51 protein-coding genes, 5 tRNA genes, 1 other RNA gene and 1 pseudogene are annotated in these 56,283 nt (G+C 73.1%); 27 read left to right on the top strand and 31 right to left on the bottom strand.

Annotated features, from left to right (window positions below):
* Nucleotides 1-38: 38 nt before the first annotated feature.
* The 4 genes from AB0302_RS01600 to AB0302_RS01585 form a co-directional block, all read right to left on the bottom strand.
* Entirely contained in the window at nt 39-632 is a 594-nt protein-coding gene (locus AB0302_RS01600; protein ID WP_248115310.1) for an ATP-dependent Clp protease proteolytic subunit, read from the bottom strand.
* A gap of 260 nt (nt 633-892) precedes the next feature.
* A complete protein-coding gene (tig, locus tag AB0302_RS01595; protein ID WP_319074935.1) occupies nt 893-2,347 on the bottom strand; it encodes a trigger factor in 1,455 nt (484 codons plus the stop codon).
* 46 nt (nt 2,348-2,393) lie between these two features.
* A tRNA-Pro gene (locus AB0302_RS01590) sits at nt 2,394-2,467 on the bottom strand.
* An 83-nt stretch (nt 2,468-2,550) separates the two neighbouring features.
* Entirely contained in the window at nt 2,551-3,468 is a 918-nt protein-coding gene (locus AB0302_RS01585; RefSeq protein WP_319074936.1) for an SDR family oxidoreductase, read from the bottom strand.
* 54 nt (nt 3,469-3,522) lie between these two features.
* Here AB0302_RS01585 and AB0302_RS01580 point away from each other — a divergent pair.
* Nucleotides 3,523-3,593: transfer RNA gene (locus AB0302_RS01580), tRNA-Gly, on the top strand.
* 106 nt (nt 3,594-3,699) lie between these two features.
* The gene (locus tag AB0302_RS01575) at nt 3,700-4,893 is read left to right on the top strand and encodes a glycosyltransferase 87 family protein (RefSeq protein ID WP_366370321.1); all 1,194 of its coding nucleotides are present in this window, start codon (nt 3,700-3,702) and stop codon (nt 4,891-4,893) included.
* An 11-nt stretch (nt 4,894-4,904) separates the two neighbouring features.
* Here the strand turns inward: AB0302_RS01575 and AB0302_RS01570 are convergent, their stop codons facing one another.
* The 5 genes from AB0302_RS01570 to AB0302_RS01550 all read right to left on the bottom strand — a co-directional run bounded on the left by AB0302_RS01570 (nt 4,905) and on the right by AB0302_RS01550 (nt 9,568).
* Nucleotides 4,905-5,300, bottom strand: coding sequence for a hypothetical protein (locus AB0302_RS01570; protein WP_366370320.1), 396 nt, complete (start codon nt 5,298-5,300; stop codon nt 4,905-4,907).
* 367 nt (nt 5,301-5,667) lie between these two features.
* Nucleotides 5,668-6,573 (bottom strand): DNA-formamidopyrimidine glycosylase family protein, encoded by a 906-nt coding sequence (locus AB0302_RS01565; protein WP_366370319.1) that lies wholly within the window; start codon nt 6,571-6,573, stop codon nt 5,668-5,670.
* On the bottom strand, nt 6,574-7,047 hold the full coding sequence (locus AB0302_RS01560; protein ID WP_298713383.1) for a ribose-5-phosphate isomerase: 474 nt from the start codon (nt 7,045-7,047) through the stop codon (nt 6,574-6,576).
* An 86-nt stretch (nt 7,048-7,133) separates the two neighbouring features.
* Entirely contained in the window at nt 7,134-8,699 is a 1,566-nt protein-coding gene (locus tag AB0302_RS01555) for an NAD(P)/FAD-dependent oxidoreductase (protein WP_366370318.1), read from the bottom strand.
* A gap of 14 nt (nt 8,700-8,713) precedes the next feature.
* A complete protein-coding gene (locus tag AB0302_RS01550) occupies nt 8,714-9,568 on the bottom strand; it encodes an alpha/beta hydrolase (protein WP_285179551.1) in 855 nt (284 codons plus the stop codon).
* A gap of 174 nt (nt 9,569-9,742) precedes the next feature.
* Here AB0302_RS01550 and AB0302_RS01545 point away from each other — a divergent pair, with 174 nt between their 5' ends.
* From AB0302_RS01545 to AB0302_RS01530, 4 genes and pseudogenes are all read left to right on the top strand, one after another.
* The gene (locus AB0302_RS01545; protein ID WP_366370317.1) at nt 9,743-10,522 is read left to right on the top strand and encodes a helix-turn-helix domain-containing protein; all 780 of its coding nucleotides are present in this window, start codon (nt 9,743-9,745) and stop codon (nt 10,520-10,522) included.
* 129 nt (nt 10,523-10,651) lie between these two features.
* A complete protein-coding gene (gene pepN / locus AB0302_RS01540) occupies nt 10,652-13,291 on the top strand; it encodes an aminopeptidase N (RefSeq protein ID WP_366370316.1) in 2,640 nt (879 codons plus the stop codon).
* Between the two features lie 82 nt (nt 13,292-13,373).
* Nucleotides 13,374-13,805: pseudogene (locus tag AB0302_RS01535) on the top strand (OsmC family protein); the annotation flags it as partial.
* A 270-nt stretch (nt 13,806-14,075) separates the two neighbouring features.
* On the top strand, nt 14,076-14,447 hold the full coding sequence (locus AB0302_RS01530) for a globin (RefSeq protein ID WP_248115311.1): 372 nt from the start codon (nt 14,076-14,078) through the stop codon (nt 14,445-14,447).
* Nucleotides 14,448-14,452: 5 nt separating this feature from the next.
* Here AB0302_RS01530 and AB0302_RS01525 read toward each other — a convergent pair whose 3' ends face one another.
* A complete protein-coding gene (locus AB0302_RS01525) occupies nt 14,453-15,190 on the bottom strand; it encodes a hypothetical protein (RefSeq protein WP_366370315.1) in 738 nt (245 codons plus the stop codon).
* Nucleotides 15,191-15,286: 96 nt separating this feature from the next.
* Between AB0302_RS01525 and AB0302_RS01520 the strand changes: the two genes are divergently transcribed.
* The gene (locus tag AB0302_RS01520; RefSeq protein WP_298713368.1) at nt 15,287-16,279 is read left to right on the top strand and encodes an acyl-CoA thioesterase II; all 993 of its coding nucleotides are present in this window, start codon (nt 15,287-15,289) and stop codon (nt 16,277-16,279) included.
* Between the two features lie 90 nt (nt 16,280-16,369).
* Here AB0302_RS01520 and ettA read toward each other — a convergent pair whose 3' ends face one another.
* A complete protein-coding gene (gene ettA / locus AB0302_RS01515; protein WP_248114994.1) occupies nt 16,370-18,052 on the bottom strand; it encodes an energy-dependent translational throttle protein EttA in 1,683 nt (560 codons plus the stop codon).
* Nucleotides 18,053-18,112: 60 nt separating this feature from the next.
* Nucleotides 18,113-18,670 (bottom strand): single-stranded DNA-binding protein, encoded by a 558-nt coding sequence (locus AB0302_RS01510; protein ID WP_298713365.1) that lies wholly within the window; start codon nt 18,668-18,670, stop codon nt 18,113-18,115.
* Between the two features lie 194 nt (nt 18,671-18,864).
* Here AB0302_RS01510 and AB0302_RS01505 point away from each other — a divergent pair.
* Nucleotides 18,865-18,938, top strand: a tRNA-Arg gene (locus tag AB0302_RS01505).
* A 64-nt stretch (nt 18,939-19,002) separates the two neighbouring features.
* A complete protein-coding gene (locus AB0302_RS01500; RefSeq protein WP_366370314.1) occupies nt 19,003-20,481 on the top strand; it encodes a DUF2079 domain-containing protein in 1,479 nt (492 codons plus the stop codon).
* Here the strand turns inward: AB0302_RS01500 and AB0302_RS01495 are convergent.
* From AB0302_RS01495 to mptB (AB0302_RS01485), 3 genes are read right to left on the bottom strand one after another with little or no spacing between them, the layout of a single operon-like run.
* On the bottom strand, nt 20,466-21,812 hold the full coding sequence (locus AB0302_RS01495; RefSeq protein ID WP_366370313.1) for a glycosyltransferase 87 family protein: 1,347 nt from the start codon (nt 21,810-21,812) through the stop codon (nt 20,466-20,468). The genes AB0302_RS01500 and AB0302_RS01495 overlap by 16 nt on opposite strands.
* Complete coding sequence (gene mptB / locus AB0302_RS01490) at nt 21,809-23,392, bottom strand: polyprenol phosphomannose-dependent alpha 1,6 mannosyltransferase MptB (protein WP_366370312.1); 1,584 nt, start codon at nt 23,390-23,392, stop codon at nt 21,809-21,811. Before mptB (AB0302_RS01490) ends, AB0302_RS01495 begins: the two co-directional genes overlap by 4 nt.
* On the bottom strand, nt 23,389-25,032 hold the full coding sequence (gene mptB, locus AB0302_RS01485; RefSeq protein ID WP_366370311.1) for a polyprenol phosphomannose-dependent alpha 1,6 mannosyltransferase MptB: 1,644 nt from the start codon (nt 25,030-25,032) through the stop codon (nt 23,389-23,391). Before mptB (AB0302_RS01485) ends, mptB (AB0302_RS01490) begins: the two co-directional genes overlap by 4 nt.
* Before the next feature lie 90 nt (nt 25,033-25,122).
* Between mptB (AB0302_RS01485) and orn the strand changes: the two genes are divergently transcribed.
* The 3 genes from orn (at nt 25,123) to AB0302_RS01470 (ending at nt 26,337) form a co-directional block, all read left to right on the top strand.
* The gene (gene orn, locus AB0302_RS01480) at nt 25,123-25,770 is read left to right on the top strand and encodes an oligoribonuclease (protein ID WP_298713348.1); all 648 of its coding nucleotides are present in this window, start codon (nt 25,123-25,125) and stop codon (nt 25,768-25,770) included.
* 44 nt (nt 25,771-25,814) lie between these two features.
* A tRNA-His gene (locus tag AB0302_RS01475) sits at nt 25,815-25,890 on the top strand.
* Between the two features lie 141 nt (nt 25,891-26,031).
* A complete protein-coding gene (locus AB0302_RS01470; protein WP_126860527.1) occupies nt 26,032-26,337 on the top strand; it encodes an antibiotic biosynthesis monooxygenase in 306 nt (101 codons plus the stop codon).
* On the opposite strand, the gene AB0302_RS01465 is transcribed toward AB0302_RS01470, so the two are convergent.
* Nucleotides 26,253-28,172, bottom strand: a complete 1,920-nt coding sequence (locus AB0302_RS01465) for a cation-translocating P-type ATPase (RefSeq protein WP_366370332.1) — start codon at nt 28,170-28,172, stop codon at nt 26,253-26,255. The two genes, AB0302_RS01470 and AB0302_RS01465, sit on opposite strands and share 85 nt — an antisense overlap.
* Nucleotides 28,173-28,279: 107 nt before the next feature.
* Complete coding sequence (locus AB0302_RS01460) at nt 28,280-28,507, bottom strand: heavy metal-associated domain-containing protein (RefSeq protein ID WP_366370310.1); 228 nt, start codon at nt 28,505-28,507, stop codon at nt 28,280-28,282.
* Nucleotides 28,508-28,670: 163 nt separating this feature from the next.
* On the opposite strand from AB0302_RS01460, the gene AB0302_RS01455 reads away from it, so the two are divergent.
* A complete protein-coding gene (locus tag AB0302_RS01455; protein ID WP_366370309.1) occupies nt 28,671-29,372 on the top strand; it encodes a Crp/Fnr family transcriptional regulator in 702 nt (233 codons plus the stop codon).
* Nucleotides 29,373-29,466: 94 nt separating this feature from the next.
* Nucleotides 29,467-30,102, top strand: a complete 636-nt coding sequence (def, locus tag AB0302_RS01450; protein ID WP_366370308.1) for a peptide deformylase — start codon at nt 29,467-29,469, stop codon at nt 30,100-30,102.
* Between the two features lie 90 nt (nt 30,103-30,192).
* On the opposite strand, the gene AB0302_RS01445 is transcribed toward def, so the two are convergent.
* Complete coding sequence (locus AB0302_RS01445) at nt 30,193-31,638, bottom strand: glyceraldehyde-3-phosphate dehydrogenase (protein WP_366370307.1); 1,446 nt, start codon at nt 31,636-31,638, stop codon at nt 30,193-30,195.
* A gap of 144 nt (nt 31,639-31,782) precedes the next feature.
* Between AB0302_RS01445 and rnpB the strand changes: the two genes are divergently transcribed.
* Nucleotides 31,783-32,166: RNase P RNA component class A (gene rnpB / locus AB0302_RS01440), an RNA gene on the top strand.
* 162 nt (nt 32,167-32,328) lie between these two features.
* On the opposite strand, the gene AB0302_RS01435 is transcribed toward rnpB, so the two are convergent.
* Entirely contained in the window at nt 32,329-32,643 is a 315-nt protein-coding gene (locus AB0302_RS01435) for a hypothetical protein (RefSeq protein ID WP_366370306.1), read from the bottom strand.
* Nucleotides 32,644-32,795: 152 nt separating this feature from the next.
* Between AB0302_RS01435 and AB0302_RS01430 the strand changes: the two genes are divergently transcribed.
* Nucleotides 32,796-33,602, top strand: coding sequence for a peroxide stress protein YaaA (locus AB0302_RS01430; RefSeq protein WP_366370305.1), 807 nt, complete (start codon nt 32,796-32,798; stop codon nt 33,600-33,602).
* Nucleotides 33,603-33,609: 7 nt separating this feature from the next.
* Here AB0302_RS01430 and AB0302_RS01425 read toward each other — a convergent pair whose 3' ends face one another.
* From AB0302_RS01425 to AB0302_RS01415, 3 genes are all read right to left on the bottom strand, one after another.
* A complete protein-coding gene (locus AB0302_RS01425) occupies nt 33,610-34,557 on the bottom strand; it encodes a reverse transcriptase-like protein (RefSeq protein WP_366370304.1) in 948 nt (315 codons plus the stop codon).
* 127 nt (nt 34,558-34,684) lie between these two features.
* Complete coding sequence (locus AB0302_RS01420; RefSeq protein WP_366370303.1) at nt 34,685-35,419, bottom strand: DNA-binding protein; 735 nt, start codon at nt 35,417-35,419, stop codon at nt 34,685-34,687.
* Entirely contained in the window at nt 35,416-36,357 is a 942-nt protein-coding gene (locus AB0302_RS01415) for a Nif3-like dinuclear metal center hexameric protein (protein WP_366370302.1), read from the bottom strand. The genes AB0302_RS01420 and AB0302_RS01415 overlap by 4 nt, the downstream gene beginning before the upstream one ends.
* A gap of 103 nt (nt 36,358-36,460) precedes the next feature.
* Between AB0302_RS01415 and msrA the strand changes: the two genes are divergently transcribed.
* From msrA to epsC, 3 genes are all read left to right on the top strand, one after another.
* A complete protein-coding gene (gene msrA, locus AB0302_RS01410) occupies nt 36,461-37,039 on the top strand; it encodes a peptide-methionine (S)-S-oxide reductase MsrA (RefSeq protein ID WP_366370301.1) in 579 nt (192 codons plus the stop codon).
* Between the two features lie 70 nt (nt 37,040-37,109).
* A complete protein-coding gene (gene cysK, locus AB0302_RS01405; protein WP_366370300.1) occupies nt 37,110-38,045 on the top strand; it encodes a cysteine synthase A in 936 nt (311 codons plus the stop codon).
* Nucleotides 38,046-38,106: 61 nt separating this feature from the next.
* The gene (gene epsC / locus AB0302_RS01400) at nt 38,107-38,694 is read left to right on the top strand and encodes a serine O-acetyltransferase EpsC (RefSeq protein ID WP_366370299.1); all 588 of its coding nucleotides are present in this window, start codon (nt 38,107-38,109) and stop codon (nt 38,692-38,694) included.
* A 72-nt stretch (nt 38,695-38,766) separates the two neighbouring features.
* Here the strand turns inward: epsC and gndA are convergent, their stop codons facing one another.
* From gndA to AB0302_RS01385, 3 genes are all read right to left on the bottom strand, one after another.
* Nucleotides 38,767-40,323, bottom strand: a complete 1,557-nt coding sequence (gndA, locus tag AB0302_RS01395; RefSeq protein WP_298713310.1) for an NADP-dependent phosphogluconate dehydrogenase — start codon at nt 40,321-40,323, stop codon at nt 38,767-38,769.
* Between the two features lie 80 nt (nt 40,324-40,403).
* Nucleotides 40,404-41,318: a polyphosphate kinase 2 gene (gene ppk2, locus AB0302_RS01390; RefSeq protein ID WP_366370298.1), complete on the bottom strand. Its 915-nt coding sequence runs from the start codon at nt 41,316-41,318 to the stop codon at nt 40,404-40,406.
* Between the two features lie 203 nt (nt 41,319-41,521).
* A complete protein-coding gene (locus tag AB0302_RS01385) occupies nt 41,522-42,025 on the bottom strand; it encodes a hypothetical protein (protein WP_366370297.1) in 504 nt (167 codons plus the stop codon).
* 276 nt (nt 42,026-42,301) lie between these two features.
* Here AB0302_RS01385 and AB0302_RS01380 point away from each other — a divergent pair, with 276 nt between their 5' ends.
* Complete coding sequence (locus AB0302_RS01380) at nt 42,302-43,687, top strand: YncE family protein (RefSeq protein WP_366370296.1); 1,386 nt, start codon at nt 42,302-42,304, stop codon at nt 43,685-43,687.
* A 90-nt stretch (nt 43,688-43,777) separates the two neighbouring features.
* On the opposite strand, the gene AB0302_RS01375 is transcribed toward AB0302_RS01380, so the two are convergent.
* Together AB0302_RS01375 and AB0302_RS01370 are read right to left on the bottom strand one after the other, a co-directional pair.
* Nucleotides 43,778-44,137, bottom strand: a complete 360-nt coding sequence (locus AB0302_RS01375; RefSeq protein ID WP_248115038.1) for an AzlD domain-containing protein — start codon at nt 44,135-44,137, stop codon at nt 43,778-43,780.
* Nucleotides 44,134-44,967 (bottom strand): AzlC family ABC transporter permease, encoded by an 834-nt coding sequence (locus AB0302_RS01370; protein WP_366370295.1) that lies wholly within the window; start codon nt 44,965-44,967, stop codon nt 44,134-44,136. Before AB0302_RS01370 ends, AB0302_RS01375 begins: the two co-directional genes overlap by 4 nt.
* A 280-nt stretch (nt 44,968-45,247) precedes the next feature.
* On the opposite strand from AB0302_RS01370, the gene AB0302_RS01365 reads away from it, so the two are divergent.
* Nucleotides 45,248-46,372 carry a C40 family peptidase gene (locus tag AB0302_RS01365; RefSeq protein ID WP_366370294.1) on the top strand — a complete coding sequence of 375 codons (1,125 nt, stop codon included), beginning with the start codon at nt 45,248-45,250 and terminating at the stop codon, nt 46,370-46,372.
* A gap of 69 nt (nt 46,373-46,441) precedes the next feature.
* Here the strand turns inward: AB0302_RS01365 and AB0302_RS01360 are convergent.
* The 3 genes from AB0302_RS01360 to AB0302_RS01350 all read right to left on the bottom strand — a co-directional run bounded on the left by AB0302_RS01360 (nt 46,442) and on the right by AB0302_RS01350 (nt 47,475).
* Nucleotides 46,442-46,515, bottom strand: a tRNA-Val gene (locus tag AB0302_RS01360).
* Nucleotides 46,506-47,051, bottom strand: a complete 546-nt coding sequence (locus AB0302_RS01355) for a redoxin domain-containing protein (RefSeq protein WP_366370293.1) — start codon at nt 47,049-47,051, stop codon at nt 46,506-46,508. Before AB0302_RS01355 ends, AB0302_RS01360 begins: the two co-directional genes overlap by 10 nt.
* Nucleotides 47,044-47,475 carry a DUF3052 domain-containing protein gene (locus AB0302_RS01350; RefSeq protein WP_248115042.1) on the bottom strand — a complete coding sequence of 144 codons (432 nt, stop codon included), beginning with the start codon at nt 47,473-47,475 and terminating at the stop codon, nt 47,044-47,046. Before AB0302_RS01350 ends, AB0302_RS01355 begins: the two co-directional genes overlap by 8 nt.
* Before the next feature lie 268 nt (nt 47,476-47,743).
* Here AB0302_RS01350 and aceE point away from each other — a divergent pair, with 268 nt between their 5' ends.
* The 6 genes from aceE (at nt 47,744) to fabF (ending at nt 55,621) form a co-directional block, all read left to right on the top strand.
* Nucleotides 47,744-50,494 carry a pyruvate dehydrogenase (acetyl-transferring), homodimeric type gene (aceE, locus tag AB0302_RS01345; RefSeq protein WP_366370292.1) on the top strand — a complete coding sequence of 917 codons (2,751 nt, stop codon included), beginning with the start codon at nt 47,744-47,746 and terminating at the stop codon, nt 50,492-50,494.
* A 139-nt stretch (nt 50,495-50,633) separates the two neighbouring features.
* Complete coding sequence (locus AB0302_RS01340) at nt 50,634-51,824, top strand: helix-turn-helix domain-containing protein (protein ID WP_366370291.1); 1,191 nt, start codon at nt 50,634-50,636, stop codon at nt 51,822-51,824.
* Nucleotides 51,825-51,903: 79 nt separating this feature from the next.
* Nucleotides 51,904-52,821 carry an ACP S-malonyltransferase gene (locus AB0302_RS01335; RefSeq protein WP_366370290.1) on the top strand — a complete coding sequence of 306 codons (918 nt, stop codon included), beginning with the start codon at nt 51,904-51,906 and terminating at the stop codon, nt 52,819-52,821.
* 52 nt (nt 52,822-52,873) lie between these two features.
* The gene (locus tag AB0302_RS01330; protein WP_248115046.1) at nt 52,874-53,926 is read left to right on the top strand and encodes a beta-ketoacyl-ACP synthase III; all 1,053 of its coding nucleotides are present in this window, start codon (nt 52,874-52,876) and stop codon (nt 53,924-53,926) included.
* A gap of 61 nt (nt 53,927-53,987) precedes the next feature.
* A complete protein-coding gene (locus AB0302_RS01325) occupies nt 53,988-54,233 on the top strand; it encodes an acyl carrier protein (RefSeq protein WP_248115047.1) in 246 nt (81 codons plus the stop codon).
* Nucleotides 54,234-54,376: 143 nt separating this feature from the next.
* Nucleotides 54,377-55,621: a beta-ketoacyl-ACP synthase II gene (gene fabF, locus AB0302_RS01320; RefSeq protein ID WP_366370289.1), complete on the top strand. Its 1,245-nt coding sequence runs from the start codon at nt 54,377-54,379 to the stop codon at nt 55,619-55,621.
* A 77-nt stretch (nt 55,622-55,698) separates the two neighbouring features.
* On the opposite strand, the gene AB0302_RS01315 is transcribed toward fabF, so the two are convergent.
* Entirely contained in the window at nt 55,699-56,202 is a 504-nt protein-coding gene (locus AB0302_RS01315) for a DUF3145 domain-containing protein (RefSeq protein ID WP_248115049.1), read from the bottom strand.
* Nucleotides 56,203-56,283: the final 81 nt, after the last annotated feature.

Below are 56,283 nucleotides of genomic sequence, written 5' to 3'. Positions count from 1 at the left end.
CCTCGAGAGGGTCTGGATGGGGCCGGGAGCGGAAGGAGTCAGCCCTGGACGCCGCCGCCGCCGGACACGGACGACGCCCGCTCGGCGATGTGGTCGATGAAGCCGTACTCCCGGGCCTCCGCGGCGGTGAACCACTTGTCACGCGCGTTGTCCTCGAGGATGGTCTCGACGGACTGGCCGGTCTGCTCCGCGGTGAGCTCGGCCATGACCCGCTTCATGTGCAGGATGAGCTGTGCCTGGATGCGGATGTCCGACTCCGTGCCGCCGATGCCGCCCGAGGGCTGGTGCATGAGGATGCGGGCATGAGGGGTGGCGTAGCGCTTGCCCTTCGCGCCCGATGCGAGCAGGAACTGGCCCATCGACGCCGCGAGGCCGGTGGCCACGGTCACGACGTCGTTCGGGATGTACTGCATGGTGTCGTAGATCGCCATGCCCGCCGTGACGGAGCCGCCCGGCGAGTTGATGTACAGGTAGATGTCCTTCTCCGGGTCCTCCGCGGAGAGCAGGAGCAGCTGGGAGCAGATCGCGTTCGCGTTGTCGTCGCGCACGTCCGAACCGAGCCAGACGATGCGCTCCTGCAGCAGCCGCTTGTAGAGGTAGTCCTCGCGCTGCTCGGGATCCACCGAGGTCATGCGGGGGGTGATGTCAGTCATCACTGCTGCCTTCCTGTCGAGATGCTTCGCTGGCCCCCGTCCGTGCGCCGCTTCGGGCGCGGAGACGGGTCCCTGATCGAGGTCGACACTATCCGGGCGCCCTCGCCGCGCGAGGACGTGCCGGGGGCGTTTCGCTGTTGGCGCAGGTCGACGACGCCGCCCGGCGGCGGACGCACCGGCGCCCCCGTCCACAGGGGACGGGGGCGCCGGTGCACGGCGGGCACGGGCCCGCAGGAGGATCAGGCCTCGGTGGGCTCCTCGGACTCGGCCGCGGCCTCGTCCTTCTTCGCCGCGGCCTTCTTGGCGGCCGCCTTCTTGGCCGGGGCCTTCTTCGCGGGCTTCTCGGCCGGCTGCTCCTCGGCGGGGGCGTCCTCCACCGGGGCCTCCACGGCGTCAGCGCCGCCCGGGGTCACGAACGCCGTGAGGTCCACGGCGTTGCCCTCGGTGTCGGTGACCTCGGCGTGCTTGAGCACCTCGGCCAGCGCCTTGCGGCGGCGGACCTCGCCCATGATCATCGGGATCTGGCCCGCCTGGTCGAGCATCATGGCGAACTGGTTCGGGTCCATGCCGTACTCGGAGGACGTGGCGATGATGTACTCGATCAGCTCGCCCTGGTCCACGGTCACGGACTCTGCCTCGGCGACCTCGTCGAGGAGGACCTCGTTGGCGAACGCCTCGCGGGTGTTCTTCTCCAGCTCGGCGCGGTGCTCCGGGGTGTCGTGGTCGTCACCGGACTCGTGGCCGCCCGCGGAGAAGTGCTGCTCGAGCTGCTCTGCGATCACGCCGTCCGGCACGGGCACCTCGACGAGCTTGCCCAGCTCCTCGAGGACCTTGTCGCGCGCCTCGACGCCCTGACGGGTCACGGCGTCCTCGGCGGCCTTCTTCTTGAGGTCGGCCTTCAGCTCCTCGATCGTGTCGAACTCGGAGGCCAGCTGGGCGAAGTCGTCGTCGGCCTCGGGCAGCTCGCGGTCCTTCACGGCGGTGAGCTGCACCTTCACGGTGGCGGTGCGGCCGTCGTGCTCGCCGCCGTTGAGGGTGGTCTCGAAGGTGGCGTCCTCGCCGGCGGACAGGCCGTCGAGGGCCTCGTCGATGCCGTCGAGCATGGTGCCGGCGCCCACCTGGTAGGAGAGGCCCTCGGCCTGGTCGACCTGCTCGCCGTCCACGGTGGCGGTCAGCGAGACGGTGACGAAGTCGTCCTTGCCCGCGGGACGGTCCACGTCCTTGAGGGTGCCGAAGCGGGCTCGCAGGGCGTCGAGGGCCTTCTGCTCGTCCTCCTCCGAGGCGGCGGCGGGCTCCACGGTGACCTTGAGGCCCTTGTAGTCGGGCAGCTCGATGGTGGGGCGCACATCGAACTCGGCGGTGAAGGCCACCGGGGCCTCGCGGTTCGCGGAGTCCGGGGAGGCGGTCACGTCCACCTCGGGGCGGGAGATCGGGGTGACCTCGGCCTCCGAGACGGCCTGCGTGAACCACGTGTTCAGGCCCTCGTTGACGGCCTGGTCCACCACGGCCTCGAGTCCGAAGCGCTGCTCGATCATGCGCGCGGGGACCTTGCCGGCACGGAAGCCGGGGATCTGGACCTGCTGGGCGATGTCCTTGAACGCCTTGTCCAGCGCGGGCTTCACCTCCTCGAACGGCACCTCGACGGTCAGCTTGACGCGGGTCGGGCTGAGGTTCTCTGCGGTGGACTTGACCACGGATGGCTCCTGTTGCACTGGATGACGGATGGATGTGACGACAGTGTCGGGGTGACAGGATTTGAACCTGCGGCCTCACGCTCCCAAAGCGCGCGCTCTACCAAGCTGAGCTACACCCCGTCGTCTGGAGATGACGCCGGTCGGGCTCACGCGATCGCACGCCGGGCACCCGAGACGCTGCCTGCAGGGCAGACTGTGGAATCCTAGCGCGCCGCGCGGTCCGGGGCGAAAACCGGGGGCGGAGCCGTCGGCGTCGACCGGCCCGTGAACGCGTCCATGGTGGCATTGACGCCGAGGACGTCCATGGCGGCGTCGAAGGCGCCGCCGGGCAGGGCGCGCAGGGGGGCGATGAGCCCCACGGCCCGGGGCAGGAGGAGCCGACGGCGGCCCGCCTCCACCGCGTCCAGCACCGCGTCGGCCACCGCCTCCGGCCGCAGGATCGGCAGGAGCGCGGGGATGCGGGTGCGGACGCCGACGAACATGCCGGTGCTGACGTAGTACGGGCACACGACGAGCGAGGTGACGGGGCTGCCCTCCTTGCGGAGCTCGGCGCCCAGCGACTCGGCGAAGCCGACGGCGGCGTGCTTGGAGGCCGAGTAGTCGGTCTGCCGGGCGACGCCCACGAGCCCGGCGGCCGAGGCCACCGTGACGATCGCCCCGCGCCCCCGCGCCCGCATCCCGGGGAGCACCGCGCGGGTGAGCCAATAGGGAGCCAGCGCGTTCACCTCGAAGGTGCGGCGGATCCCCTCCTCCGTGGCGTCCTCGAGGCGCGCGCCGGTCACGACGCCCGCGTTGTTGACGGCCACGTCCACCTCGCCCGCGCGCTCGGCGGCCGCGGCGACGGCGGCGGCGTCCGTGACGTCGATCCGCTCGGCGACGCCCTGGGCGCCCCGGGACGTGGCCTCCTGCGCGACGGCGAGCGCGGCCGCCTCGTCCCGATCCCACACGAGCACGCGGGCCGCGCCCCGCTCCGCCGCACCGAGGGCCATGAGGCGGCCGATCCCGGAGCCGGCACCGGTGACGAGCACGGTGCGACCGGCGAGCGGCAGGCGGCGTCGGACGGGGACGACGGAGCGGAGGCCGCGGGCGGCGGCACCGGGTGAGGGGGGACGAAGCGGCATGGCGCCTCCGTGCTAGTCTGGCTGGCGCTGGTCCGCGATCCTCGCGGATGGCCCGGGGATGTAGCTCAATGGTAGAGCCCCAGTCTTCCAAACTGGCTACGCGGGTTCGATTCCCGTCATCCCCTCGTCCGTCCCGGCCCGCCGTCGTCTCCACGGCGGCGACCGGGACTTCTTCATGTCGGCGTCCTCCGCCCAGGTCGTGAGCCGATCCGAGCGAAGGAGCACCCGATCGTGTCCCACCGGCACACCGCCCCCGCGCCGTCCTCCCCGGCCGCCCGTGCCGCGGCCTGGGCGATCCCCGTCGCCGCCGCCCTGCTCATCGTCCTCCTCACGCCGGGGAGCGGGCTCGACCTCGCCGTGTACCGCGAGGGCGGCCTGGCCCTGCTGGACCCGGAGGCGGACCTCTACGCCCCGATCCTGGGCCCGGTGGGCGATCCGGGGCTGCCGTTCACGTACCCCACCTTCGCGGCCCTGCTGTTCACCCCGCTGACCCTGGTCCCGCTGCCCGTCTCCCTCGGAGTGCTGACGGTGCTCACCGCCGTGCTGATGCACCTGGTCAGCCGCGACCTGACCGGACGCCTGCGCGCGGCCCTGCCCCGGTGGCGGGTGCCCGCCTGGGTGCTCACCGTCGTGGCGCTCCTCGCCATGCCCGGCCGTGAGACGCTCACCTATGGCCAGATCAACGTGGTGCTCATGGCCTCGGTCTACCTCGCGCTCGCCTCGCGCCGGCATCCGTGGGCGTGGTTCGCCGTCGCCGTGGGCGTGACCGCCGGCATCAAGCTGACCCCGCTGGCCCTCCTCCTGCTGCCCCTCATGCTGGGCCGGTTCCGCACCATCCTGCTGGCCGGAGGCGCCTTCCTGGCCACGCAGGCCATCGGCTTCCTCGCGGCCCCGGAGCCCACCTGGCGGTTCTGGACCTCGGTGCTGCGGGACCCCTCCCGCGTGGGCGGGATCGACTACATCGACAACGCGTCCGTGCGCGGGATGCTCGCGCGCTTCACGGAGCACGAGACGCTCCCGTGGCTGCTCGGCGTCGCCGTGGTGATCGGCCTCGTGGCCGTCCTGCTCCGGCTGAACCGGCACGAGGACCGCGTCCTCCTGCTCGGCCTGAGCAGCACGGTGCCGCTGCTCATCTCGCCCATCAGCTGGGTCCATCACTTCGTGTGGTGGCCCGTGATCGTCTACGCCGTGCTGGCCCTCACGTGGCGCGTCCGGGCCCTGCGGATCCCGGCCATCGTGCTGGCGGTCCTGACGGTCGGCGCCCTGGCCCTGACCCCCAAGCACCTGGCCGGGATGTTCGGCCCCGGATGGATCAACCCGGTGATCGGCGCCGTCGCGCCGGCCGGTCTCGTCGTGCTGCTCGGCCTGACCCTGGCAGCAAGCCTCACCGCGCGACGGCCTGGAGCGGCCGTGGCGGCGCGGTAGGAGGCGAGGGGTCAGGCGGCGCTGCGCATGTCCAGCCTGAAGGTCATGTTCTGGATGAACACGTCCGGGGTGGCCTTGCCAACGGTGCCGACGCCGAGGGTGACGGTGATCCGCGTGACCGGACCGGCGATCGTCACGAAGGCGGAGCCGGTGGTGTTCGGTGTCGTCGTCTGGAGCCTCGTGCCCGAGACGGTGACGCCCGAGGCCGCGGTCGCCGTGGGCTCCGGGGACACCGTGATCACCTCCTGCACGCCGTACGTGCCGTTGTTGTCGATCCACTCGATGTCGGCGAGGGTGAACTGCACGTCCTCCACCGCGCGACGGAAGTCGATGGTGACGGTCTGCTCACCGCTGACGGTCACGGCGGTGGAGGTGCGCGTGAGGTTCCCGGGCCCCGTGTTGGTCACGTCCACCGGCGGCGCGGGAGACGGACGGGGTGGAAGCAGGCATGGCGAACTCCGGGGATGCTGGGCGGGAGGTGGGCGGCACGGCGCCTCTCTGAGGACTGAGCACCCTCCCGTCGACGCCGTGGGCAGTCCAGGCACAGCGGGGCCCAGAGAAATACCCGCGGAGAACACCCTGGGTTCCGCTCTGACCTGGACTTTCTCTCCAGCTGCGGGCGGAGCGTCAAAGGAGCCCGTGACGGTCAGCCGCCGGTCACCCGCCCCCGTGCGAGAGTTCATCCGATCGTCGGCGATTCGTCGCCAGGGAGCCCGCGGACCGCGTGGCCACAACGCTGTCAGCAGCGGCGGCTGATCGGCCGGCGGGTCGTCCTCACGTCTGGCACACGGTGCAGCGGTACAGCTTCCGCGCGGCCATCTCCTCCACCACGATCGCATCCCGCCCGCACACCAGGCACGGCCGGCCGTGGCGGTGGTAGACGTAGGTCGCGTGCTCGGGCCACGCCTCCTCGGCGGGAACGCCAGGCCGGTGCTCGGGGCGCGTCGTCACGATGCGTCCGAGACGCACGCCCTCGCGCATGAGCGCGGCGTTGTCGTCCCACAGGGCGCACAGCGCCTCCTCCCCCACGTCCCTCGCGGGTCTCCACGGGTCGATCCGGGCGCGGAACAGGGCCTCGGCACGGAAGATGTTGCCGATCCCGCTCGCGGCCGACTGGTCCATGAGCACGACGCCGATCGGCCGCCTCGTGCGGGCGGCGAGCCGCAGGAAGGGGGTGGGGTCGTCACCGTTGAGGGGGTCGGGACCGAGCGTCGCGGTCACCTGCTCCACCTCGTCGGCGGTGAGCAGCCGGCACTGCGCGGCCCCGATCAGGTCCGCCCAGCCGTGCGCGTAGCGCAGGCGCAAGCGCACCGTGGGGACCGGTGGCGGCGGGACGACCCAGCCGTCGTCGTGGGCGAGGCCGGATGTGGCCGGGCCGCCCTGCACCTCCCGCTCCCCGATGCGCCGCGGCGCGCCGATGGACGAGGCCGCGGCGAACGTCTCGTCCCCGCCGAAGGTCCATGCCCCGTACATGCCGAGGTGGACGTTGAGCGACAGACCGTCCTCGACGTCGGCGAAGAAGTGCTTGCCGTGCGCCCACGCGCGCTCGAGGACGCGCCCGTCGATCAGCGCCGCGCCCTCGGTGAACCGCCCCTGCGGGCTCGAGGCGCCCAGGATCTCGCCGCCGAAGACGTCGGTGAACTGCCGCGCGAGACGGTGGACGGAGTGCCCCTCAGGCACTCACATCACCACCTCGCCGGTCACCTCGTAGCGCGCGATCTTGCCGATGCGGCGCACGTGGCGCTCGTCCTCGCTGAAGGGCTCGGCGAGGAACGCCTCGATGATCGCGGTGGCCTCCTCGAGGCTGTGCTGCCGGCCGCCCACGGCGACGACGTTCGCGTCGTTGTGCTCGCGGGCGAGCTTTGCGGTGCTGAGGTTCCAGGCCAGCGCGGCGCGGACGCCCTGCACCTTGTTCGCGGCGATCTGCTCACCGTTGCCGGAGCCGCCGAGGACGATGCCGAGGGAGTCCAGTCCCTGCTCGCGGTCGGCGACGACGGCGCGGGCGGCGTTGATGCAGAAGCCCGGGTAGTCGTCCTGCGCGTCGTACTCGGTGGGTCCGTGGTCCACCATCTCGTAGCCGGCGGCGGTGAGGTGCTCCACCAGGTGGGCGGACAGCTCCATGCCGGCGTGGTCGGTGGCGATGTGGACGCGCATGCGCAGACTCCTCCAGAAGGACGACGGTCGGGTGGGGTCAGTCTACTGACGGCCCCACCCGACCCCCTGTCCCGGGGCGGGCCGGCTCAGATCAGCGCGACCGATCGCTCGGGCTCGCGCACCGGCATGGGCTCGGGCTCCCCGCTCGCCGAGGAGAGGAAGCCCTCCCCGGTGAAGTGGCCGTTGCGGGCGCGGAAGTCGTAGGCGTAGTCGGGCCAGATCAGCGTCAACTTGCCCGAGCGGGGGTCGACGTACCAGGAGTGGCAGCCGCCGTCCACGAGCCACACCGAGGTGGCGGCCCGCTCCTGGAGACGGTCCACGTACTCCTCCTGGGCGAATGTCTCGGGGACCATCGTCCGGATCCCGTCGTGCTCCGCCCGGTCCAGGGCCTCCAAGATGTACGCGATCTGCGACTCGATGATGTAGACGATCGAGTTGTGCCCCAGCGAGGTGTTCGGCCCGTTGATGGCGAACAGATTCGGGAATCCCGCCACGGCCGTGGAGTCGAACGCCGCCATGCCGCTGCTCCAGTGATCGGCCAGGGAGCGGCCCTCACCGTCGTGGACGCGGTCGGCGAACGGCGGCTGGGCCGCCTCGAAGCCGGTGCAGAGGACGACGGCGTCGACCTCGTACCCGTGACCGCTCACGCCGAACAGCCGGCTCCCCTCGACGCGGTCCAGGGCGCTGTCCTCCAGGGTGACGTTGTCCCGGGCCATGGCCGGGTAGTAGTCGTTGGAGACGAGCACGCGCTTGCAGCCCGGCAGGTACCGCGGCGTGAGGCGCTCGCGGAGCTCGGGGTCAGAGACCGCGGCGGCCAGGTGCCCGAGGGCCTGGGCCCGGACCTGGTCCAGCGCGGCCGGCACACCGCGGCGCTGGGCATAGTTCGACTCGGCGAACCAGAAGATGTCGTCGCGCTCGCGCTGCATGGTGTGCGGGGCGCGCTCGAACATGCGCCGCACGGCCGCGGAGTACGGCTTGACCACGCGCGGGGTGACCCACGCGGGGGTGCGCTGGAAGACGACGAGCTCGGCCGCCGTCGCCGCCAGCTCGGGGATGACCTGGATCGCGGAGGCGCCGGTGCCGACGACGGCGACACGCTTGCCCTTCAGGTCCACCGTGTGGTCCCAGCGCGCGGAGTGGATGACCTCGCCCTCGAAGGCGTCGAGACCCGGGACGTCCGGCAGGCGGGGGTCGGCGAGGTGCCCGGTGCCCATGACGAGCCAGCGTCCCGTGTAGGTCCCGCGCGGGGTCCGCACCGTCCACCGCTCCGTCTCGGGGTCCCAGTGCGCTTCGAGCATGTCCGCCCCGAGACGCAGGTGCGGGGTGAGGCCCTCGTCCTCGGAGAAGCGCACGAGGTAGTCCTGGATCTCCGGACCCGGTGTGTAGAAGCCCGACCACTGCGGGTTCGGCGCGTAGGAGAAGCTGTAGAGGTGGCTCGGGACGTCGCACGCGGCGCCCGGGTAGGTGTTGTCCCTCCAGGTCCCGCCGACCTGCTGGGCGCGGTCCAGGATGAGGAAGTCCTCGCGGCCGTGATGCCGCAGCTGGGCGCCCATGCCGAGGCCGGCGAATCCGGAGCCGATGACGAGGATCTCGGCGGACTCGTCGCGCGGTGCGGGGCGCACGTCGGTGGTGGTGGTCGTGGTGGTGGTCATGGCTGGCCCCTCTCTCAGGCGTGGGTCTCGGGGATGATCGCGCCGGCCGGATGGCGGTCCGGCTCGCGCAGGTGCAGGTCGACGATCTGCATGAGTTCGGCCGGGCGCTCGAGGAAGAAGGCGTGGCCGCTCGTCATGGTCGTCAGCCGCGCGTCGTCGATGATGCCGAGCAGCTCGTACTGGTGATGGGGCGGGACCATGATGTCCTCGGCGCAGGAGACGATCAGTGTCCGCGCGGTGACGGCGGAGAGACGGTCGGCGACGTCCACGCGGGCGTTCAGGTCCATCTGCCGGGCGGTGAACTCGTCCGCGGTCAGGGAGGCGAGCGCCCCGTCGAGCATGGCCGGGGTCAGGGAGCGCAGGGCCAGCGGGGACAGGCCGCAGAAGGCCGTGTAACGGGCCAGGGCATCAGGGCTCGTGGCATACAGGTGCCGCCAGACCTCGTTGCGCAGGCGCTGGTGGACATCCGTCGTCGCCCAGCCGGCCACGAGCACGAGGTTCTCCACACGGCGACCGAGGTCGGCGGCCAGCTGCCCGGCCACGACGGCGCCGAGCGAGTAGCCCAGCAGGTCGAAGGCGGCGTCGGGGCCGAGGAGATCATCGACGGCGGCCCGCACCTGGCCGACCAGCAGGTCGACGGTCAGGTCCGCGGCGGGGTCGGCCGTCGGCGCCCAGTCCACGGCGATGACGCGTGTCCGCGTGGCCATCATCGGGAACAGGTGGCCGAAGTGCGAGTCGGTCGTCCCGCCCGTGCCGTGGACCAGCACGAGAGGCCGGTCGAGCTCCCCGGGTGTCACCGAGTCGTGGCAGGTGACGGAGGCACCGTCCACGCTGACGGTGCGCGTGACGGTCGATGCGGTCAGTGGCATGGGGCTCCTCCTGGAAACCGATATGTGGACTAGTGGACCCGACACCTGCGATGTGACGCGCCCTACATTTCCCAGCATGGCGCGTTCAGTTCTCAAATTGCAAGCAGGGGCGGCAGTCATTTAGTCCATTAGATGGAACTAGCTCTGACGCCGGAGCTGCGGCACGATGGACCGGTGACCCCTTTGACCCCGCCCACCGGCGTCCTGCCCCGTGCCGCCCTCGTGATGCGCCTGCTGCACGAGGCCGGACCCGCCGGCCTGCGGCTGAGCCAGCTCGTCCAGCGGACGGGCCTGCCCCAGCCCACCGCCCATCGACTGCTGGCCGACCTGGCCGAGGAGGGTGCCGTGACCCGACGTGGGGCCGCCTATGCACTCGGCGATCGGTGGGGCCCCGTCGGGTTCGAACCGGTGACGCCGCGGTGCCTGATCGAACGCGAGGCCAGCCGGGCCGTGGTCCAGGCCGCCGCGGACGAGCTGGGGGACACGGTCTACCTGGCGGCACGGGCCGCGGGCGGAGTGGCCTACCTCCTGCGATGCGACGGCGACTCCCCCGTGCGCGTCTTCACCGTGGAGGTCGGCGAGGTCAAGCGGCTTGCCGCCGGGTACGCCGGCATCGCGCTCCTGGCCTCCCTGCCGCCCGAGCGCCGGCGAGCGGAGGTGGACGCGGTCGTCGCCCGGCCTCCCCGTCGCTGGAACCTGACGGATGACGGAGCCCTGCACGACCTGCTGGACACCCTGCTGCGTCAGATGGAGGAGCAGGGGTGGTGCGGCGGTGTGCCGGTCGTGCCCGGGGTGGCCGGAGTCGCCTGTGGCATTCCGGTGCGGACGGGAAGCATCCCCCAGGTGTCCCTCACGGCCTCGGCGGCCGAGCAGCGGATGCCGCCGGCACGAGTGCCCGAGGTTGCTGAGGTGCTGCGTGCGGCGGCGACCCGACTGGCCGAGATCGGGGGCTGAGTACACCGGCCGGCCCGCTCTGCGGTGCGCCGTCCACGACGCCCGGGCCAGGTGACACAATGGCGGTCAGTGAGCCGGGGCACATCCCGCACCGGCCGTCGTCGTCCCTTCCCTACCCCTGGAGGTTCCGTGAGCTCCGCACGCCTGAACATCACCCGCGAGGAGGCCGCGCAGCGCGCCGCCGCCCTGACCGTGGACGCCTACGAGGTGAGCCTGGACCTCGCCCGCGGCGCCGAGCGCTTCGCCGTGACGAGCACCGTCACCTTCGCGGCGAGCGAGGACGCGGTGGGCTCGAGCACGTGGATCGACTGGGTGGCGACGACGGCGCCCCGCGCGGTCACGCTCAACGGCGAACGCCTGGACGTCGCGGACTTCGACGGCGCCCGCGTGGCCGTCGGCCCGCTGGCCGCGCAGAACACGCTCGTGGTGGAGGCCGAGGGCGACTACTCGACCACCGGTGAGGGCCTGCACCGCTTCGTGGACCCGGTGGACCAGGAGGTGTACCTCTACACCCAGTTCGAGGTGCCGGACTCCCGCCGCATGTTCCCCGTGTTCGAGCAGCCGGACCTGAAGGCGTCCTTCGCGTTCAGGGTCACGGCGCCGGCGCACTGGGCCGTCGTCTCCAACCAGCCGGAGGCCGCCCGCCGTTCCCTCGGCCGCGTCGAGAACGAGGACAACCTCGGCGGCGTGGACGCCGCCGTGTGGGAGTTCGCCCCCACCCCGCGCATCTCCTCCTACATCACCGCCCTCGTGGCCGGCCCGTACAGGTCCACGCATTCCGAGCTGAGCAGCGCGGACGGCCGCACCATCCCCCTCGGCGTGTACTGCCGCGCCTCCCTCTTCGAACACCTCGACGCGGACGCCGTCTTCGACCTCACCCGTCGCGGCTTCGAGTTCTTCGAGGCGCAGTACGGCCACCCCTACCCGTTCGAGAAGTACGACCAGCTCTTCGTGCCGGAGTTCAACGCGGGCGCCATGGAGAACGCCGGCTGCGTGACGTTCCTCGAGAGCTACGTCTTCCGCGGCACGGTCACGGAGGCCGTCGTCGAGCGCCGCGCCATCACCATCCTGCACGAGCTCGCCCACATGTGGTTCGGCGACCTCGTGACCATGCGCTGGTGGAACGACCTGTGGCTCAACGAGTCCTTCGCCGAGTTCATGTCCACGCTCGCCGCGGCCGAGAACACGGAGTACACCGGCGCGTGGACCACGTTCTCCTCGATGGAGAAGAACTGGGCGTACCGCCAGGACCAGCTCTCCTCCACGCACCCGATCACGGCGCAGATCCGCGACCTCGACGACGTGCTCGTGAACTTCGACGGCATCACCTACGCCAAGGGGGCCTCGGTGCTTCGCCAGCTCGTCGCGTGGGTGGGTCAGGAGAACTTCATGGCCGGCGTGCGCGAGTACATCGCCAAGCACGCGTGGTCCAACACCGAGCTGCCGGACCTCATGACGGAGCTCGAGGCCTCCTCCGGCCGGGACCTCTCCGAGTGGACCCGCCAGTGGCTCGAGACCTCCGGCGTGAACACCCTCCATGTGGAGGTGGACACGGACGCGAGCGGCACGATCGCCTCCCTGCGCCTGCGCCAGACCGCGCCGGACGGCTCCCCCACCGCGCCCGGCGACGACATCCTGCGCCCGCACCGCCTCGCGGTCGGCTTCTACGACGTCGACGAGGCGACCGGCCGCCTGACCCGGACCGACCGCTTCGAGCTGGACGTGGCGGGCGAGCTGACCGAGGTGGCGGAGGCCGCGGGCCGCCGTCGCCCCGCGCTGATCCTGCCCAACGACGACGACCTCGCCTACGCCAAGATCCGCCTCGACGACGCCTCGTGGGAGGCCGCGTCCACCCGCCTGAAGGACGTGGACGGCTCCCTGCCGCGCACCCTTCTGTGGGGCGCCGCATGGGACACCGTGCGCGACGGCGAGGCCTCGGCCGCGTGGTTCGCCGAGCTCATCCTGGCGAACATCGGCGAGGAGCGGGACTCCACCGTGGTGCAGACCCTGCTGCGCCAGCTGGCGACGTCGCTGTCCCAGTACCTGCCCGAGGCGCAGTCCCGCCCGGCGCGCGAGCGCGTGGCGGACCGGCTGTGGGCCCTGACGGAGCAGGCCGAGGCCGGGTCGGACAACCAGCTGCAGTTCGTCAAGGCCTTCGCCCTGCACGCACGGACGGGCGCGCAGCTCGACGCCCTCGACGCCGTCGTGGACGAGCGCAGCGTGCTGCCCGGTCTGGACCTCACGACGGACCTGAAGTGGGAGCTGCTCACCGCGCTCGTGGCCGCGGGCCGCGCGGGCGAGGAGCAGATCGCGGCGGCCGCGCAGGCCGACGCCACCGCCACCGGCGCGCTCGCGGCGCTGCAGGCCCGCGCCGCCGTGCCCACCGCCGAGGCCAAGCAGGAGGCGTGGCGCCGGGTGGTGGCCGGCGAGCTGTCCAACACGGAGCAGCGCCAGGCGCTCATCGGCTTCGGCCGGGTGCACGACCGCTCCCTGATCGCCCCCTACGCCGAGGAGTACTTCTCCCGCATCGAGCAGGTGTGGGACTCGCGCTCGCACGAGATGGCCGAGACCGCGGCGACCCTCGGGTTCCCGGCGGCGCAGGTGGGCCAGGAGGTGGCGGACCGGGCGACCGAGCTCTCCGAGCGGGTGAAGGGCTCCCGCGCGGGCCTGTCCCGCGTGGTGGCCGAGGGCCGCGACGAGATGGTCCGCGCCCTCGCCGCTCGCGCGCATGCGGAGGAGAACGTGCACGAGGTGTCCGCCGCGGGCTGACGCGGCCCCTCCCCGGCACGGGGCCGGACCCTCGACGGGTTCGGCCCCGTGGCGCGTCCTGGCGCGGCACTAGGCTGGGAGGATGAAGCACACCTTCACGCTGCGCACCGAGTGGACCGGCGACCGCGGGACCGGCACGTCCGGCGTCCGCGACTACGACCGCTCCGTGGTCATCCAGGACGCCGGCGTCGGGGAGATCCACGCGTCGGCGGCCCGGCCCTTCCGCGGAGACGACTCGAAGTGGAATCCGGAGACCCTCCTGCTCGGCGCGCTCGCCGAGTGCCACACGCTCTCCTACCTGCACGCCGCCGCGACCTCGGGACTCGTGGTGACCGGCATGGCCTGCACGGCGTCCGGTGAGATCGAGGTGGACGGCGACGGCGCGGGGCGCTTCGCCTCGATCACCCTGCGCCCCGAGGTGCGCCTGGCCGACGAGTCCCACCGCGGCGAGGCCGACGCCCTGCACGCCGAGGCGCACCGGCTCTGCTTCATCGCGAATTCGCTCTCCGCGCCGGTGACGGTGGAGCCGGTCGCCGGCCCCGGCCCGGGCAGCGGGCCCGCGACGTCGTCCGGGCTCCCCGACCTGTCCTCCCGCCTGGGCGCTCCGCTCGCGGTGCTGCGCCCGCGCGGCGCGAACCGGCCGAGCGCCGTGACCGGCATGGAGAACCGGCCCACCGAGGTGGAGCCGGTCACGAAGGACGGCGCCCCCGCGCCCGTTGACCAGGTCCGCGCGCGCGACGCGCAGAGTGGCCCGACGACGGCGGGGCCCACCGCGCCCGACCGGATGACCAGCTTCTACGACGCGGTCGGCGGGCACGCGACGTTCTCGAAGCTCGTGCACGAGTTCTACTCGCGCGTCCGCGAGGACGAGCTGCTCGCGCCCATGTACCCGCAGGAGGACTTCGCCGGCGCCGAGGTGCGCCTGCGCCTGTTCCTCGAGCAGTACTGGGGCGGGCCGAGGACGTACTCCGAGCAGCGGGGCCACCCCCGCCTGCGCATGCGCCACGCGCCCTACAAGGTCGACCCTGCCGCCCGCGACGCCTGGCTGCGGAACATGCGTGCCGCCCTGGACACCCTGGACCTGTCCCCGCTGCACGAGGCCGAACTGTGGGACTACCTCGAGCGGGCGGCGCACTCGCTGCAGAACTCCGCCTGACTCTCTCAGACCGCGACGGCGGCCCTCCCCAGGACGAAGCCACCCGGGGTGTCGAGCCGGGTCCACGGGCCGGCGGTGCTCAGGCGGGCGTGGCTGCCCGGGAGCAGGAAGCCCAGCGCGTGCGCGCCGAACGCCATGCCCGCGGGGAACTGGAGGGCGTCCCCGCCGAGGGTGGGGCCCCACATGCGGGCACGGACCTGGCGCACCACGGCCTCGCCGGGGTTCTCGGGCAGAGCCGCCCGCACGGCCTCCACGCCGCGGGAGGCCACCTCGATCAGCTCCTCGTCCGCCACCTCGGCGGCCGGGGTCCAGCCGGAGCGCGGCGGCGTCAACGCGGTCCAGGAGACCTGCTCACGGGTCGGCGGGACGGGGAACGCGAGGTCCACCGGGTCCTGCCCGCGCATGCGGGCGGTGCGCTCCGTCACGGCCCCGAGCGGGACGACGACGTCGAGTCCGGCGACCCCGTCCGCCGTCGCGAGCGGAACGGTGCGCAGGCCGAGGACCACGGGGACCCGGTCGCCGAGACCCTGCGGCTGCAGCACGGAGACCCACTGCGCGAGCATCGGCGTGCGGGAGGACCCCGCCTCCGCGACGACGTCCAGGCGCATCCCCGTGTCGGCCACGCGGCGGGCGCGCGTGGCGAACTGCTCGAGGTCGCGGACGGCGCGCTCGTCGGCGAAGGTCAGGACGGGGACGCCGTCCCGGTCGCGGGGGGTGCCGGTGGAGGGGGGCTGCTGGCTCATGACAGCATTGTCCCAGGTTCGGCCCCGCCCGGACCCGCCCCGTGCCCGGAATCGGCCCGGGCGCCGCACGGACCACTCCAGGAAAGGGAGCACCCCATGACGCCGCGCACCCCGAAGCGCCCCGCCTCCGCGCCGAAGGACCCCACCGACCTGCTGCGTGGCATCCTCGACCTGGCAGACGCCGGCCCGGACCCCGTCACCGGCGAGCCGCGGTTCACCGGCACCACGCCGCGGCAGGCGCACGGCCGCGTCTTCGGCGGTCAGGTGCTCGCCCAGGCGCTGGCCGCGGCCGCGCGGACCGTGGCGGGCACCCGGCCCGCGCACTCGATCCACGGGTACTTCATCCGCCCCGGGGACGCGCTGCAGCCGATCACCTTCACCGTGGAGACGCTCCGCGACGGCCGCTCCTTCTCCGTGCGGCGCGTGCTCGCGTCCCAGAACGAGAAGGCCATCCTCGCCCTGACGTGCTCCTTCCAGGAGCCGGCCGAGGGAGTGGACCACCAGGTGGCCATGCCCGAGGACGTCCCGGCCCCGGAGGAGCTGCCCACCACCGCCGACGTCCTGGGCAACATCCGCCACCCCGTGGCGCAGGAGTGGTCCTGGTCCCGCCCCTTCGACATCCGCCACGTCCAGTCCCCCATCTACGTGGACCGCGCGGCCCGGGCCCAGAACACGAACATGGTGTGGATGAAGACGTTCACGCCGCTGGCCGACGACCCGCGCCTGCACCTGGCCGCCCTGACGTACGCGTCCGACTACACGCTGCTCGAGCCGATCCTGCGCCAGCACGGGGTGGCCTGGGTGCAGCCGGGCATGTCCGTCGCGTCGCTGGACCACGCGATGTGGTTCCACCGTGCGGCCCGCGTCGACGAGTGGCTGCTCTACGTCCAGCACTCCCCCAGCGCCCAGGGCGCGCGCGGGCTCGGCCAGGGCTCGGTCTTCACCCGCGAGGGCGAGCTGGTGGCCACCGTGGCCCAGGAGGGGATGGTGCGCCTGCCGCAGGGCCATGCGGCGACCCGTGCGAAGGTCCAGGACGCCGCCCAGCGCCTGACCATGCGGACCCTGCTGCGCCGCAGCTGGCGCCGCTGAGACACCCCCCGTCATCCAGGCCCTCGGGCGCAGACGACGACGGCCCGCCTCGGGCGTCCGAGGCGGGCCGTCGTCGTCCCGGCGGGACGGTCAGTCGCGCGTGAGCTTGCGGTGGGTCACGCGGTGCGGGCGCGCGGCGTCCGGGCCGAGGCGGTCCACCTTGTTCGCCTCATAGGACTCGAAGTTGCCCTCATACCAGTACCAGTTCGCCGGGTCCTCGGCGGTGCCCTCGTACGCGAGCATGTGCGTGGCCACGCGGTCGAGGAACCAGCGGTCGTGCGAGACCACGACGGCGCACCCCGGGAACTCGAGCAGCGCGTTCTCGAGCGAGGTCAGCGTCTCGACGTCCAGGTCGTTGGTGGGCTCGTCGAGGAGCAGCAGGTTGCCGCCCTCCTTGAGCGTCAGCGCCAGGTTGAGGCGGTTGCGCTCACCGCCGGAGAGCACACCGGCCTTCTTCTGCTGGTCCGGGCCCTTGAAGCCGAACGCGGAGACGTAGGCGCGGGAGGGCATCTCCACGTTGCCGACCTTGATGTAGTCCAGGCCGTCCGAGACGACCTCCCACAGCGACTTCTCGGGGTCGATGTTCGCGCGGGACTGGTCCACGTAGGAGATCTTCACGGTCTCGCCGACCTTGAGGTCGCCGCCGTCGAGGGGCTCGAGCCCCACGATGGTCTTGAACAGCGTGGTCTTGCCGACGCCGTTGGGGCCGATGACGCCCACGATGCCGTTGCGCGGCAGGGAGAAGGACAGGCCGTCGATGAGCACACGGTCCCCGAAGCCCTTCTTCAGGTCCGTGGCCTCGATGACGGTGTTGCCCAGGCGCGGGCCCGGCGGGATCTGGATCTCCTCGAAGTCGAGCTTCCGGGTCTTCTCGGCCTCGGCTGCCATCTCCTCGTAGCGGGCCAGGCGGGCCTTCGACTTGGCCTGGCGGCCCTTCGAGTTGGAGCGCACCCAGTCGAGCTCCTCGGCGAGGCGCTTGGCGAGCTTGGCGTCCTTCTTGCCCTGCACCTCGAGGCGCGCGCGCTTGGTCTCCAGGTACGTGGAGTAGTTGCCCTCGTAGGGGTAGAGGCGGCCGCGGTCGACCTCGCAGATCCACTGGGCCACGTGGTCCAGGAAGTAGCGGTCGTGGGTCACGGCGACGACGGCGCCGGGGTAGGCGGCCAGGTGCTGCTCGAGCCACAGCACGGACTCCGCGTCCAGGTGGTTGGTGGGCTCGTCGAGGAGCAGCAGGTCCGGCTTCTGGAGCAGGAGCTTGCACAGGGCCACGCGGCGGCGCTCACCGCCGGAGAGCTTGGTCACGGGCTCGTCGGCCGGGGGCGTGCGAAGGGCGTCCATGGCCTGCTCGAGCTGGGAGTCGATGTCCCACGCGTCGGCGGCGTCGATGTCCGTCTGCAGCGAGCCCATCTCCTCCATCAGGGCGTCGAAGTCCGCGTCCGGATTCGCCATCTCCTCGGAGATCTGGTTGTAGCGCTGGATCTTGCCGTAGATCTCGCCCACGCCCTCCTGGACGTTCTCCAGGACGGTCTTGGACTCGTCCAGCTTCGGCTCCTGCATGAGGATGCCGACGGAGTACCCGGGCGAGAGCCGGGCGTCGCCGTTCGAGGGCTCGTCGAGCCCCGCCATGATCTTCAGGATCGTGGACTTGCCGGCACCGTTGGGGCCGACCATGCCGATCTTCGCGCCCGGATAGAACGACATCGTCACATCGTCCAGGATCAGCTTGTCGCCGACCTTCTTCCGGGCCTTGACCATCGTGTAGATGAATTCCGCCATGCGTCCCAGGCTAGTGGGTGGCCGCCGGATTCCTCTCATCCGACGGCCGCCCCGCTCGCCTCAGGCCGCCGTGAGCACGCCCGGGGTGCGCGCCGCCTCCTCCCCCACGCGCTCGTCGCCCTCCTGCTCCTCGCCGCCGTCGTCGGCCGGGCGGTCCGCGCGGGCCGGCGCGAAGGCGTCATGGGCCGGACCCCCGAAGTCCTCGGCCGGCTCGGCGCCGGCGGCCCGCTCCTCGCGCGGCTCCTCCCGCGGCGCCGAGGCGCGCTGGTTCCGCACGAAGGCCCCCGAGCCGTAGCCCAGGTCCAGGCCGACGGCGTCCGCCACGACGTCCACGGACGTCCCCGAGCGCTCCTCCGTGGACCAGTCCCGCACCCGCAGGCGGCCGGTGACGATCACGGGGTTGCCCTTCTTGATCGACTGCGCGGTGTTCGAGCCGAGCTGACCGAATGCGGAGACGCTGTACCAGTTGGTGTGGGCGTCCACCCACGTGCCGGCGTCCCGGTCGAAGCGCCGCTCCGTGGTGGCCAGGCGGAAGCCCGCCACCGTGGTGCCGGAGGCGGTGTGGCGGACGGCGGGGTCGGTGGCGACGAAGCCGCGGATGGTGATGGTGTCCTGCATGATGGGTCCTTCTCTGCGCGGCCCCGGGCCCGGCCCGGAGCGGGTCTGCGGCGCATCGGTCGATCCGCCACCCCCATCAGACGCCCCCGGAGCGGCCGGCGTCCGGCGCGTCCGCCGCGCTGGGGACCCGCCGGGCGCGGACGTCGCCTGTGCAGGAACGACGCCGAGCCCGGCCGGTAGAATGGCACGGCCCAGCCCCAGTAGCTCAGCTGGACAGAGCAGCGGCCTTCTAATCCGCCGGTCGGGGGTTCGAATCCCTCCTGGGGCACCGCCGTGCCGCGCCCTGCCGCCGCGCACCGTCGTCGTCGTCCCGAGCGTCAGGAGGCCCGAGCGTGAGGAGGCCCCCCCTGGATCGCCGGCGCTCGTGGCCCGCTCCGCGGGAGCGATGGCACCTCGCGCTGCTGCTGGCCGCGTTCACGGCCCTGGCCGTGACCCATTCGTTCCTGCGCCACCGGGCCTACGAGTCGAAGGGCTACGACCTCGGGATCTTCGACCAGGCGATCCGGCAGTACGCCCTCCTCAAGCCACCGATCGTGCCGGTCAAGGGGGTGGGCTTCCACCTCCTGGGCGACCACTTCCACCCGGTCCTGGCCCTGCTGGCGCCCGCCTACTGGATCTGGGACGACCCCCGCGTGCTCGGGATCGTCATGGCGCTGGCCCTCGCGCTGGCCGCGGTGCCGGTGTACCTGTTCGCCCGCCGCCGGTCGGGCCACGGCCTCGCCCTGGGCGCGGCCGCGGCGCTGCTGCTCTCCTGGCCCTTCCAGGCCATGGTCAACTGGGACTTCCACGAGATCACCCTGGGCGTGCCCCTCATGGCGTGGCTGGTCTGGTCCCTGGACGGGGGCCGCCCGTGGGCCGTCACGGCGCTCGCCGCGAGCCTCCTCACGGTGCGCGAGGACATGGGCGTCACGCTCGTGGCGGTGGCGCTGGTGCTCGCGATCCGCGGCCACCGGCTGCAGGCCGCCGTCACCGCGGTCCTGGGCGTGGCCGGCTACTGGTTCGCCACGTCCGTCGCCATCCCCCGCTTCTCCCCCACGGGGAGCTTCGGCTACTGGCAGTTCACGGCGCTCGGCCCGGACCTTCCCTCCTCCCTCCTGTTCATCCTCACGCGGCCGCTCTCCGCCGTCGGGGTGCTGGTGGACCACCCGTTGAAGATCGCCCTGCTGCTCCTGCACCTCGTGCCCCTGCTGCTCCTGCCGCTCCTCAGCCCGTTGACGCTGCTGGCGATGCCCGTCCTGCTCTCTCGCCTCTTCAACGACCGGCTCACCGTGTGGAGCCCCGTCTTCCAGTACGACGCCATCCTGGCGCCCATCCTCCTGATGGCCGCGCTCGAGGCGGCGCACCGGCTGGCGGCCCGGCGGGAGGAGCTGCGGCGGCTGCCCACGGTGCTCGTCGCCGCGGCCCTGGGCGTCTCGCTGCTCGGCACGGCCGTGTTCCCGCTCGTCTTCCCGTTCCACCGCACCCTCACGGGGGACATGGCGGTCACGGCGCACGCGCGCAGCCTCGACCGCGCGGTCTCCCTCATCCCGGACGGCGTGTGCGTCGAGGCCCCGGACCACGTCATCCCCCACCTGACCACGCGGACGTACGTGGGCCTCGCCGGGGACATCGGCGACGAGCTGGCCACCTGGACCATCGTGGACCTGCAGGAGGAGGAGCCCGGCGGGTGGGACCCGCTGACACCCGGGCAGGTCCTGGAACGCGCCCGCGCCCTCGGCTTCCAACGGGTGTGGTCCGAGGACGGGGTGATCGTGCTCCACCACCCGGGGCGCGCGGTGGACCCGACGTGCTCGGACTACCTCCGCCGCTGAACGGCGGCGGCCAGCGGGCCGTCCGGCACGCCCCAGAACGGGCCCGCGTTCGGGTCCTCCGCGATGCCCGGGGCGACGCACGGCGCGCCCCGCTCGAGGGCGGTGCGTCGCACCGGGTCCCGCGCCGGGTCGAGGACGTCACGGATGACGGTGACGCAGATCCAGGCGACGGCGGCCACGTGCAGCACCACTCCCGAGCCGTACCAGAGGGTGGCCCAGGCCCCGCCGAACGTCCCGCCGGACGTGATGCGCGCGGACTCCATCCAGACCCCGGCCCAGTGGTAGACCTCCACGACCTGCCAGGCCCAGAACATCCGGCGCCGCGGCGTCGCGAGGACGACGAGCGGGATCAGCCACATCACGAACTGCGGCGAGTACACCTTCCCCAGGAGCAGGAACGCCGCCACGATCAGCAGGCAGAGCTGGGCCAGGCGAGGGCGCACCGGGGCCGCCAGCCCCAGCCACGCGATCCCCGCGCAGCACACCGCGAACAGCCCGTTCGACACCAGCGAGAACGTCTCCCCGGACCATCCGGTCCACACGAACGCGAGCCACACCGAGGAGAAGGAGACCGCGCGCTCGCCCGAGAAGGCGTAGAAGCGCGCCCACTGGTCGAACGCCGTCAGCATGAACGGGAGGTTCACGGCCAGCCACGCCGCCGTCCCCGCCGCGAGCGCCCTCCCGAACCCCGCCCACCGGCCCGTGCGCAGCGCGAGGACCAGGAGGGCGCCGAAGAAGAACAGGGGGTAGAGCTTCGCGGCGGCGCCCAGGCCGAGGAGCGCGCCCGAGAGCGTGGGGCGGTCCGCGGACCACGCCCACAGGGCCAGGGCGGCGAGCATGACCGCCCACAGGTCCCAGTTGAGCATCGAGGTCAGGACGACCCCCGGCGCGAGGGCCACCAGGAGCGCGTCCCGCGACCGGCCGCGCGCCGTGGACGCCGTCGCCACCACCGTGACCATCCAGCAGAGCACCACGCCCGCCGCGTTCACGTCGAAGTAGGCCACGGTGCGCTCGTGCAGGGACCCGCCGGCGGGCACGAACCAGGAGGTGACCCCCGCGACGACGGCCAGCAGCGCCGGGTACTCCATCCACTGCTCCGGCGGCAGCGACGCGGAGAAGGGGAAGTGCCCGTCGGCCAGGCCCCGCGTGGGGAACAGCTGCGCGAAGTCCGAATAGCACAGGTGCACGTGCACGCCCGGGGCGGCCCAGCCGTGCACGCGGCACCACTGCTTGCTCAGCAGGCCGAGGACGGCGGCCAGCGCCGTCGCGCCGAGGAGGACGGCGACCCGGCGAGAAGCAGGGCCGGAGGCGGGGCGGTCACGGTCGCTCATGGTCCCTCCCGGGGGATGGCGGGGCGGGGCTCGACCGTCTCGAGCGGGGCACGGCCGCGGCCGGGGAACAGCACGGCGGTGGACGGGTCGCGGAACGCGATCAGGAGGATGCCGACGAGGGCGGCGAGCGCCGTCGCCCCGCGCACGGCCGCGAGCGGCATCCACTGGGCCACGGAGATCTGGTCCACCACGCCGACGCCGATGAGCAGCAGGACGGCCAACGCCGTCACCCAGCCCAGCCAGCGCGGGTGGAGCGGTCCGCGGGGCGTGCCGGGGAGGGCGCACGCGAACAACGGCAGCACCCAGAGCAGGTACCACGGCTGGATGATGGGCGCAGTGAGCACGGCCACGACGAGCACGGCGGCGGAGGAGAGCACCGGGTCCACGGGGCGGCGGCGCAGCGCCATCCAGGCGGTGAAGACCAGCGCGGCCAGCGTCATCAGCGTGTAGAACGCGTTCGCGGCCGACCGGGCGGGCACGGGGCTCACCGCGTCCACGAGCCAGCCGATGCCGAGCCCCACCAGTCCCACCGGCGCATAGGGGAAGGCGGCGTCGCCGCTCGTGAGCATGGCGGCCGCCCACCCGAACCACAGCCCCGTGCCCGCTCCCAGGATCGTCAGGACGGCCAGGGCGACCGCCGCCGTCGTGATCCAGGAGCCGAGGCGCTCGCGGCGCCGAGGCGGCCGCCCGCCGGCGCGGAAGGGCGCCCAGCCGGCGGGCAGCAGGAGGGCGGCGAACGGCAGGGCCAGCGCGGTCAGCGGCTTGATGGCCACCGAGAGCGAGATGAGCACGAGGCCCCACAGTCCGTGGAGACGACGGCGCGGAAGGCGCACCAGCAGCAGGAGACCGGCCAGCATGAGCCCGCTCATGAGGGCGTCATTGTGGGCGCCGGCCACCATGTAGAGCAGGAACAGCGGGTTCGCCACGCACAGCCACGCGGCCCAGCGGCCGCCGCGGCCCGCCGCGTCCGCGAGGCGGCGCACGGCCCACAGGCACAGGGCCATCCCGGCCAGGGCGAGGAGCCGGAAGCACAGCACCCCGAGCTCGATGTTCCCGCCGGAGAACCGCCACGCCCCCTCCGCGAAGAGCAGGAACAGCGGGCCGTACGGAGACGGGGACTCGGCCCAGATGGAGTCCGCCCCCTGCATGAACCACCCGGGCAGCCGGGAGACGCCCTCCCGGTAGGGGTCCAGCCCGAGCGCCACCACCCGCCCCTGCTGGAGGTAGGAGTAGACGTCCCGGGAGAAGATGGGGAAGGCGCCCAGCATCGGGAGGGACCACTGCCACGCCGCGCGCGTCACCGCTGAGCCCTGGGAGTCCCAGCGGCCGCGCAGGGCGCGCCCGAGCCGCAGCCACGCGCGGGCCAGCAGCAGGCAGCCGACCGCCAGCAGGACCGCGCTCCCGATCACGCCCACGAGGTTGGCGCGCAGCGGGTTGAGCAGCCGCGTGCCGGCGAAGACGGTGTCCGTGGTCATCGGCAGCCACCCCACGCCCCACGAGGCGACCATGATGAGCACGGCGGCGACGGTCCCCTCCCGCACGGCCGCACGGGGATCCGGCGCCTCGGCGCCGTGCTTCACCGGACCTCCGGCCGACGCCTCACGCTGCGGGCGACCGTCCGGAGCTCGTGACGGCCGGGCATCCTGCCGCGGAGGACGTGCCGCGTGTGCGGGTCCAGGAGCAGGATCCACACGAGGCACAGGGCCGAGACCGCCAGCGAGACGACCTTCACCTCGCCCGCGATCTCCAGGAACGGCCACGTGAACAGCTGGTCCTGGGCGCCGTAGGTGAGGAAGAAGCACACGGTGAAGAACACCCACGTCAGCCGCCAGTCGTCCGGGATGCCGATCACGGCGAAGAAGGGCAGCAGCCACAGCAGGTACCACGGGTGGATCACCGGGGAGAGCACCACCAGTGCAGTGAACGCCCACGTCATCCGAGGCAGGATCCGGTCCTGGCGGCCCCGGAACATGAGCACGGCCACCACGAGCACCGAGAGGAGGCGTCCGGCCGTCTTGTAGAGGCCCTCGATGCCGCTGCGGTCCACATCGTTCCCGAGCGCCTCCAGGACCCCGATGGTCACGCTGGAGAGCATGCCGATGGGCGCCCACGGGGACGTGCCCGTCCCCGTGCTCGCCATGACGGACACCCAGCCGAAGCCGTAGCCGTTGGCGTGCCCCACCGCGAGCATGATGAGGGCGGAGGTCACCGCCGTCGTCGCCCAGTAGGCGAAGCGACGGGGCCACCCGGCTCGGGGGCCCGCCCACAGCAGGCCGATGAACGGCAGGAGCACCACGGTGATGGGCTTGACGCCGAGCGAGAGGGTCACGAGGAGCACGCCGGCCAGGCCCCACCCGGCCGAGGCGAGCGCTGACTGGGGCCGCTCCGGGCGCCCGGCGCGCAGGGCGCACCACGTGCCGGCGAGCGCCAGGCCCACCATGAGGGCGTCGTTGTGGCCGGAGGCGACGAAGTGGATGATGACGAGCGGGTTGGCGGTGGTGAGCCACTGCGCCCAGCCGGGCGGCGTCCCCGTGCGGCGTGCGAGCAGGGGCACGAAGACCGCGGTGAGGACCACGCCGAGCACCGCCACGAGGCGGAAGAGCACGATGGCCAGGTCCGGGTTCTCTCCCCCGCTGGCGTTCACCACCGCCTGCTCCACCCACAGGAAGACGGGCCCGTAGGGGGTGCCGTCGTAGGCCCACATGGAGTCCGCACCGAGCTGGAGCCAGTTCGAGACGTCGGAGATGCTGTCCTCGTAGGGGTTCTTCCCGGCCGCCATCATGCGCCCCTGGGCCACGTACGCGTACATGTCCCGGCTCAGGATGGGCAGCGCCACCAGGAGGGGGGCGCTCCACAGGGCCGACGCCCAGGTCATGGTGCCCACCGTCCCGCCGCCGCGCGGGTCCACGGTCTGGCCGAGACGGATCCAGGCCCAGAACAGGAGCCAGAAGCCGAGGGTGAGGAGCGTGATGCCGGTGAGGACGCCCGCCTCGTGCGTGCGCCACGGGATGAGCCACTGCCAGCGGTTCAGGGGGGAGACGGACGCGAGCCAGCCCACGCTGTAGGAGCCCGCCACCACCAGGAGGGACCCCAGGAGCCCGACGAGGAGCGGGACGCGCGGCGAGCCGCCCGGGCCGAGCGGCCGCGGAGCTGCGCTCGCGCCGCCGGGCGCCGGCCGCTCCCCCGACGGGGACGACGGCGGCGGGGTGGGCGCGCTCATGGGGCGTGTCCTTCCGTGCGGGCCGGGTCGGAACCCGGGGTGGGACTGACGGCGAATCTATCATCGTGGTCCACGAGTAGCCTGGATTCCATGAGCGACACGAACACCCCCGCGCCGGAGCGCGCCCCGCTGGTCTGGATCGACTGCGAGATGACCGGCCTGGACCCGGACGTCGACGTGCTGGTGGAGGTGGCCGTGCTCATCACGGACTCCGAGCTCGAGCTCCTCGACGAGGGGCTGGACCTCGTGATCCGCCCGACCGCGGCCGCCCTCGCCCAGATGGACCCGTTCGTCCGGGACATGCACACCACGTCCGGACTGATCGAGGAGTTCGAGTCCGGGCTCCCCCTCGAGGAGGCTGCCGAGCGGGTGCTGGCCTACATGGCCGAGCGCGTGCCCGCGGGCAGGGCCCTGCTGGCCGGCAACTCCGTGGGCCAGGACAAGCTGTTCCTGTCCCGGTACATGCCGCGCGTCGTGGAGCACCTGCACTACCGGATCGTGGACGTCTCCACGCTCAAGGAGCTCGCGCGCCGCTGGTACCCGCGCGCCTACTACCAGGCGCCGGCGAAGACGGGCGGCCACCGCGCCCTCGGCGACATCCGGGACTCGATCACCGAGCTGCGCTACTACCGCGAGGCGGTCATGCTCCCGGCCCCCGGCCCGACGTCGGACGAGGCCCGCTCGATCTCGGCCCGGATCACCGCTGGCGCGGGCGACCCTCAGGATCGTGTACAGTAGTACCCGCTGCTCCGCACGGGTCACCCCCATCGGGAGCATGCATGGTGGGCGTAGCTCAGTCGGCAGAGCGTCTGGTTGTGGTCCAGAAGGTCGCGGGTTCAATCCCCGTCGCTCACCCCACCGAGGCCCCCGGAATCATGCAGATTCCGGGGGCCTTGTCGTGTCCGTGGTTGCGCTCCTGGTAGTGCCGGGCGGGGGTCTACCCTGGCAGGGCAGGAGGGCACCCGCCCTCCCCCACCGTCCCGTCTCCAGGAGGCAACCGTGTCCGTCGTGAAGATCAACGCCATCACCGTCCCCGAGGGCGCCGGCCCGGAGCTCGAGAAGCGGTTCGCTGCCCGCAAGCACGCGGTGGACCAGGAGCCGGGCTTCGAGGGGTTCCAGCTGCTGCGACCCACGGCGGGCGAGGACCGCTACTTCGTGGTCACGACGTGGGCCTCGGAGGAGGACTTCCAGCGCTGGCGGGACGGGCGCATGCCCGCCGCTCACGCCGCCGAGCAGGGCGGCCGCCCGGCGCCGGTCGCCACGGGCGCCGACCTGCTCGAGTTCGAGGTCGTGGACCTGGGCTGACCCGGGCGCCGCAGCAGGCGCATCGCGTTCACGATGACCAGCAGCACGGACGCCTCGTGCACGAGCATGCCGACGGCCATCGTGACGCCGCCGATGAAGACGCCGGCCAGCAGGGCCACGACGGTCACGAGGGAGATCGCGATGTTCTGCCGCATCACCCGCACCGTGCGCCGGGCCAGCTCGAGCGCCTGCGGCAGCCGCTCGAGCCGGTCGCCCATCAGGGCGATGTCCGCGGTCTCGATGGCCACGCCGGAGCCGGCCGCGCCCATGGCCACGCCGATGTCCGCCGTCGCCAAGGCCGGGGCGTCGTTGACGCCGTCACCGACCATCGCGACGACGCGGCCCTCGGCCTGCAGGGCCTCGATCGCCTCGAGCTTGTCCTGGGGCAGCAGGCCTGCCCGCACGTCGTCGACGCCCACTTGCCGGGCCACGGCCTGCGCGACGCCGGGCTGGTCGCCGGTCAGCATCACGACCTCGCGGACGCCGATCCCGTGCAGCGCCCGGATCATGTCCGCGGCCTCGGGCCGGAGGGTGTCTGCGATGGCGAGGACGCCGAGCGGGATGCCGTCGACGACGACCGCCACCGGGGTCCGGCCCGCCTCCGCAAGCTCGGCCGCGACGGTCTCGACCCGGTCGGTCGCGGCCGGCTCCACGCCGCGCTCGCGCAGCAGCGCCACGTTGCCCACGGCGACGACACGGCCGTCCACCTCTCCGGTGAGCCCGCGGCCGAGGACGACGTCCACATCGGTGGCCAGCGGGCCGTCCAGCAGGCCGCGCTCCCGGCCCGCCGCGACGACCGGCGCGGCCAGCGGGTGGCCCGAGGCCGCCTCGACCCGTGCGGCCCAGCGCAGCACCTCGTCCTCGGCCCCGGGCTCGAACGCGACGACGTCTGTCAGCTCGGGGGTGCCCGACGTGAGGGTGCCGGTCTTGTCGACGGCGACGGCGTCGACCTTCGCGGCACGCTCAAGGAACTCCCCTCCCTTGATGAGCACGCCGTCCTTGGCGCCGCGGCCGATCCCCGCCACGATCGCGACCGGGATGGAGATCACGAGGGCGCCCGGGCAGCCGATGACCAGCAGGGTCAGGGCCAGGGGGACGTCCCGCGTGATCAGGCCGGTCGCGGAGGCCAGCACCATGATCGCCGGGGTGTACCAGCGGGAGAAGCGGTCCATGAACTGCTGGGTCCGCGCGCGGGCCTCCTGCGCCGCCTCGACGCGGTGGATGATGCGCGCCAGCGTGGTGTCGGCGCCAACGCCCCGGGCCCGCACCTGCAGCAGGCCTGCCGTGGCGACGGTGCCCGCGTACATGGCGTCGCCGTCGGTCTTCTCCGCCGGGATGGACTCGCCCGTGATGGATGCCTCGTCCACGGCGCCGACCCCGGTGAGCACCACGCCGTCCACCGGCACCCGGGCGCCGGCCTTGACGAGGACGGTCGCGCCGGGGGCCACCTCGTGGGCGGGCACGGTGCGCTGCGTCCCGTCTGCGTCGACGACGATGGCGGTCTCGGGCGCCGTGGACACGAGGTCCGCGAGCGCCGAGCGAGTCTGAGACAGGGTCGCGGCCTCGAGGCCGTGGCCGAGGGCGAAGAGGAAGGTCACGGCGGCGGCCTCCCAGAAATTGCCGAGCAGGGACGCGCCGATCGCGGCGGTGGCGACGAGCAGGTCGATGCCGACGGTCTTCACCCGCAGGGCGGCGATCGCGTCGCGCGCGATCGGCAGGCCGGCCACGACGGCGGCGGCGAGCATCAGGCCCGCCGCCACGAGGTGTCCGGTCCCGTGGGCCAGCTGCTCGGGCGCCAGCACGAGTGAGACGGCGATCAGCAGGCCGGCCACCACGGGACGCCGCCAGCGGCGGGACAACGTGAACCGGGCACGGGTGCGGCCCGAGTGTGTGACAGCGGGGGTGGACATGGCGGGCTCCGTTCGTCGGGGGCGGGGCGGTGTCAGAAGGCCGACGGCCGGGCCGTGTAGCCGACCTCGGCGACGGCCTCGACGAGGTCCTGGGCAGTGGTGGTCTGCGGGTCGTGGTCGACCTCGATGCGCTGGGTCTCGAAGTGGACCTGCGCGCCGGTCACGCCGGGCAGGGCGTCGAGGGCCTTCTCGATCTTCCGGACGCACGAGGGGCAGCTGAAGCCCTCGGCGCGGAGCAGGGTGTGCGTGGTGGGGGTCATGGTCACTCCAGTCGGTCGTCACCGGCGCGGCCGCCGGTGAGGCTGAGCGGACGGGGCGGGCGCCCGGTCCGATCCCCGTCCTCCGGGGATGTCACTGACGCTACGAAGGGGACGGCGGGTACGCCTTGACCGCGGTCAAGACGCCGTGTGGGAGGCTGATGGCGTGCGTATCGACCTGCCCCTCATCCCCGTGGATGAACCAGAGCCGTGCGCGGCCCGGGTCCCGCTGTTCACCGGGCTGGGCCTGGAACAGCTGCGCCGGGTCTCCGCCCTGGCGCGGCCGATCGTGCTCGAGGCCGGCGATGCCCTGCATCTGCCAGGCGACCGCACGGACCGCCTGTGTGTCGTGCACACCGGCCGCCTGGCGCTGACGCTCGGCTCAGCGACCGGCCGGGAACGCGTGGTGCGGATGGTCGAGCCCGGCGACTCCGTGGGCGAGCACGAGTTCCTCACGGGCGAGCCGGCCCGGCACGGGGCGCGCGCCGTGGTCGCGACCCGCCTGTGCACCTTCTCCCATGCCGAGGTCGCCCGACTCCTGGCCGAGCATCCGGGCATCGGGGGACGCGTGATGCGGACGCTGGCCGTCCGGCTGGCCGAGGCTGAACAACGGCTGGCCTGGGAGCGTCAGCCTGTCACCGCGCGAATCGCCGGACATCTGCTCGGCCTGCCGGCCCTCCGGGACGAGGCCGACCTCGTCGTGGTGCTGGCCGCGCCGAAGAAGGACGTCGCCTCGCTGCTGGGCACCACCCCCGAGGCGTTCAGCCGCGGGCTGCGCCGCCTCGCCGACGACGGCCTGATCGCCATCGAGGGCCCGCGGGTGACGCTGCTGGACCCGGATGCGCTGGAGGCGCTTGCCGCGGAGTGAGCGCCGTCGTCGTGGTGTCCCCGGCGGTAGGCTGGGGACTCCCCCATCCCCTGACCCACGCAGGCCCGCAGCCCGGGCCGGGAAGCGCAGCGCCATGGCCTCCATCCGTCCCATCACCGTCTACGGCGAGCCCGTGCTGCACACCCGCGCGGCGGAGGTCGAGGTGATCGACGACGGCATCCGCACCCTGATCGAGGACATGTACCTCACGCAGGACGTCGCCAACGGCGTGGGCCTGGCGGCCCCGCAGGTGGGTGTGGGCCTGCGCATCTTCACGTGGACGTTCCCGGACACGGGCGACGCGCCGAACGTGGGGCACGTGATCAACCCCGTCCTGACCTACCTGGACAAGGCCCCCCAGGAGGCCCCCGACGAGGACGAGCACACCGAGGGCTGCCTGTCCGTGCCCGGCCACGGCTACCCGCTGCAGCGCTCCTCCCGCGTGCGCCTGGCAGGCCAGCGCGTGGACGGCGAGCTGTTCGAGTTCGAGGCCGAGGGCTGGTTCGCCCGCGTGATGCAGCACGAGTACGACCATCTCAACGGCACCCTCTACGTGAACCGCCTCGAGGGGAAGTGGGCGCGGCGCTGGAAGCGCGCGCAGCGCGCCGAGCGCATGAACCGTCCCGGCGTGACGTGGCTCCCTGGCACGGATCCGGACCCGTTCGGCCACCGCGAGGTCGACCACGAGTGCGACGGTCCTGACTGCGCCCACGAGCACGCCCAGGACTGAGCTCCTCCGGAACGACCGCGGCGCCGCCGCCTCCCAGCGGGAGGCGGCGGCGCCGTCGTCGTGGTGGCCTGAGGACTCAGGCCGGGCCGGTCAGGCCCGCGGGAAGACCGGCAGGTCCTGGCCCGCCATCTTCTTCACGCAGCGCACCACCTGGTGCGAGTAGCCGTACTCGTTGTCGTACCAGACGTAGAGGATCGCGTTCTTGCCCTCGTTGTTCACGAGGGTCGCGAGGCCGTCCACGATGCCGGCGCGGTTGGAGCCCACGAAGTCCGTGGAGACGACCTCCGGGGAGTCGATGTAGTCGATCTGGCTGTGCAGCTCGCCGGTCAGGGACTCCTGACGCAGGCGGTCGTTCAGCTCGTCCACCGAGGTGGGCGTCTTCAGCTCGAGGTTCAGGATGGCCATGGACACGTCCGGGGTGGGGACGCGGATGGCGTTGCCGGAGAGCTTGCCCTTGAGCTCGGGCAGCGCCTTGGCCACGGCCTTGGCGGCGCCCGTCTCGGTGATGACCATGTTCAGGCCGGCGGCGCGGCCGCGGCGAGAGCCCTTGTGGAAGTTGTCCGTCAGGTTCTGGTCGTTGGTGAAGGCGTGCACGGTCTCCACGTGGCCGTGGTCGATGCCGTACTCGTCCTGGATGACCTTGAGCACCGGGGTGATGCCGTTGGTGGTGCAGGAGGCCGCCGAGATGATGGTGTCCTCGGGAAGGATGTCCTCCGAGTTCACGCCGTAGACGATGTTCTTCATCTCACCCTTGCCCGGGGCGGTGAGCAGGACCTTCTTGACGCCCTTGGCCTGGAGGTGCTGGGACAGCCCCTCGTCGTCGCGCCAGCGGCCGGTGTTGTCCACCACGATCGCGTCCTCGATGCCGTAGGACGTGTAGTCCACGGTGGTCGGGTCGTTCGAGTAGATGACCTGGATCTCGGTGCCGTTGGCGGTGATGACGTTGCGGGCCTCGTCCACGGTGATGGTGCCCTCGAAGGCGCCGTGGATGGAGTCGCGGCGCAGCAGGGAGGCGCGCTTGATCAGGTCGTCGTCCGAGTTCTTGCGGACCACCACGGCGCGCAGGCGCAGCGCGGAGCCGCCCCCGGCCTGGCCGAGGATGATGCGGGCCAGCAGGCGCCCGATGCGGCCGAAGCCGTAGAGCACGACGTCCTGCGCGCGGCCGAGGCCCTCGCCCCCCTTGCCCTGGACGTCCGCGAACTCGGCGTCGAGGAAGGCCTGGAGGTCACCGCCCTGCTTCTTGAACTTGGCGGCCAGCTTGGCCAGGTCCACGGAGGCGGCACCGAGATCCATGGAGGACAGGCCCTGGACCAGCGCGTACGTCTCCTCCACGGGGAGCACGGTCTCGTCGATCCGACGGGCGAAGCGGTGCGCCTTGATGATGTCGATCACGCCGCGGTTCACGAGGGTGCGCCCGTGGATGCTGGTGACCACGTTGTGCTCGCGGTAGAGGCTGCCCAGCAGCGGCACCATCTTCTCGGCGAGCTCCTGCTGCGTGTTCCACTCGGGGGTCTGGGTCGAGGCGGTGTCTGCCACGGGAGTCCTTCCTTCAAGCCTGTGCGGGCACGTGCGGGCACGGACCCTCCGGGACCTCGTCGTCCGCGGACACCCCCCATTCTATGCGGAGCCGCCCGCGCGCACGGGCCCGGGGCGTCCGGCCGGGTAGAGTGGCAGGCCGGGACGGATCAGCGGACGGCCGCGTGCCCGCTCCATGAGCGGGCGCGAGGAAAGTCCGGGCACCGCAGAGCAGGATGGTGGGCAACGCCCACCCGGGGAGACCCGCGGGCCAGTGCCACAGAGAGAAGACCGCCTCCGCGCCTCGGCGCGGCGGTGAGGGTGAAAGGGTGGTGTAAGAGACCACCAGCGGCCCCGGTGACGGGGTCGGCTAGGTAAACCCCATCCGGTGCAAGGCCGAACAGGGCGCGTCACGAGGGCTGCTCGCCCCAGCGTCCGGGTTGGCCGCTCGAGCCCGTCAGCAATGGCGGGCCCAGATGGATGGCCGTCACCCCGCGGGGGGCAACCCGCGCGGGGACACAGAACCCGGCTTACAGCTGGTCCGTCCCCTCATCCATCCCCCGGCGCGCCGCGCGCGCCCGGTTCCGACGCTGCAGCGCCTTGGCCACGCCGAACACCGTGACGGCGAGGAAGAACAGCACGAGCAGTCCGCCGACGAGGGCGATGAGGATCTCCACGGGGGCTCCTGGAATCGGGGAACGGGGCGGCGGTTCAGAGGGCGTCGTCGTCGCGGAGACGTTCGAAGCGGAGCTCGATGACGTGCTCGCGCTCGATGCGGTCCACGAGTCCGTACCCGTACATCTCGCCCAGCGAGACGACCGTGGCCAGCGTGGGCCGACGGCGGTCCCGCGGCCACTCCAGGCTCACCCGGTCCGCGCCCGTGAAGGTGCGCTCCCGCAGGCGGGTCTCCACCTCCGAAGAGCGGGTGCGCGTGCGTCCGCTCGAGCGCGCGCCGACGGCGATCGCGGCGGCCATGGCCAGCAGGGCGGCGGGGAAGACCCACGCATAGACGGCCATCGTCTCCATGGGGCCTCCCGGGCTCGTCGCGGCGCCGGCCCGCCGTCTGCGGACCGTCCGCCCCCACTCTGCCAGTCCGCGACGACGGAGCCCACCCGGGTGAGCGGGAATCGCCGTGGGCGGACGGGCCGGCGACGGGTCCTGCTGACTAGGCTGGACCGGTGCTGATCCTGCTGCCGCCCTCCGAGGGCAAGACCCCGCCCCGCTCGGGGGCGCCCCTGGACCTCGCCTCCCTCGCGCTTGCCGATTCGCCGGACGTCTCGGGCGCACGCGAGGAGCTGCTGGACCGCGTCGCCGCGGCGTCCGTGCGTCCGGACGCACTGGAGCTGCTCGGCGTCGGGGCGTCGCTCGCGGCGGAGGTGGCCGCGAACCGCACCCTGCGGGACGCCCCCGCGGCGCCGGGGCACCGCGTGTACACGGGCGTGCTCTTCGACGCCCTCGACCACGCCTCGCTCTCCCCCGCCGCCAAGCGGCGGGCCCGCACGGACGTCCTGGTGTTCTCGGCGCTCTTCGGCGCCACCGCCTTCGCGGACCGCATCCCCGCCCACCGCCTGTCGGCCGGGGCGCGACTGCCGGAGATGCCCGGCCTGGCCGCGTGGTGGCGGCCCCGGCTGACGCCCGCCCTGGACACCCTGGCCGACTGCGCCGGCGGCCCCGTGGTCGACTGCCGCTCGGGGGGCTACGCCGCCCTCTGGAAGGCCCCGGCCGCGCGGACCGTGGGCGTGGACGTGCTGCAGCTGCGCGAGGGTCGGCGCACCGTGGTCTCCCACTTCGCCAAGCACACCCGCGGCCTCGTGGCCCGCGCGCTGCTCGAGGCGGGCCCCCGCGCCGCGTCCACGCCGGAGCGCGCGGCGGACGTGGTGGCCGCGGCCGGGGCGGGCGACGGCGGACCGCAGTGGGAGGTGGAGCTCGACGCCCCGACGGACGCGAGGGCCGGCTCCCTGCGCGTGGTGCTGCCCGAGTCCTGACGCCGGCTCAGTCCCCCGTGGCCACGAGCTCCACCTCGAAGCCGTCGGCCGTCTCGAGGTAGGCGGCGTAGTGGTCGGGCCCGCCGGCATGGGGGTGGCGGTCCGCGAACAGGAGACGGAAGCCCCGTTCCCGCGCAGCGGCGGTGAGCTCGTCGACGCGGGCGCGGGAACCGGCCTGGAAGGCGAGGTGGTTCAGCCCCGGGCGGGTGCGCTCGTGCGCCCCGCCGCTCACGTCCGGCCCGGCCTCGAGCACGAGGTAGTGGCCCGCGCCCTGGTAGGTCTGGCCCTCGTCCCAGCCGCCGTGCGGGACGTAGCCGAGCTGGGTGAACAGCCAGCCGAGGGTCCGGGTCGCGGCGTCCAGGTCCGCCACCCAGACCTCCACGTGGTGCAGCGAGCCGGTCGGACGCGGTCCCGAGTCCGTCGCGGGAGCGGCGTCGGCACGCTCGTCCGCGGCGGCCTCCGGGGCGGCGGCGCGCTCGTCGGCGTCGGCCCGCGGCGCGGCGACCGCGATCTTCGAGGCGCCGGCGTCCCAGGACCCGCCGCGCGCGCCCGCGTCCATGGCCTCGTTCGAGAGCTGGTCGGCGTCCTTGTTCTTGGCCCGCGGGATCCACTCGTACGTCACGCGGCCCGCCGGGGCGATCGCCCGGGCGTCGGCGGCGAGGCGGCGCATGTCCTCGTGCTTGATCTTCCAGCGCCCGGACATCTGCTCGACCACGAGCTTGGAGTCCATGAGCACGTGCACGCGCGCGGTGGGGTCGATCATCGCCGCCATCCGCAGACCGGCCACGAGGCCCGAGTACTCGGCCACGTTGTTGGAGGCCCTGCCGAGCGGCGCCGCGTCCGTCATGAGGACCTCGCCGGTGGCGGGGTCGCGCACGAGCGCGCCGTAGCCGGCCACGCCGGGGTTGCCGCGGGAGCCGCCGTCGGCCTCCACCTGCAGGACTCGTTCCGCCACCACGGCCTCCTCGTCTCACCGGGCGCGCCGGGCGGCGCGCCGACCCTCCACTGTACTGATGGGCGCGTCGGCACGCGCCGGGCAGCGCTGCGCCGCACCGTGCAGAACCCCGCCGACGTCGGCGAGCTCAGCCGCGCACGAGGATCGCGCCCGACTCCGGGCAGCGCGCCACGGCCTCGGGCGGCAGCGCCGTGATCCGGGCGATGTCGGCCGGGGAGAGCTCCATGCCGGTCGCGCTGGAGCAGCGGCCTGTGAGGCGCGCGGCCCCGATGCCCCCGTTGGCCTCGCGGGCCTTCTCGTAGAGGGCGAGGAGCGGGGCGGGGAGCAGGCCCGCGAGGGCGGCACGGCGGGCCGTGAGCTCGCGCCCCTCGAGGGTGACCTGCTGGCCCGTGGCGCGCAGGTGGGCCACCCGCTCGCCGACGGCGTGACGGGCCTCCGCCAGGCTCGCCTGCGCCGCGCCGACGGCCTGCTCGGCGGCGTCCGCGGACTGCATCGCCACGAGGGCGGCCTCCTCGTGCTCCGCCAGGAGGGCCTCGAGCGTCTGCTCCTCATGGGCCAGGCCCTCGAGGTCGCGGGAGGAGGTGCCGGATGCGGCGAGCCGCTCCCGGGTGCGGTCACGGCGGGCGCGCGTGGCCGCGGCCTTCTCCGAGGCGGAGGCCGCCTGCCGGTCGGCCTCCTCGGCCGCGGCGGTGGCGTCCGCGAGCGCCGCCTCGGCGGCGCGGGCCGCCTGCTGGCGGTCTGCGTGCTCGGCGTCGGTGCGCAGGCGCGCAAGCGCGGTCCTGGCCTGGAGGATCCGGGTGTCCAGGTCCTGCAGCTCCAGGAGCCTTGCCTGGACGGCGGGGGGCGCTGTCAGAGCGGTCACGGTGCGTTCCTCTCGGTGATGACGTAGTCCCACGGGTCGGTCACCCGGGTGGACACGATCGACTCGACGGTGCGGCCCGCCGCGTGCAGGGCCTCCTCGAGGGCGCGGGCGCCCACGGGCAGCCACAGCCACTCGCTCGCCCAGTGGGAGACGTCCACGAGGAACGGGCGGCCGCCCGTGAGACGGGCGGCCTCGCGCGCCTCGGAGGCCGGGTGGTGGCGCAGGTCGGCGGTCACGTACGCGTCTGCCCCGCTCGCGCGCACGGCGTCGAACAGACCGTCCCCCGCACCGCCGCACACCGCCACGGTGCGGACCTCGCCCTCGGCGTCCCCGGCTGCGCGCACCCCGCCGGCGACGCCGGGCAGCACCCGGTGCACACGGCCCGCCAGCTCCGCGAGGCTCACGGGGGCGGGCAGCACGCCGACGCGGCCGATGCCCTCCGCGTCCGTGCCGGACCCGGCCGGCTGCAGCGGCCGAAGGTCCTCAAGGCCGATCGCCTGGGCGAGCACGTCGGAGACTCCGCCCACGGCCGAGTCCGCGTTGGTGTGGGCGGCCACGAGCCCGATGCCGTGCTCGATCAGGGTGTGGAGGAGCTCTCCCTTGTACGCCGCACCATGCCCCGTGGCGGCCACGCTGGTCACCCCGCGCAGCAGGAGGGGGTGGTGCGTGATGACGAGGTCGGCACCGGCCTCCACGGCCTCGTCCACCACCGTGCGCACGGGGTCCACGGCCCACAGGATGCGCCGCACGGACGCCTCGGGTCGGCCGGCCACCGGCCCCACGGCGTCCCAGGATTCGGCGAGGGAACGGGGCCAGAGCCGCTCGACGTGCTCGAGCACCTCCGCGAGCGTGGGCGCCGCGTCGTCCGCGGCCCGCCGGTCGGGTCCGCGCCGCTCGCCGAAGAGGGGGCCGTGGGAAGCTGTGCGCTGACCGGTCATGGGGTCATGATGGACCACCGCAGCCCCCTCCCGCACTCCCTCCCGCCCGCTCGAGTCGGCGGGCGCGGGAATGAACCCGGGAGCGGGGTTGCTGTCTCCGGACATGACCGCGTTCGAACTGCCCTCGCCCGAGCCCACCGCCGCGCCCGCCGACCCCCGCGAGCTCACGCTGGCCGGAGGGTGCTTCTGGTGCCTCGACGCCGTGTACCGCCGCGTGCGGGGCGTCCTGGAGGTCGAGTCCGGGTACACGGGCGGCCACGTTCCCGCGCCGGACTACGAGGCCGTGTGCACCGGGACCACCGGCCATGCCGAGGCCGTGCGCGTGCGGTTCGACGCCGCCGTCGTGCCCGCCGAGGTGATCATGGACCTCTTCTTCACGGGCCATGACCCGACCGCGCTGAACCGCCAGGGCCACGACGTCGGCACGCAGTACCGCTCCGCGGTGTTCGCCCGCGACGAGGAGGAGGCCCGCTTCTACGAGCGCGAGGTCGCCCGCGCGCAGGAGAACTACGATCGCCCGATCGTCACCACCGTCGAGCCCGCGGGTCCGTGGTTCCCCGCCGAGGACGTCCACCAGGACTTCTACACCCGTCGCCCCGGCAACGGCTACTGCCAGGTGGTCATCGACCCGAAGCTCGCGCGCGTCCGCCGACGCTACGCCGCGTGGCTCACCGAGGGCTGAGTCCCGCTCCCCCGGCGTAGCCTGGTCCCGACCCTTCCCACCCCGTACCACTCACTCAGGAGGTCCCCCCATGGCCCGCATCCTCGACGACATCACCCAGGCGGTCGGCGGCACGCCGCTCGTGCGTCTCAACCGGCTGACGGAGGGCCTGCCCGGCGACGTGGCCGTCAAGGTGGAGTTCTACAACCCGGCCAACTCGGTCAAGGACCGCATCGGCACCGCCATCGTGGACGCGGCCGAGGCGTCCGGCGCGCTGGCGCCCGGGGGGACCATCGTGGAGGGCACCTCCGGCAACACCGGCATCGCCCTGGCCATGGTGGGAGCCGCCCGCGGCTACCGTGTGATCCTCACGATGCCCGAGACGATGTCCACGGAGCGACGCGTGATGCTCAAGGCCTTCGGCGCGGAGATCGTGCTCACCCCCGGCGCCGAGGGGATGCGCGGCGCCCTCGAGCGCGCGCAGGAGATCGTCCGCACCACCCCGAACTCCATCTGGGCCCAGCAGTTCGCCAACGAGGCCAACGTGCAGGCGCACTACACCGGCACCGGCCCGGAGATCTGGGACGCCTCGGACGGCGCGGTGGACGTGTTCGTCGCCGGCGTGGGCACGGGCGGCACCATCACCGGCGCCGGCCGCTACCTGCGCGAGCAGAAGTCGGACGTGAAGCTCATCGCGGTCGAGCCGGCCGACTCGCCCATCCTCTCCGGCGGCAAGGCCGGCCCCCACAAGATCCAGGGCATCGGCGCCAACTTCGTCCCGGAGATCCTGGACACCGAGCTGTACGACGAGGTGTACGCCGCCTCCTTCGAGGAGTCCCTCGAGGTCGCGCGCGAGCTGGGCCGCAAGGAGGGCATCCTCGGGGGCATCTCCACCGGCGCGATCGTCTCCGCCGCGCTGAAGGAGGCCGCCAAGCCGCAGAACGAGGGCAAGCTGATCGTCGCGGTCGTGTGCGACTTCGGCGAGCGCTACATCTCCACGCCCCTGTTCGAGGACATCCGCGGCTGACCGCCGCCGCCCTCCTCTGCGCACGCACCCCGCTCCCCCGTCACCGAAAGGGCCTGACCCCTTGGGCTTCATCTCCCGCTTGAAGGAAGACATCGCCACCGTCCGCAGCCACGACCCGGCCGCGCGCGGCGATCTCGAGGTGGCCCTCGTGTACTCGGGGCTGCACGCCGTGTGGTCGCACCGCGTGGCCCACCGGATGTGGCGCCACGACCGCCTCAAGACGCCGGCTCGCGTGCTCTCCCAGGCGACGCGCGCCCTGACGGGGATCGAGATCCACCCGGGTGCGACCATCGGACGACGCTTCTTCATCGACCACGGCATGGGCGTGGTCATCGGGGAGACCGCCGAGGTGGGCGACGACGTGATGCTCTACCACGGCGTCACCCTCGGCGGCCGCTCGCTCGAGCGGGTGAAGCGCCACCCCACCCTGCGCGACGGCGTGGTGATCGGCGCGGGGGCGAAGATCCTCGGCCCCGTGGAGATCGGCGAGGGCACCGCGGTGGGCGCGAACGCCGTCGTCGTGAAGGACACCCCGGCGGACGCCATCGCCACGGGCATCCCGGCCACGTACCGGCTGCGCTCGTGCAAGGAGGAGACGGCGCCCCTCGTGGACCCGGCCGAGTTCGTGGAGCCGGCCCTCTACATCTGAGCCCGCTCATGACGGCGCCCTGCACCCCCGGCTCGGGGGTGCAGGGCGCGGCCGATTCCGCGGCGTGACTCGTCAGGCCGTGGGGTCGCCCTCGGCGGGCTGCGGCATGACGACGGGCACGCCGTCGCCGTCCACCTCCGTGCGGTCCCCGGACCACAGGGTGTGGAACGAGCCCTCGCGGTCCGTGCGGCGGTAGGTGTGGGCGCCGAAGAAGTCGCGCTGGCCCTGGATGAGGGCGGCGGGCAGGCGGTCGGCGCGCAGGCCGTCGTAGTACGCGAGGGCGGAGGAGAAGACCGGCACGGGCACGCCGGCGGAGATCGCGGCGCCCACCACGCGGCGCCACGCGGGCAGCGCGTCGGCGATCGCGCGGGTGAACTCGGGGGCGAACAGCAGGTTCAGCGGCTGGCCCTCCGCGCGGGTGCCCGGCTCGGGGTGGCGGTCGGTGTCCCGGCCGCCGAACGCCGTCATGATGACGTCCAGCAGGTCGGCGCGGATGATGCAGCCGTCGCGCCACAGGGAGGCGATGGTGCCGAGGTCCAGCGACCAGCCGTACTCGGCCGCGGCGGCGGAGAGCATGTCCAGGCCCTGCGCGTAGGCCACGAGCTTGGAGGCGAAGAGCGCCTGGCGCACGTCCTCCACGAACTGCTCGCGGTCGGCGTCGGCCACGCCCGCGCCGTCGACGCCCGCCACGAGGGTCTCGCGGGCGATCTCCCGGACCTCTCGCTGCGAGGAGAGCGAGCGGGCGAAGACCGACTCGGCGATCGCCGCGACGGGCGCGCCGACGTCGAGGCCCGAGATGGCGGTCCAGCGGCCGGTGCCCTTCTGGCCGGCCTCGTCCACGATCACGTCGATCAGCGGGCGGCCCGTGGCGGCGTCGGTCTGGCGCAGCACCTCGGCCGTGATCTCGATGAGGTAGGAGGACAGCTCGGTGCGGTTCCACGCGTCGAACACGGCGGCCTGCGCGGCGGGCTCGATGCCAGCCACGCGGCGCAGCAGGTCGTGGGCCTCGCCGATGACCTGCATGTCCGCGTACTCGATGCCGTTGTGGACCATCTTCACATAGTGGCCGGCGCCGTCCGTGCCGACCCAGGCGCAGCAGGGCTCGCCGCCGTACTGGGCGGCGATCCGCTCCAGCATGGGGCCGACCGCGGCGTAGGACTCCTTCGGGCCGCCCGGCATGATGGCGGGCCCGTTCAGCGCGCCCTCCTCGCCGCCGGAGACCCCGACGCCGACGAAGTGCAGCCCCTGGGCGGCGAGCGCGGCCTCGCGGCGGCGCGTGTCCTCGTAATGGGAGTTGCCGGCGTCGATGACGATGTCGCCCTCCTCCAGGAGGGGCACGAGCTGGTCGATGACCGCGTCGACGGGGGCGCCGGCCTTGACCATGATCAGCACGCGGCGCGGCACGGCGAGGGAGGCGACGAGCTCCTCGAGCGAGCCCGTGGCCACGAACTCGCCCTCGTGGCCGTGCTCGGCCACGAGCTGGTCCGTCCGGCCGCGGCTGCGGTTGTGGAGGGCCACGGTGTAGCCGTTGCGCGCGAAGTTGCGGGCCAGGTTGGCCCCCATCACCGCGAGCCCGGTGACGCCGATGTCCGCGGTGCCGGCGAGGGCGGTGGTCGTCTGCTCGGTCATGCCTGAGGAGCCTCCTGTGCGGGGGTGGATGCGTGCGGGGGCGGAGTCCCGCCCGCCCCCGCCAGCCTAGCGGCCGAGGGTCAGTCCCCGACGGCGTCGCGGCCGCGGCGGATGATCAGCGAGTCCGGCTCACCCACGACCTCGTGGTCCTTGCCCTCGTACTCGAACTGCGTGAGGAAGTAGCGCATGGCGTTGAGCCGGGCGCGCTTCTTGTCGTTCGAGCGGATGGAGATCCACGGGGCGTGGTCCGTGTCCGTGTGCAGGAACATCGCCTCCTTGGCGTCCGTGTAGGCCTCCCAGCGGTCCAGGGACTCGAGGTCCATGGGCGAGAGCTTCCACTGGCGGACGGGGTCGATCTGCCGGATCGCGAAGCGGGTGCGCTGCTCGGTCTGGGTCACGGAGAACCAGAACTTCGTGAGGTGGATGCCGTCGTCCACCAGCATCTTCTCGAACAGGGGCACCTGGTTCATGAAGCGGCGGTACTGCTCGTCCGTGGAGAAGCCCATGACGCGCTCGACGCCGGCCCGGTTGTACCAGGAGCGGTCGAAGAGCACCATCTCGCCCACCGTGGGGAAGTGCTGGATGTAGCGCTGGAAGTACCACTGGCCCTGCTCGCGGTCCGAGGGCTTGTTGAGCGCGACGACCCGGGCCATGCGGGGGTTGAGGTGCTCCGTGAAGCGCTTGATGGTGCCGCCCTTGCCGGCGGCGTCCCGGCCCTCGAACACGAGGATGTGGCGCTGGCCCGTGTCCTCGGACCAGTACTGCAGCTTCAGCAGCTCGATCTGGAGGCGGTACTTCTCCAGCTCGTACTCCTCGCGGGACATCCGCTCCTCGTACGGGTAGTCCTCCTTCCACGTCTCCACGGCGCGGCCCTGGGGGTCGATCAGGTCCGGGTCGTTGGTGTGACCGTCGGTGACCGTGTAGCCGCCGTCCCGCAGCTTGTCGATGAACTCACGGAGGTTCTCGCGGGGGGCGTCGGGCTGCAGCAGCTCCATGGGCCTTCTCCTTCGGTGGGGTGAGGTCGCGGAGCGGCGGCGCCGCCGCTCCGGGGCTCCGGCGCGGGGTTCGCGCGGGCCGTTCTGGCTCCCATTATGGTCCGGGGCCCGGACACGGCCGTGGAGTGGGTCGTCCCGCGAGATGAACAGCCGGTGAACCCTGCCGCTCCGTCGAAGGGCGACAGCGGCCGGCCCGGGCAGGGTCAGCGCCGGCGCACGGCTCCGACGAGCGCGTCCACGGCCGCCACGGCGGCCCGAGCCGCGTCGACGTCCGCGAACTCGGCCACCGCGTCGTCGTAGCGCGCGTGACCGGGGAGCTTGAGGCCGACGCTCGCGCCGTCCACGGCGGGGAGGATCCAGAGCCGGGCCCGCGCGTCCACCTCGCGGCCCTGCGCGAGGTCGTCCTCCTCGAAGTCCTTCTCGTAGCCGGCCCACTCGACGCCGGGCCGGGCGGTGTCGGCGCCGTCGAGCACGTCCGTCCCGCCCATTCGCAGGTAGGTGACCGACTGCAGCAGGGCGTCCACCGTGCGCGCGGCGGCCCGCCCGGCGAGCTCGTCCTGGAAGACGGCCAGGCGGCGCCAGCCGCCGTCGTCGTTGAGGAGCAGGAGCGTCTGCGCGGCCTCCGGTGCGCTCACGATGGCGAGATGGCGCGCGCGGCCCTGGGCGTCGGCGGGCAGCTTCCAGAAACCGAGGGGCGTGGCGGACATGGGGCACCTCTTCAGGGGGGGCGTGCGGGGTGGGGCCTCCCAGCCTACGCGGACGACGGCGCCCCGGCGGCCGCCGCCATCGCCTGGCGCATCGTCCGCACCCGCGTGGGCCTTGAGCTCGGGACTGTCCTCCTGGGGCATGATCCGACCCTCCTGGAGGACGTGGGTCGGACCGAGACCCAGGGCACTTCGCCCCCGCCGTCTCGCTATGATTGAGCTGTGTTCGGCGACGCCGTCGGACGTGCCGACCGACCACCTCGCCCTTGGAGACCCCCCATGCCTCGACTGCACCGCGTCCACGAGACTGCCGACATCGCCGCCGACGCTCGTGCTGCGCGCGGCGTCGACGCCGCCCGCCCCCGGGCGCTGCGGCCCGCCGCGCTGCTCGCCGTGGGCCTGCTGCTCACCGGCTGCGCCGGCACGGACGGCGGGCAGACGGAGAACGGGCAGGGAGCCAGCGCCTCCGCCACCCAGGACGACGGCTCCGGGAAGGGTGACGCCGGCGCAGCCGCCTCCACCCGTGGCCAGGCCAGTGAGGCGCAGGGCCAGGCCGAGGAGTCGGCCTCCGAGGATCCGGCCGACTTCCCGGCGTCCAACACCACCACGCTGACGCACGTGGAGACCATCAAGGACCCCGGCCTGGCGTCCAAGTCGGTGGTCTCCAACCAGCACGGGCTCGTGATCGCCAACAACATGATGTACCGGCACAACGTCATGCTCGTCGACACCCGGAGCCGCGAGGTGGTCCAGACCCTCGAGGACACCGTGGACACGGACGCGATGGGCATCGACGGTCTGTCCGGCGTGGTCAGCGGCTCCCCGGTGGAGGCAGCGTGGACCCAGGACGGCCAGTACGCCTATGTCACCAACTACCAGCTGACCGGCGGGGTGGGCACGGGCACCAAGCCGGATGACAACTGCACCGCCGGCTCGGCGATCGCCCCCTCCCTGGTGTACCGGTACTCGGTGAAGGACAAGAAGTGGGACGCCGCCTACCGGGTGGGCCGGGTGCCCAAGTACGTGGCTCTGTCCCCCGACGATTCCCGCCTGCTGGTCGCCAACTGGTGCGACGCAACCATGTCCGTCCTCGACACCGGGTCCGGGGAGACCGAGCACACCATCCCCCTGGACACCATGCCTCGCGGCACCGTCGTGCTGCCGGACAACAAGACCGCCTACGTCACCGCGATGTGGGCGGACAAGCTCTTCCGCGTGGACCTGGAGGCCGGCACCGCCGAGGTGGTCCTGCACACCGGCCCCCAGCCGCGCCACCTCACCCTGTCCCCGGACGGGAAGACCCTCTACATGACGGTCGCCGGCGCCGACCAGATCGTGAAGCTGGACGCCGCGACCGGCACGGTCCTCGCCACGGCGTCGGCCGGGGATGAGCCGCGCTCCATGGACATCTCCGCGGACGGCACGGCGCTGTACGTCGTCAACTACGAGGACTCCGCGGTGACCAAGATCGATGCCGAGACCCTCGAGATCCTCGACACGAAGCCGGCCGGCGAGAACACCGTCGGCGTCACCTACGACGCGCCCACCGGCCAGGTCTGGGTGGCCAACTACGGCGGCACCCTCGACGTCTACGACGACACCGACGGCGTCGGCCCGGGTGCCGGCGGCTCCGCGCAGCCCTCGACCGACACCGCAGGGAATTGACCGCGACCGGCCGGTCACACCGGAGAGGACCGGCCGGGCAGAGGCCTCCTTGGGCAGGCGACGTCGGCGGCGTCCCGCTCGGCGGGTGTCTCAGAGGGCCAGGTTCACGAGCAGCACGTAGGCCAGCGTCCCCGCCCCGATGGACAGCAGGGTGCGCCGCCCGCCGAGCAGGTGGACGAGCACGGTCACGGCGCTCGCCGCGAGCGCGCAGCGGATGCGCGGCCAGTCGACCGGGTCGCCGGGGGCGAGGGCGGCGGAGTCGAGGATCATCACGACCGCGAGGATCGTCAGGATCCCGGCGGGCATCCACACGGCCAGGCGCGCCACGAGCCCGGACTCGCGAAGCGGGCGCAGCAGGGCGAACGGCAGGGCTCGCAGCAGGAAGGTCACGCCGCCGGACACCAGGGCCGCCGCCACGATGTACCCGGGGTGCACGGCCCCGTCGATCATCGTCCCCCCTCCCCGTCCGCCCTTGTGGGCCCGCCCGGCTCCCCGCCCGCGGCCCGGGGAGCCGGGGCGCCGAGCGCATGGACCGCCGGCAGCGGCAGGGCCACGCCGCTCTCGGCGGCGACGTGCGCCGCCACCAGCGCCGCCGCGAACCCGAGGAACGAAGCGACCAGCAGCGCGCCCGGCGCGACGACGAGCCCCACCCCGACGGCGGCCGCCGCAACGAGCACGAGCGGGACGTGGCGGCGGGTGCGGGCGGCGTCGAGGGCGAGGACGATGAACAGCGCGGTGAGCGCGAACTCGAGGCCCTCCACCGGCGCCGGCAGCAGCCCCGCCGCCGCGACACCCACGAGACCTCCGACCACCCAGTACAGGTGGAGGCTGATCTGGGTGGCGAGCAGGCGCGGGGCCGTCCAGCCGCGGGGATGGGCGGCGGTGATGGCATAGGCCTCGTCGATGAGCCCGCCCATCGAGTACAGCCGCGCCAACGGGTTCCGCACCACACGCAGCGGGAAGCTGAACGCATAGAACACGTGCCGGAAGTTGAGCAGGAACACGGTCACGGCGATCCCCACCAGGGACGTCCCGGCGACGAGCAGGCTCACCATGAGCAGCTCCACCGAGCCGGCGAACACCACCAGGGACAGCAGCGGGGCCGTCCACCCAGGCAGGCCGGCCTGCACGACGAGCATCCCGAAGGCCACGCCCAGCGGCACCAGTCCCAGCCCCGCCGGCCCGGACAGGCGGATTCCCTCGGCCACCTCGGCGCGGCGGGACGGCGGGGCGTCCGGCGCGCCGGACGCCGCGCGCGATGACGGTGTGACCTCACTCATGGTCGGCCCAGCGTGCCACATCCCGTGCGGTCCCTCCGCCGCGACGACGCACGGTGACGAGACGGCGCGGCGCGGGTGATGCCCCGCAGGGCCACCTCCCGAGGAATGCGCGGTGGGGCGGACCACCCGCTACGGTTGCTGATGACATCCGACCGCCCGCGCAGCGCGCCGCCGTACCTCCACCACCGGACGTGCCGCACCACCCTGGACCTCTCGCGACCCGAACGCCCAGGGGTCCTGTCACGTCCGGAGGCAGCCCACAGACGAGGAGAACCACCGCGTGGAAGCCATCTCAGAACGCCCGCTCACCCGCCGCCGCACGCTGCTGGGGCTCGGCGGCGCCGGAGCCGTCGGCGCCCTGGGGCTGACGGGCTGCGCCACCGCGCCGACGACCTCCGCCCAGCAGACCGCCTCGTCGGCCGCGGCGTCGTCCGCGTCCCCCGTCGCGGAGACGGGGATCAAGGACCTCGCCGTGGGCGAGGACGCCGTGGTGCGCACCTCCATGACGACCGCCTGGCTCAAGCCCGGCCAGGACCGCGGCTGGACGGACGAGCCCGTCATCAAGGCCGACGCCCGGCCTGACCAGTGGCTCTCCCGCATGGACGTGGCCCAGCAGCGAGGGCTGCTCGGCCGCACCGACACCCAGGCCGCCCTCGGCTCCCGCGTCACCGTCCGAGAGCTCTCCGGGGACTGGGCGAAGGTGAGCTTCCTGGACCAGGCCGCGCCGGACGACGACGGCCATCAGACCAGCTGGGTGCCGCGCGCCCACGTCGTGCGTGATCTCGGCTTCCTCTCCGCCCAGACGGCCGACGGCGCCCAGGTGGTGCGCGTGACCGCGGACAGCACCGGCGTGTTCGACGGCGAGGGCATGGAGCAGACCCGCGTGGTCGTGCCCTTCGGCACCCGTCTGCCGCTGCTGGAGCAGGGCGAGAAGGCCTCGAAGATCCTGCTGCCGAACGAGCGCGAGGGCTGGATCGCCAGCGCGGACGTGGCCGTGGGCGAGCCCGCCCTCGGCACGGTCGAGCAGGTCTTCGAGACCGCGCGTTCCTTCGACGGGACGCCGTATCTGTGGGGCGGCATCAGCCCGTTCGGCATCGACTGCTCCGGCTTCACCTACACGGTGCTGCGCTCGCACGGCATCCTGCTGCCCCGCGACGCCGGCCCCCAGCTGAACCACTCGGGCCTGCCGAAGGTCTCCGCCGACGACCTCACCCCCGGCGACCTGCTGTTCTACTCACTCGTGCCCGGCGGCGAGAAGATCCGCCACGTCGCCCTGTACCTCGGCAAGGGACACGGCATCCACGCCCCCTTCGTGGGGCGACCGGTCTGCATCGAGACGCTGCAGAAGATCAACATCAAGCGCGACTACGCCGGCGCGGTGCGTCCCCGGTACGCCGAGGCCTGACGGCAGGCCCGCGCGGCGGACGACGACGGCCCCGGGACCAGGCGCGTGGTCCCGGGGCATCGACACGAGTGGACCCAGAGGGACTCGAACCCCCGACCTGCTCGGTGTAAACAAGCTGCTCTAGCCGACTGAGCTATAGGTCCGCGCTGCGCTCCAGGGTACCGGTGCGGCGCAGGTGCTCCCGCGTCGCCGCCTCGTGCGCGCTCCGCGAGCGCGCCCGGCCCGGCTCGGCGGCCACCCTGGCAACCTCGACGCCGGTCGCGTCCAGCAGCACGGAGACCCGTCGCGCCCGCCCCGTCTCCGGGTCGAACGCATCGCACGCCGCGGCCGCGGCCCCGTGGGGCCAGAAGTCGGAGAGCAGCGTGAGCCGCTCCCCCAGGCCCAGGTCCTCGCGCACGCGGCGCAGCACCGGGGCGGCGTCGCACGCGATCACCCGCACCGCGACGTCCACCGCGGCGAGCTCCTGCGCGAGGTCCGCGAGCCAGGCGAGCTCGCCGGTGCAGACCGGGGTGAACGCCCCGGGGAGGAACGCCAGCCAGGTCGCCCGGGGCCGGCCGACTCCGTCGTCCGGATGCGGCACGCCGTCCGGTGCGGCGAGCGGGGGGAACGACCAGGACTGCCCGTGGTCGTCCCGCAGCGCCGGGGCCTCAGCCGCCGCGCTTCTGCACAGCTCAGCCACCGCGCTTCTGCACGAGCCTCTGGGCGGCCCAGTCGGCGCTCACGCCGGAGCCCGTGGTGGGGTGCAGCCCGGCCGTGGAGGCCGCCTCCTGCACGTCCGCCGGCGGCACGTGGCCCGGGCGGCCCGTGCGGGGCGTCATGATCCAGAGGGGGCCGGCGTCGAGGGAGCGCTGGGCGTCCACCAGGGCGTCGGCGAGGTCTGTGACGTCCCCCTCATCCGAGCGCCACCAGAAGAGGACGGCGTCCGCGGGCTCCTGGTCCTCCTCGGTCAGCAGCTCCTCCCCGAGCGCCGCCTCGAGGGCGGCGCGGAAGCCGTGGTCGACGTCGTCGTCGAACCCCCACTCCTGCACCAGGTCGCCCGGCGCCAGTCCGAGCTCCTCGAGCCGTGCCTGAGCAGCCGGGGTCTCCTGCGGCCCTGCCTCCATCGTGTGCGGTCCTCCTCCGGGACGGGACATGCGCCCCGTGCGGGGCGCGCGCCGTGCGTGTGCGTGACACGGCCCACCCTACGCCCGTGCGCCCGGGGCCTCCGGGTCCCAGACCACGCGCGCAGCCCACGGACGGCGCTAGGCTGGGCGCGACAGGCGCCCGTCCGCCGGAGCGAGTCCGGGGGCGCGGCGCGGCAGTGCGGGCGTATCCCGCCAGTGCAGCAGCACCGACGCGGAGCATCCCTCCGCACGAACACCAGGAGGCACCGTGAGCGCAGCCGAAGAGAGCTCCCAGATCCTGAGCGGTCTGACCAACCAGCTCCCGGACAAGGACCCGCAGGAGACCGCGGAGTGGATCGAGTCCTTCGACGGGCTCGTGGAGGAGCGCGGGACGGAGCGCGCGCAGTACATCATGCGCACCCTCATGCAGCGCGCCGGCGCCCAGTCGGTCGCCCTGCCCCACGTGACCACCACGGACTACGTGAACACCATCCCGGCCGACCAGGAGCCCGAGTACCCGGGCGACGAGGAGCTGGAGCGCCGCTACCGTAACTACCTGCGCTGGAACGCCGCGGCGATCGTGCAGCGCGCGCAGCGCGAGGGCGTCGGCGTGGGCGGCCACATCTCCTCCTACGCCGGCCAGGCCACCCTGTACGAGGTGGGCCTGAACCACTTCTTCCGCGGGCAGGACCACCCCGGCGGCGGCGACCACATCTTCTTCCAGGGGCACTCCTCCCCGGGCAACTACGCGCGCGCCTTCCTCGAGGGCCGCCTCACCGAGGAGGACCTGGACGGCTTCCGTCAGGAGAAGTCCAAGGAGGGCCACGCGCTCCCCTCCTACCCGCACCCGCGCATGAAGCCGGACTTCTGGCAGTTCCCGACGGTCTCCATGGGCCTCGGCCCGATGAACGCCATCTTCCAGGCGCAGACCAACCGCTACCTCCACCACCACGGCATCAAGGACACGTCCGAGCAGCACGTGTGGGCGTTCCTCGGCGACGGCGAGATGGACGAGCCGGAGTCGCGCGGCCAGCTGCACATCGCCGCCAACGACAAGCTGGACAACCTCACCTTCGTGGTCAACTGCAACCTTCAGCGCCTCGACGGGCCCGTGCGCGGCAACGGGAAGATCGTCCAGGAGCTGGAGTCCTACTTCCGCGGCGCGGGCTGGAACGTCATCAAGGTCCTCTGGGGCCGCGAGTGGGATCCGCTGCTCGAGGCCGACGACGAGGGCGAGCTCGTGCGCATCATGAACGAGACGCTCGACGGCGACTTCCAGACCTACAAGGCCGAGTCCGGCGCCTTCGTGCGCGAGCACTTCTTCGGCCGCTCCTCCACCACCAAGGAGCTGGTGGCGGACATGAGCGACGACGAGATCTGGGGCCTCAAGCGGGGCGGCCACGACTACAAGAAGGTGTACGCCGCCTACAAGGCCGCGATGGAGCACAAGGGCCAGCCCACCGTCATCCTGGCCCACACCATCAAGGGCTACGGCCTCGGCAAGTCCTTCGAGGGCCGCAACTCCACCCACCAGATGAAGAAGATGACGGCGGACGACATCAAGGTCTTCCGCGACCGTCACCGCATCCCGGTCTCCGACGAGGTCATCGACAAGAACCCGTACGAGATCCCGTACTACAAGCCCGACGCGGACTCCCCGGAGATGAAGTACCTCATGGAGCGCCGCAAGGAGCTCGGAGGGTTCGTCCCCGAGCGCCGCGCGGACTACCACCGCATCCCGCTGCCCCCGGAGTCGGCCTACAAGCAGGCCCGCAAGGGCTCGGGCAAGCAGCAGGCCGCCACCACCATGGCCTTCGTGCGCCTGCTGAAGGACCTGATGCGGGACAAGAACCTGGGCTCGCGCTTCGTGCCGATCATCCCGGACGAGGCCCGCACCTTCGGCATGGACTCGTTCTTCCCGACGGCGAAGATCTACAACCCCAAGGGCCAGAACTACCTGTCCGTGGACCGCGACCTGTTCCTCTCCTACAAGGAGTCGCCGCAGGGCAAGCTCTACCACGTGGGCATCAACGAGGCCGGCGCTACCGCGGCCTTCAACGCCCTTGGCACGGCGTACTCGACGCACGGCGAGCCCATGATCCCGATCTACATCTTCTACTCGATGTTCGGGTTCCAGCGGACGGCGGACAGCATCTGGGCGGCGGCCGACCAGCTCGCTCGCGGCTTCATGATCGGCGCCACCGCGGGTCGCACCACGCTCGCGGGCGAGGGCACCCAGCACATGGACGGCCACTCGCCGGTCCTGGCGGGCACCAACCCGGCCGTGAAGCACTACGACCCGGCGTACTCGTATGAGATCGCGCACATCGTGCGCCAGGGCCTCGAGGACATGTACGGCGACCACGACCGCGGCGACGCGGTGCGCAATGTCATCTACTACCTCACGGTGTACAACGAGCCGATCGTGCACATCGACGAGCCGGAGGACCTGGACGTGGACGGCCTGCTCAAGGGCATCTACCGCCTCTCCGAGGGCCAGGGCGACGGGCCGAAGGTCCAGCTCCTGGGCTCCGGCGTGGCCCTGCCGTGGGCGGTCGACGCGCAGCGCATCCTCGCCGAGGACTGGGGCGTGAGCGCCGACGTGTGGTCCGTGACCTCGTACAACGAGCTCTACCGCGACGCCGTCGCGGCCGAGAAGGACGCCCTCAAGGACCCCAGCGCCCCGGTGCGGACCCCGTTCGTGACGGAGAAGCTCGCGGGCGCCGAGGGCCCCGTGGTGGCCACCTCGGACTACACCACGTCCTGGGCCAACCAGATCCGGCCGTTCGTGACCCAGCGCTTCAGCGCGCTGGGCGCCGACGAGTTCGGCTTCGCCGACACCCGCTCGGCGGCGCGCCGCTACTTCCACATCGACACGCACTCCATGGTGGTGCGCGCCCTGCAGCTCCTCGAGCAGGAGGGCACGGTCGAGGAGGGCACCGCGGCGAAGGCGCACTCGATGTACCGGCTCAGCGACGTCAACGCGGGCACCACCGGCAACGCCGGCGGCGACGCCTGACGCCCCCGGCCGGCGCCCGTGCGTCGGCCCGCCCCGACGGCCGGTCGTCCTCCCCACGCGGGAAGGTCGGCCGGCCGTCGTCGTCCCCGCTGTAGGAACCGCACAACCGGTCGCGTCGCGGGCCCCTAGGATGCTGTGCATGCCCGAACCCCGCGCCGCCGCGCCCCGCCCCGTCAGCGCCGAGGGTGTCGACCGGCTGCGCCGCCACCTGGGGGCCCTCAACACCACCGTCCTGCAGCGCCTCGACGCGACCCTGCCCTGGTACCGCGAGCTCACCCCGGACGAGCGCAGCGCGCTCGGACTCGTGGCCCAGCGGGCCCTGCAGGGCCTCGTGGTGTGGTGCGAACGGCCGACGGCCGGCGCGGACACCGTCCTCCAGGACGTCTTCGGGCCCGCCCCCACCGACCTCAGCCGCGCCGTGTCCCTCCAGCGTGCCCTCCAGCTCATCCGCACCATGGTGGAGGTCGTCGAGTCCACCGTCCCGGACCTCGTCGCGGAGCGGGACCAGGCCGCGATGCGCGAGCACATCCTGCACTACTCGCGGGAGATCGCCTTCGCCCTCGCGGACGTCTACGCGCGGGCCGCGGAGATGCGCGGGGCCATGGACTCCCGGCTCGAGGCGGTCCTGCTCGACGCCGTGCTGCGCGGCCAGGACCCGGACGAGATCCGCCACCGCGCCACCGCGCTCGGCTGGCACGACGACCACTGTGTGATGGTCATGGCCGGCTCCGCCCCGGGCGAGGACCAGCCCGCCTACGTGCCCGGGCTGCGCCGCGCGGCGGCCCGCCTCGACTGCGACCTCCTGGTGGGCGTGCAGACCGAGCGTCTCGTCCTCGTCCTCGGCTCGGTCACCGACCCCCGGGCCGCCGCCGAGGCGCTCACCCCGTGGTTCGCCGCCGGACCCGTGATCGCGGGCCCCGTGGTGGACTCGCTCGTGGAGGCGCACGTCTCCGCCCACCACACGCTCGCCGGGCTCGGCGCCGCGGCGGCGCACCCGCGCGCCCCCCGCCCGACGCCGTCCGGGGACCTCCTGCCGGAGCGCGTGCTGATGGGCGACCCCTCCGCTCGCGAGGCGCTCGTGGACGGTGTCTGGGCACCCCTCGCCGACGCCGGCTCCTCGCTCCTCGAGACCGTGGACACCTACCTGGCCCTCGGCCGGTCCCTCGAGGCCACCGCCCGCGAGCTCTACGTGCACGCGAACACCGTCCGCTACCGGCTCCGGCGGGTCAGCGAGCTGACCGGGTGGGACCCGCTCGTGCCGCGCGACGCCTACGTGCTCCAGACCGCGATCGCCGTGTCCCGCCTCGCCGAGGGCCGCCCACTCTTGTAGGAACCCTCCAAACGCCTCCGTGCGGGTTCGTGCCTGCAGCGGGAGGCGGGAGGCGCGCCCGCCTGACACGATGGAGGGCATGCTCGCGATCGTGTGCCCCGGACAGGGCTCCCAGACCCCCGGCTTCCTCGCCCCCTGGCTCGAGATGGACGGGACCCGTGAGCTCCTGGAGGAGCTCTCCGACGCCGCCGGCGTGGACCTGGTCCGCCACGGCACGGTCTCGGACGAGGAGACCACCAAGGACACCGCCGTCGCCCAGCCGCTCATCGTCGCGGCGGGGCTCGTCGCCGGATCCATCCTCGAGGCGGACGCCTCCGACCCCGCCACCACCGTCCTCGCCGGCCACTCCGTCGGCGAGATCACCGCCGCCGGCCTGGCGGGCGTCCTCTCCCCCGCGGAGTCGCTCGCGCTCGTCCGCGTCCGCGCCACGGGCATGGCCGAGGCCGCCGCCGCCACGCCCACCGGCATGGCCGCCGTCGTGGGCGGGGACCAGGAGGAGGTGCTGGCCGCCATCGAGGCCGCCGGCCTCACCCCGGCCAACGTCAACGGCGCCGGCCAGGTGGTGGCGGCGGGCACCCTCGAGGCGCTCGCCGACCTGAGCGCCCCGGCCCGGGCGCGCGTGATCCCCCTGAAGGTGGCCGGCGCGTTCCACACCGAGCACATGTCCCCCGCCGTGGACGCCCTGGCGGCCCACGTGCGCACGCTCTCCCCTGCCGATCCGCGGCTTCCCCTGCTCTCCAACCGGGACGGCGCCGCCGTCGCCTCGGGCGCCGAGGTCCTGGAGCGGATCGTGGACCAGGTGACGCGCCCGGTGCGGTGGGACCGGTGCATGGACGCCCTCGCCGAGCGCGGCGTCACCGGCGTCCTCGAGCTCCTGCCCGGCGGTACGCTGACGGGACTGGCCAAGCGCGGCCTGAAGGGCACCGCCACGCTGGCGCTGAAGAGCCCCGAGGACCTGGACGCGGCCCGCGCGTTCCTCGCCGAGCACTCAGCCTGAGCACCGCCGCCCCCCTCCCGCGCAGAGACGAACAGACGCAGAGAAGAGCATCATGACCGTCACCCTGAAGCAGCTGGACCGCCCCGCGGCGAGCCGCATCGTCGCCGTCGGCGCCTGCCGTCCCGCGAACCTCGTGCCGAACGAGGACCTCGTGGGGCCCATCAACTCCTCCGACGAGTGGATCCGGCAGCGCACGGGCATCGTCACGCGCCAGCGCGCGACCGCGGACCAGACCGTGGTCTCGATGTCCGTCGACGCGGCCCGGGAGGCCCTCGCCTCCGCCGGACTGGAGGGCTCGGACCTCGACGCCGTCATCGTCTCCACCGTGACCTTCCCCCACGCCACCCCCTCGGCCGCAGCCCTGGTGGCCCACGAGATCGGCGCGACCCCCGCCCCCGCCTACGACGTCTCCGCCGCGTGCGCGGGCTACTGCTACGGGGTGGCCCAGGCCGACGCGCTGGTGCGGGCCGGCACCGCGAAGCACGTGCTCGTGGTGGGCGTGGAGCGCCTCTCCGACGTCATCGACCCCACGGACCGCTCCATCTCCTTCCTGCTGGGCGACGGCGCGGGCGCGGTGATCGTCTCCGCCTCGGACGAGCCCGGCATCTCCCCCTCGGTGTGGGGCTCGGACGGCGAGCGCTGGGAGACCATCTCCATGACCCGCTCGCAGCTGGACGTGCGCGACGCCGTCGAGCACGCCCGCACCACCGGCGACGCCTCCGCGATCACCGGCGCCGAGGAGATGCTCTGGCCGACCCTGCGCCAGGACGGGCCCTCCGTGTTCCGCTGGGCCGTGTGGTCCATGGCGAAGGTGGCCCGCGAGGCGCTGGACCGCGCCGGCGTCGAGCCGGGCGACCTGGCCGCCTTCATCCCGCACCAGGCCAACATGCGCATCATCGACGAGTTCGCCAAGCAGCTGGCGTTGCCGGAGTCCGTGGTGGTGGCCCGGGACATCGCCGACGCGGGCAACACCTCCGCCGCGTCCATCCCGCTGGCCATGCACCGCCTGCTCGCCGAGCACCCCGAGCTCTCGGGCGGCCTCGCCCTCCAGATCGGCTTCGGCGCCGGCCTCGTCTACGGAGCCCAGGTGGTGCGCCTCCCCTGAGGCGTGCGCATCTGATTCACTGACCCAGTACACCGAAACACCTACCTGAAGGAGACGCCCCATGGCTTCCAAGGAAGAGATCCTCGCCGGCCTCGCCGAGATCGTGAACGAGGAGACCGGCCTCGACACGGCCGACGTGCAGCCGGAGAAGTCGTTCACCGACGACCTCGACATCGACTCGATCTCCATGATGACCATCGTGGTCAACGCGGAGGACAGGTTCGGGGTGAAGATCCCGGACGAGGAGGTCAAGAACCTCAAGACCGTCCAGGACGCCGTGGACTTCATCGACGGCGCCCAGGCCTGATCCAGGCCCACCCCGTGCGGTGGGCCTCTCGGCCCGCCGTGCCTCGCAGGACCGTGCCGGAGGCGCCTGATCCGGGCGCCTCCGGCCCCCGCTCGCCCGGGGCACCCGCACCCCGGCCCCCGAGAGACGAAGGCAACAGACCCATGACCCGCACCGCAGTGATCACCGGCCTCGGCGCCACCACCCCCATCGGCGGCGACGTGCCCACGTTCTGGGCCAACGCGCTGAAGGGCGTCTCGGGCGCCGCCACCATGGAGCACGACTGGGTGGAGCAGTACGACCTGCCCGTCACCTTCGCCGCGGAGCTCGCGGTGCCCACCGCCGAGGTGCTCAGCCGGGTCGAGGCCAAGCGCCAGGACCCCGGCACGCAGATGGCCACCGTGGCCGCCCGCGAGGCCTGGAAGGACGCCGGGCTCGAGGGCGCCGAGATCGACCACGACCGCCTGGCCGTCGCCTTCGGCACGGGCATCGGCGGCGTGTGGACCCTCCTCGACGGCTGGGACACCCTGCGCGAGCGCGGGCCGCGCCGTGTGCTGCCCATGACCGTCCCCATGCTCATGCCCAACGGCGCGGCCGGGGCCCTCTCCCTCGAGTTCGGCGCCCGCGCCGGGGCCCGCACCGTGGTCTCCGCCTGCGCCGCGGGCACCGAGGCCCTCGAGACCGCACTGCTGCTCATCCGCTCCGGCCAGGCCGACGTCGTGCTGTGCGGGGCCGCCGAGGCCGCCGTGCACCCGCTGCCGATGGCCGCGTTCGCCGCGATGCAGGCGCTGTCCAAGCGCAACGACGACCCGCGGGCCGCCTCCCGCCCCTACGACGTGGACCGCGATGGCTTCGTCCTCGGCGAGGGTGCCGGCGTCATGGTGGTGGAGTCCGAGGAGCACGCGAAGGCCCGCGGCGCCCGCGTGTACGCCGAGCTGATCGGCGCCGCCGTCTCCTCCGACGCGCATCACATCACCGCCCCGGAGCCCGAGGGCCTCGGCGCCACCCGGGCCCTGCGCTCCGCCCTCCGCGGTGCCGGCGTGGACCCCTCCCAGGTGAGCCACGTGAACGCGCACGCCACCTCGACCCCCAAGGGAGACGCCCCCGAGTACCTCGCGCTGAAGGCGGTCCTCGGAGACCACCTCGACGACGTCCTGGTCTCGGCCACGAAGTCCCAGACCGGCCACCTGCTGGGGGCGTCCGGCGCGATCGAGTCGATCCTCACCGTGCTCGCCGTGCACCACGGCACCGCTCCCGTGACCATCAACCTGGAGCACCAGGACCCCGAGATCCCGCTCAACGTCGTGACCGGCGAGCCGGGCCGCCTGCCCGCGGGGGACCGCGTGGCGCTGAACAACTCCTTCGGCTTCGGCGGCCACAATGCCGTGGCCGTGTTCCGCGGGGTCTGACCCGCACGCCCGACGGCGCCCGTCCCCACGCAGGACGGGCGCCGTCGTCGTGAGGGGGTGCGGGCGAGGGGGCGGTGTCAGCCCGCGCGGTGCAGCCAGCGCACCGGCGCACCGGCGGCGGCGAGGCGGAAGGGCTCCAGCTCCTCGTCCCAGGCCTCGCCCAGGGCGAGTGAGAGCTCGTGGAACACGACCGTGGGGTCGCCCGCGCCCTGCTCGTAGGCGAAGCGGATCCGGTCCTCGGAGACCATGATGTTGCCCGAGACGTCGGTGGCCGCGTGGAAGATGCCCAGGTCCGGGGTGTGGGACCACCGGGACCCGTCTGCGCCGGCGGAGGGCTCCTCGGTGATCTCGAAGCGCAGGTGCGGCCAGCCACGCAGCGCCGAGGCCAGCGACGCGCCGGTGCCCTGCGGGGCCCGCCAGTGCAGCTCTGTGCGGTGCTGCTCGGGCGCGGCCGGCTGCGCCTGCCACTCGACCTCGGTGTGGCCGCCGAGCACGGAGCTCAGGGCCCACTCGACGTGGGGGCACAGCGCGGTGGGTGCGGAGAGGATGTGGACCACGCCGCGGGTGGTGATGGTGTCCATGGGTTCCTCCGGGAGCGATGCGGTGCGTCTTCCCCTACGACCACGCCGCGGACGACGGAACTCCTGTGGCCATTGTGCCGG

This window comes from Micrococcus sp. NPDC078436, assembly GCF_040702705.1.
GTDB lineage: Bacteria > Actinomycetota > Actinomycetes > Actinomycetales > Micrococcaceae > Micrococcus.
This window is presented reverse-complemented; position numbering and strand designations above follow the sequence as displayed.

Coding starts and splice junctions, on each gene's coding strand:
- AB0302_RS01600 (WP_248115310.1), bottom strand. CDS start 632: ATGACCTCGGTGGATCCCGAGCAGCGCGAGGACTACCTCTACAAGCGG.
- AB0302_RS01585 (WP_319074936.1), bottom strand. CDS start 3,468: ATGCCGCTTCGTCCCCCCTCACCCGGTGCCGCCGCCCGCGGCCTCCGC.
- AB0302_RS01560 (WP_298713383.1), bottom strand. CDS start 7,047: ATGCGCGTCCACATCGCCACCGACCACGCCGGCATGGAGCTGTCCGCC.
- AB0302_RS01555 (WP_366370318.1), bottom strand. CDS start 8,699: ATGACCACCACCACGACCACCACCACCGACGTGCGCCCCGCACCGCGC.
- AB0302_RS01550 (WP_285179551.1), bottom strand. CDS start 9,568: ATGCCACTGACCGCATCGACCGTCACGCGCACCGTCAGCGTGGACGGT.
- AB0302_RS01530 (WP_248115311.1), top strand. CDS start 14,076: ATGACCAGCTTCTACGACGCGGTCGGCGGGCACGCGACGTTCTCGAAG.
- AB0302_RS01525 (WP_366370315.1), bottom strand. CDS start 15,190: ATGAGCCAGCAGCCCCCCTCCACCGGCACCCCCCGCGACCGGGACGGC.
- AB0302_RS01520 (WP_298713368.1), top strand. CDS start 15,287: ATGACGCCGCGCACCCCGAAGCGCCCCGCCTCCGCGCCGAAGGACCCC.
- ettA (WP_248114994.1), bottom strand. CDS start 18,052: ATGGCGGAATTCATCTACACGATGGTCAAGGCCCGGAAGAAGGTCGGC.
- AB0302_RS01510 (WP_298713365.1), bottom strand. CDS start 18,670: ATGCAGGACACCATCACCATCCGCGGCTTCGTCGCCACCGACCCCGCC.
- AB0302_RS01495 (WP_366370313.1), bottom strand. CDS start 21,812: ATGAGCGACCGTGACCGCCCCGCCTCCGGCCCTGCTTCTCGCCGGGTC.
- mptB (WP_366370311.1), bottom strand. CDS start 25,032: ATGAGCGCGCCCACCCCGCCGCCGTCGTCCCCGTCGGGGGAGCGGCCG.
- orn (WP_298713348.1), top strand. CDS start 25,123: ATGAGCGACACGAACACCCCCGCGCCGGAGCGCGCCCCGCTGGTCTGG.
- AB0302_RS01460 (WP_366370310.1), bottom strand. CDS start 28,507: ATGACCCCCACCACGCACACCCTGCTCCGCGCCGAGGGCTTCAGCTGC.
- def (WP_366370308.1), top strand. CDS start 29,467: ATGGCCTCCATCCGTCCCATCACCGTCTACGGCGAGCCCGTGCTGCAC.
- AB0302_RS01435 (WP_366370306.1), bottom strand. CDS start 32,643: ATGGAGACGATGGCCGTCTATGCGTGGGTCTTCCCCGCCGCCCTGCTG.
- AB0302_RS01415 (WP_366370302.1), bottom strand. CDS start 36,357: ATGACCGGTCAGCGCACAGCTTCCCACGGCCCCCTCTTCGGCGAGCGG.
- msrA (WP_366370301.1), top strand. CDS start 36,461: ATGACCGCGTTCGAACTGCCCTCGCCCGAGCCCACCGCCGCGCCCGCC.
- cysK (WP_366370300.1), top strand. CDS start 37,110: ATGGCCCGCATCCTCGACGACATCACCCAGGCGGTCGGCGGCACGCCG.
- gndA (WP_298713310.1), bottom strand. CDS start 40,323: ATGACCGAGCAGACGACCACCGCCCTCGCCGGCACCGCGGACATCGGC.
- ppk2 (WP_366370298.1), bottom strand. CDS start 41,318: ATGGAGCTGCTGCAGCCCGACGCCCCCCGCGAGAACCTCCGTGAGTTC.
- AB0302_RS01385 (WP_366370297.1), bottom strand. CDS start 42,025: ATGTCCGCCACGCCCCTCGGTTTCTGGAAGCTGCCCGCCGACGCCCAG.
- AB0302_RS01380 (WP_366370296.1), top strand. CDS start 42,302: ATGCCTCGACTGCACCGCGTCCACGAGACTGCCGACATCGCCGCCGAC.
- AB0302_RS01375 (WP_248115038.1), bottom strand. CDS start 44,137: ATGATCGACGGGGCCGTGCACCCCGGGTACATCGTGGCGGCGGCCCTG.
- AB0302_RS01370 (WP_366370295.1), bottom strand. CDS start 44,967: ATGAGTGAGGTCACACCGTCATCGCGCGCGGCGTCCGGCGCGCCGGAC.
- AB0302_RS01350 (WP_248115042.1), bottom strand. CDS start 47,475: ATGGAGGCAGGGCCGCAGGAGACCCCGGCTGCTCAGGCACGGCTCGAG.
- AB0302_RS01340 (WP_366370291.1), top strand. CDS start 50,634: ATGCCCGAACCCCGCGCCGCCGCGCCCCGCCCCGTCAGCGCCGAGGGT.
- AB0302_RS01335 (WP_366370290.1), top strand. CDS start 51,904: ATGCTCGCGATCGTGTGCCCCGGACAGGGCTCCCAGACCCCCGGCTTC.
- AB0302_RS01330 (WP_248115046.1), top strand. CDS start 52,874: ATGACCGTCACCCTGAAGCAGCTGGACCGCCCCGCGGCGAGCCGCATC.
- AB0302_RS01325 (WP_248115047.1), top strand. CDS start 53,988: ATGGCTTCCAAGGAAGAGATCCTCGCCGGCCTCGCCGAGATCGTGAAC.
- fabF (WP_366370289.1), top strand. CDS start 54,377: ATGACCCGCACCGCAGTGATCACCGGCCTCGGCGCCACCACCCCCATC.
- AB0302_RS01315 (WP_248115049.1), bottom strand. CDS start 56,202: ATGGACACCATCACCACCCGCGGCGTGGTCCACATCCTCTCCGCACCC.